Here is a 57,108-nt window from a genome sequence, read left to right on the forward strand (position 1 = left end):
CCGAGCAGGCCGCCCACACCCACCACCTCGCCACGGCGCAGGCTCAGGTCGACCGGGTTCAGCGTGCCACGCCGGCCCAGGCCCGCGGCTTCGAGCAAGGCGGCGCCGGTGCTTTCAGCGGCGGCTTCGTTGCGGCCCGCGGCCGCGCTCAACTCGCGCCCGACCATCGCGGTGATCAGCGCGGCCGGCGGCAACTCGGCCTTCAGGTATTCGCCCACGAGCTCGCCGTTGCGCAACACCGTGATGCGGTCGGAGATGGCATACATCTGCTCGAAGAAGTGCGTGACGAACAAGATCGCCATGCCTTCGCCACGCAGCTGGCGCAGCACCGCGAACAGGCGCTCGACCTCCTGCTCGTCGAGGCTCGAGGTGGGCTCGTCGAGGATCAGCACCTTCGCGTCGACCCCGAGCGCGCGCGCGATGGCCACCATCTGCTGCACGGCCACCGGGTAGCTTGCCAGCAGGCGTGTCACGTCAATGTCGAGGTTCAGGCGCGCCAGCAGCGCGCGCGCGCCCTGCTGCATGCGCGCCCAGTCGATGCGCCACAGCCCGGCCGCGCCCTTGCGCGGGTAGCGCCCGGCGAAGATGTTCTCGGCCACCGACAGGTTGGGGCAGAGGTTCACCTCCTGGTACACGGTGCTGATGCCCAGGCGCTGCGCCGCGGCCGGCGAGGCCGGGCGAATCGCCACGCCGTTCAGCGTGAGCTCGCCGGCGTCGGGCGCGTGCACGCCGGTCAGCAGCTTGATCAGCGTCGACTTGCCGGCGCCGTTCTGCCCCATCCGGGCGTGGACTTCGCCGGCCCGCAGGCGAAAGTCCACGCCCGAGAGGGCCAGCACACCGGTGAAGCGGCGCGTGAGCCCGCGCGCTTCGAGTACGACGTTCGAGCTCAAGGGCCGAGTCGGCAAATACGGTCAGCGCAACGCTCAGTACTTGCGGTTCGGGAACTCCTTGGCCGCCACTTCCATCGGGAACACACCTTCCTGCGTGACGATGCGCTTGGGCAGCGTCTTGCCGGCCTTCAGGTCTTTCACGGCCTGCATCAGCTGCGGCCCGAGCAGCGGGCTGCACTCGACGCTCACGTTGAGCTTGCCGGCGATCATGGCTTCGAAGGCGCCCTTCACCGCGTCGATCGAGATGATGACGATGTCTTTTGCGGGCTTCATGCCGGCTTCTTCGATCGCCTGGATCGCGCCGATCGCCATGTCGTCGTTGTGCGCGTAGAGCACGTTGATCTTCTTGCCCTCGGCCTTCAGAAAGGCTTCCATCACTTCCTTGCCCTTGGCGCGCGTGAAGTCGCCGGTCTGGCTGCGGATGATCTTGAACTTCGGGTCGGCCTTGATGATTTCTTCGAAGCCCTTCTTGCGGTCGATCGCCGGCGCCGAGCCCACGGTGCCCTGCAGTTCGACGATGTTCACCGGCGTGGTCGAGCCCTTCGTCTTCTCGACCAACCAACGCCCGGCGCGGCGGCCTTCTTCGACGAAGTCGGAGCCCATGAAGCTGACCCACAGGCTGTCGTCTTTCTCGTCGACGGCGCGGTCTGAGAGCAACACCGGGATCTTCGCGGCCTTGGCTTCACGCAGCACCGTGCCCCAGCCCGAGGCCACGACCGGCGAGAACGCGATCACGTCGACCTTCTGTGCAATGAAGGCACGCAAGGCCTTGATCTGGTTTTCCTGCTTCTGCTGGGCGTCGGAGAACTTGAGTTCGATGCCGGCCTCTTTGGCCGACGACTTGATCGACTCGGTGTTGGCGGTGCGCCATTCGCTTTCGGCGCCGACCTGCGAAAAGCCGAGCACGATCTTGCCTTGCGCGAAGGCGGGGATCGGCAGGCCGGCAGCGATCAGGGCCTGGACAACGGTACGTCGTTGGATGTTCATGTCTCTTGTCTCCTCGTGGGGTGGTGGTACTCAGTCGGTGCTGAATCGGTGCACGGTCGTGCTCTGGAACGTCTCGCCGGGCCGCAGCACGGTGGACGGGAATTCGCGGCGGTTCGGCGAGTCGGGGAAGTGCTGGGTCTCCAGGCACACGCCGTCGCCTTGCCGGTACGCCTGGCCGGCGCTGCCACGCAGCCGGCCGTCTAGAAAGTTGCCGCTGTAGAACTGGATGCCGGGCTCGGTGGTCTCGATGTCCATCACCCGGCCCGACACCGGCTCGGCCAGCCGCGCGGCGTGCACCAGGCCCTTGCTGCCGGCGCGGTCGAGCACGAAGCAGTGGTCGTAGCCGCGCCCGGCCATGAGTTGTGCATGGCCGCTGCGGATGCGCTCGCCGATGCGCGTGGGCTGGCGAAAGTCGAACGGTGTGGCGTCGACCTCGGCGATCTCGGTCGGGATCAGCGTGGCGTCGACCGGCAGGAAAAAGCTCGCGTTGAGCGTGAGCTCATGGTCGAGCGCGCTGCCTGCGCCGGCGAGGTTGTAGTAGCCGTGGTGCGTGAGGTTCAGCACCGTCGCGCGGCTGGTGCTGGCGCGGTAGTCGATGCGCCATTCGTTCGCTGGCGTCAGCGTGTAGCGCACGGTCACGTCGAGCCGGCCGGGGTAGGCCTCGTCACCGTCTTCGCTCGTGAGCTTGAGTTCGAGGGCCACGCTGCCGTCGGCTTGCGGCGCCAGCGGCTCGATCGCCCACCAGCGTTTGCCGAAGCCGCCCGGCCCGCCGTGCAGGGCGTTCGGCCCGTCGTTGAGCGAGAGCTGGTGCGGTTCGCCGTCGAGCATGAAACGCCCGCCGCGAATGCGGTTGCCGAAGCGGCCCACCAGCGTGCCGAAGTTCGGGTTGCGCTCGACGTAGTCGTTCAGTTCGCTGAAGCCCAGCACCACGTTCGCGCTGCGGCCTTCGCGGTCGGGGCAGTGCAGCGCCGTGACGATGCCGCCGTGGTTGATGGCGCGCAGCACCAGCCCGCGCCCGTTGTCGAGCGTGTACTCGAAGACGGCGCGGCCATCCGGCAGGTGGCCGAAGAGGCGCACCGTGGCCACGCGCTCAGGTCCAGCCGCCATCGACGATGAAGTCCTGCGCAGTGCACATGGCGCTGTCGTCGGCCGCGAGAAACAGCGCCATGCGCGCGATGTGCTCGGGCAGCAGCGGCTGGTTGATGCACTGGCCGCGGGCGATCTCTTCCTTGCCGGCGTCGGTGAGCCAGAGGCGGATCTGCTTTTCAGTCATCACCCAGCCCGGCACCAGCGTGTTCACGCGGATGTTGAACGGCCCGAAGTCGCGCGCCAGGCTGCGCGTGAGGCCCTGCACCGCCGACTTGGACGTGGTGTAGACCGGCATGCCGCCCTGCTTGAGCTTCCAGCTCACCGAACCGAAGTTGACGATCGAGCCGCCGCCGGCGGCCTTCATGTCGGCCGACACGTTCTTGGCGGCGAAGAACTGGTGCTTCAGGTTCACCGAGACGCCGGCGTCCCAGCTTTCGGAACTGGTGTCTTCGATCTTGTGGCGCTGGTCGTTCGCAGCGTTGTTGAGCAACACGGTGATCGGGCCGATGCGCTCGCGCAGCGTGCCGATGGCGCGGTCGAGCGCAGCGATGTCGGTGAGGTCGGCGGCCACGAAGGCCGGCGCGTGGCGCGCGGTGCCGAGCCGCGCAGCGAGGGCCTGGCCGGCGCCCGCGTCGATGTCGATGAAGCCGACCCGCGCGCCTTGCGCCACGAAGGCTTCGACCAGGGTCGCGCCGATGCCGGTGGCGCCGCCGGTGATCAACACGCCGCGGTCTTGCAGGCTCGGGTAATGAGCGAATGAGGTCATGGGCTGGCCAAGGAAGCTGCGCTATAAGGTCATACTAAAAGACAGTCTGAACGGCAATCAGAGGGAAAACACTCACTGTCGGTAACATAAAGATAGACTTTATTATTCGCACGCCACCACGTCCGCGACCCCTTGCCCATGACCGCCCCGCGCCCCCCGCTCCGCTCTGCCGCCTGGTTCGGCACCGCCGACAAGAACGGTTTCATGTACCGCAGCTGGATGAAGAACCAGGGCATCCCGGACCACGAGTTCCACGGCAAACCGATCATCGGCATCTGCAACACCTGGAGCGAACTCACGCCTTGCAACGCGCACTTTCGCCAGCTGGCAGAACGGGTGCGGCGCGGGGTGTTCGAGGCCGGCGGTTACCCGGTCGAGTTCCCGGTGTTCAGCAATGGCGAGTCGAACCTGCGCCCCACGGCCATGTTCACGCGCAACCTCGCCAGCATGGACGTGGAAGAAGCGATCCGCGGCAACCCGATCGACGCGGTGGTGCTGATGGTCGGCTGCGACAAGACCACGCCGGCGCTGCTGATGGGCGCGGCCAGTTGCGACGTGCCCGCCATCTGCGTGACCGGCGGGCCGATGCTGAACGGCAAGCACCACGGCAAGGACATCGGCTCCGGCACGGTCGTGTGGAAGCTCCATGAGGAGGTCAAGGCCGGCACGATCTCGATGCACGAGTTCTTGTCGGCCGAGGCCGGCATGTCGCGTTCGGCCGGCACCTGCAACACGATGGGCACGGCGTCGACGATGGCCTGCATGGCCGAATCGCTCGGCGTCTCGTTGCCACACAACGCCGCGATCCCCGCGGTCGATGCGCGTCGCTCGGTGCTCGCGCACATGAGCGGCATGCGCATCGTGCAGATGGCGCTCGAGGGACTCACGCTGTCGAAGATCCTCACGCGCGAAGCGTTCGAGAACGCGATCCGCGTCAACGCCGCGATCGGTGGCTCGACCAATGCGGTGATCCACCTGAAGGCGATCGCCGGCCGCATCGGCGTGCAGCTCGATCTGGAAGACTGGACGTGCATCGGCAAGGGCACGCCCACGCTCGTCGACCTGCAGCCTTCGGGCCGCTTCCTGATGGAAGAGTTCTATTACGCCGGCGGCCTGCCCGCGGTGCTGCGCCGCCTCGGCGAGGCCGGGCTGCTGCCGCACCCCGGCGCGCTCACGGCCAACGGCATGAGCCTGTGGCACAACGTGAAAGACGCGCCCATGCTCAACGACGAGGTGATCCGCCCGCTGGACAAACCGCTGGTCGCCGACGGCGGCATGTGCGTATTGCGCGGCAACCTCGCACCGCGCGGCGCGGTGCTCAAGCCTTCGGCCGCCACCGCGTCGTTGCTGCAGCACCGCGGCCGCGCCGTGGTGTTCGAGAACCTCGACGACTACAAGGCCCGCATCAACGACCCCGAACTCGTCGTCGACAAAGACTCGGTGCTGGTGCTCAAGAACTGCGGCCCGCGCGGTTACCCCGGCATGGCCGAGGTGGGCAACATGGGCTTGCCACCGAAGCTGCTGGCGCAAGGCGTGACCGACATGGTGCGCATCAGCGACGCGCGCATGAGCGGCACCGCCTACGGCACGGTGGTGCTGCACGTGGCGCCCGAAGCGCGCGCCGGCGGCCCGCTGGCGGTGGTGCAGGAAGGCGACTGGATCGAGCTCGACTGCGCCGGCGGGCGCCTGCACCTCGACATCAGCGACGCCGAACTGCAATCGCGCCTGGCGGCCTGGCAGACAGCGAAGCAAGCTCGCCCGCTCGATGGCGCGGGCTACCGCAAGATCTACGTCGACCACGTGTTGCAGGCCGACGAAGGCTGCGACTTCGACTTTCTGGTCGGCTGCCGCGGTGCGGCCGTGCCCCCGCACTCGCACTGAAGGGCGCACCCATGAACCAGCCACGCTACCGCGGCGTTTTCCCCGTCGCGCCGACGACCTTCACCGCATCGGGCGAGCTCGACCTGCCGAGCCAGAAGCGCTGCATCGACTTCATGATCGACGCCGGCTCGAACGGCCTGTGCATCCTGGCGAACTTCTCCGAGCAGTTCGTGCTCGCCGACGAAGAACGCGAGCTGCTCACGAAGACCATCCTCGAACACGTGAACGGCCGCGTGCCGGTGATCGTGACCACCACGCACTTCAGCACCCGCGTGTGTGTCGAGCGCAGCCGCCGCGCGCAGGCGATGGGTGCGGCGATGGTGATGGTGATGCCGCCGTACCACGGCGCCACGATCCGCGCGCCCGAAGCGCAGACCTTCGAGTTCTTTGCCGAACTGTCGGGCGCGCTGACGATTCCGATCATGGTGCAGGACGCGCCGGTCAGCGGCACCGTGTTGAGCGCGCCCTTTCTGGCCCGCATGGCGACCGAGCTCGAACACGTGGCCTACTTCAAGATCGAGACGCCGGGCGCGGCGGCCAAGCTGCGCGAGCTGATCCGCCTGGGCGGCGCTGCGATCGAAGGCCCGTGGGACGGCGAAGAAGCGATCACGCTCTTGCCCGACCTCGACGCCGGTGCCACCGGCGCGATGACCGGCGGCGGCTACCCCGACGGCATCCGCCGCATCGTCGACGCCTATGCGGCCGGCCGGCGCGACGAAGCCATCGCCGAGTACACCCGCTGGCTGCCGCTGATCAACTGCGAAAACCGCCAGGGCGGGCTCTTGTCGGCCAAGGCGCTGATGCAAGAAGGCGGCGTGATCGCCTGCGAAGCACCGCGCCACCCCTTCCCCGCCATGCACCCCGCCACGCGCGCCGGGCTGATCGAGACCGCACGCCGGCTCGACCCGCTGGTGCTGCGCTGGGGCCGCTGAACCCGCTCTTCACACAAACCGAGAAGGAGACACACCCATGAAGTTCACCAAGACGCTCACGCTCATCGCCGCCACGAGTGCGCTGCTGTTCGGCAGCACCGTGCAGGCGCAAGACAAGGGCACGGTCGGCGTGTCGATGCCGACCAAGTCGTCGGCGCGCTGGATCTCCGACGGCGACAGCATGGTCAAGTCGCTGAAGGACAAGGGCTACAAGGCCGACCTGCAGTACGCAGACGACGACATTCCGAACCAGCTGGCGCAGGTCGAGAACATGATCACCAAGAAGGTGAAGGTGCTCGTGATCGCGGCGATCGACGGCACCACACTGTCGAACGCGCTGCAGAAGGCGGCCGACGCGGGCATCAAGGTCATCGCCTACGACCGGTTGATCAAGGGCTCGAAGAACGTCGACTACTACGCCACGTTCGACAACTTCCAGGTCGGTGTGCTGCAGGCGAACTCGATCGTCGACAAACTGGGGCTCAAGTCAGGCAAGGGCCCGTTCAACATCGAACTCTTCGGCGGCTCGCCCGACGACAACAACGCTTTCTTCTTCTACGACGGCGCGATGAGCGTGCTCAAGCCCTACCTCGACAGCGGCAAGCTGGTCGTGCGCAGCAAGCAGATGGGCATGGACAAGGTGGGCACGCTGCGCTGGGACGGCGCCGTCGCCCAGGCGCGCATGGACAACCTGCTCAGCGCCTACTACGGCAACGCCCGTGTCGATGCGGTGCTGTCGCCCTACGACGGTTTGTCGATCGGCATCCTGTCGTCGCTGAAGGGGGTGGGCTACGGCACGCCGAAGCAGCCGATCCCGGTGGTCTCGGGGCAGGACGCCGAGGTGGCTTCGGTGAAGTCGATGCTGCGTGGCGAGCAGAGCTCGACCGTGTTCAAGGACACGCGTGAGCTGGCCAAGGTCACCGTGACCATGATCGACCAGATGCTCAGCGGCAAGAAGGTCGACATCAACGACACCAAGACCTACAACAACGGCGTGAAGGTCGTGCCTTCGTACCTGCTCAAGCCGGTGAGTGTGGACGTGTCGAACTGGAAGCCGGTCCTGATCGACAGCGGCTACTACAAGGAAGCGCAGATCAAATAGGGCGTTCGATGAGTCTTCTGGAGATGCGCGGCATCACCAAGCGCTTTCATGGCGTGACCGCGCTGAACGACGTGAACCTCGCGGTGCGCGCCGGCGAGATCCACGCCGTGGTGGGCGAGAACGGCGCCGGCAAGTCGACGCTGATGAAGGTGCTGAGTGGCGTGTACCCGCACGGCGACTACGAGGGCGCGATCCACTTCGAGGGCGCCGAGCGGCACTTTCGCGGCATTCACGACAGCGAGCGTGCCGGCATCATCATCATCCACCAGGAGCTCGCATTGGTGCCGCTGCTCTCGATCGCCGAGAACATCTTTCTCGGCAACGAGGTGGCGCGCGGCGGCGTGATCGACTGGTTCGCGGCCTTCGCGAAAACGCAGGCGCTGCTGCGCAAGGTCGGCCTGAACGAAAGCCCGAGTGCGCTGGTCACCGACCTGGGCGTGGGCAAGCAGCAGCTGGTCGAGATCGCCAAGGCGCTGTCGAAAGAAGTGAAGCTGCTGATCCTCGACGAGCCGACCGCCAGCCTCAACGAGACCGACAGCGATGCGCTGCTCGCGTTGCTGATGGGGCTCAAAGACCAGGGCATCGCCTGCATCCTGATCTCGCACAAGCTGAATGAGATCGCGAAGGTGGCCGACAGCATCACCGTGATCCGAGACGGCAGCACCGTGAAGAGCTTCGACTGCCGCACCGAGACCGTGGGCGAAGACCAGGTGATCCAGGCGATGGTCGGCCGCGAAATGGCCGACCGTTACCCGAAGCGCACACCGCAGCTCGGCGACACCGTGTTCGAGGTGATCGACTGGCGCGTGCACCACCCGGAACACGCCGACCGGCTGGTCGTGAAGGGCGTGAGCCTGCACGCCCGCCGCGGCGAGATCGTCGGCATCGCCGGCCTGATGGGCGCGGGACGCACCGAGTTCGCGATGAGCGTGTTCGGCCGCTCCTATGGCCGCCGCATCAGCGGCGAAGTGCGCCTGGGCGGGCGCGCGGTCGACGTGAGCACGATCGGCAAGGCGATCGCCGCCGGCATCGCCTACGTCACCGAAGACCGCAAGGGCCTGGGGCTGGTGCTCGACGACGACATCCAGCGCAACATCACGCTGGCGAACCTGGCCGGCGTGTCGCGCGCGGCAGTGATCGACGACGGGCGCGAGTTCAAGGTCGCCACCGACTACCGCCAGAAGCTGCGCATCCGCTGTTCGGGCGTGGAACAACCGGTGGTGAACCTGTCGGGTGGCAACCAGCAGAAGGTGGTGCTCGCGAAGTGGCTGTTCGCGAACCCCGAGGTGCTGATCCTCGACGAGCCGACGCGTGGCATCGACGTCGGCGCCAAGTTCGAGATCTACACGCTGATGGCCGAGCTGGCCGCTGCCGGCAAGTGCGTGGTGATGATCTCGTCTGAAATGCCGGAGCTGCTCGGCCTGTGCGACCGCATCTACGTGATGAACGAAGGGCGCTTCGTCGGCGAGTTCAGCGGCGCCGAAGCGTCGCAAGAGAAGATCATGCGTTCCATCGTCACCGCAGGAGCCGCCTGATGGCCGAGCCGACCACCGCCGCCGCACCTGCCCGCGCAGGTTTCCTGCAGTCGAACCTGCGTGAGTACGGCATGCTGATGTCGCTCGTCGTGATCATGGCGCTGTTTCAGTTCCTGACCGACGGCACGCTGCTGCAGCCGCTGAACCTCACGAACCTGGTGCTGCAGAACAGCTACATCGTGATCATGGCGCTGGGCATGCTGCTGGTGATCGTGGCCGGCCACATCGACCTCTCGGTGGGTTCGGTGGTCGGTTTCATCGGCGCGCTGGCCGCGGTGCTGATGGTGCAGTTCGGCTGGCATTTCGTGCCGGCCACGCTGGTGTGCCTGCTCGCGGGGGCCGCGATCGGCGGGGCGCAGGGCTGGTTCGTGGCGTTCTTTCGCATCCCGTCGTTCATCGTCACGCTGGCGGGCATGCTGGTGTTCAAGGGCCTGAGCCTGGCGTTGTTGCAGGGCCAGTCGGTCGGGCCGTTCCCCGAGAGCTTCCAGTTGCTGAGCTCGGGTTTCATTCCCGACTGGTTGGGCGGCGAGTCGCTGCGCACGACTTCGCTGCTCGCCGGTGTGATCGGCGCGTTCGCCTTGCTCGTGGCAAAACTGCGCGAGCGCGGCCACCAGACGGCGCATGGCATGGCCACCGAGCCGCGTGCCTTCTTCGTGGCAAAGAACCTCGTCTTCGTCGCGATCATCGTCGCGTTCAGCTGGAAGCTCGCTTCGTACAAGGGCTTGCCCAACGTGCTGGTCATCATGACGGCGCTGATGCTGTTCTACGACTTCATCATGACCCGCAGCACCGTGGGCCGGCGCATCTACGCGATCGGTGGCAACGAGAAGGCGGCGCGGCTGTCGGGCATCAAGACCGAGTGGTTGTCGTTCTGGACTTTCGTCAACATGGGCGTGCTGGCCGCGGTGGCCGGGCTGGTGTTCGCGGCCCGGCTGAACACCGCCACGCCCAAGGCGGGCACCGGCTTCGAGCTCGACGTGATCGCCGCCTGTTTCATCGGCGGTGCGTCGGCTTCGGGCGGCGTGGGCAAGGTGCTGGGGGCGGTGATCGGTGCGTTCGTGATGGGCGTGATGAACAATGGCATGTCCATTCTCGGCATCGGCATCGACTACCAGCAGGTCATCAAGGGCCTGGTGCTGCTCGCCGCGGTGTTCGTCGACGTCTACAACAAGAGGAAGAATTGAACGCCGCCCACGGTCACCGCGACTACCGCCAGCCCCCCGACCGCAAGAGCATGCACGCGCGCATCGTGCGCGACCTGGGCATGCGCATCGTGGCCGGCGAGTTCGCGCCCGGCGAGCGCCTGCCGGCCGAAGCCGCGCTGCTGGCCGAATACGACGTGAGCCGGCCGGTGCTGCGCGAAGCGACGCGGGTGCTGGTGGCCAAAGGCCTGGTGCTCTCGCGCCAGCGTGCCGGCGCCACGGTGCGGCCGCGCAGCGAGTGGCACTTGCTCGACCCAGACGTGTTGTACTGGCTGATCCAGACGCAGCCACCGCCGGCCTTCGTCGAGACCCTGCTCACGGCGCGCCGCGTGTTCGAGCCGGCCGCCGCCGCCCTGGCGGCCAAGGTCGCCAGCGACGCTGACTTGAAAGGCATTGCCGAGGCCTACGCCGGCATGGAAGCGGCGCGCACGCCCGAAGAACTGCTGGAGCCCGACCTCGCCTTCCACCGCCGCATCGCCGAGGCCACCCACAACGACCTGCTCGCCTACATCGGCAACATGCTGTCGCTCGCGTTGCGCGAGTCGATCAAGCTCAGCAGCAAACACCCGAACACGCACGCGCTCTCGCTGCCACGGCACAAGGCGATCCTGACCGCGCTGCTCAACCGCGACCCGCTCGCGGCGCAGCAGGCCACGCTGGTGCAGCTGAAAGAAACGCGGGTCGACCTGAGCGAGGTGCTCGAGTCGGGCAACAGCCTGATCTGAACGCGCGCTTCAGCCGGCGAACATCGGCGCCGGCAGGCCCGGTTCGGGCAGCTCGATCGCGAACAGCGCGCCCGCCAGTGGCTGCGCCGCGAGCTGCGCGGCCGACAGGTCGGAGCGAGCGCTCGTGATGTACAGGGTTCGCAGGTCGGCGCCACCGAACGCGCAGTTGGTGATGTGGTCGGTGGGCAGCTTCACGCGGCCCAGCTCCGCGCCGCTCACCGGGTCGTGGCAGCTCACGCAGGCGCCGCCCCAATGGGCGATCCAGAGGCGGCCGGCCGCGTCGGTCGTCATGCCGTCGGGCAGGCCGTCGCCGGCGGCGAAGCGCAACCATTCGCGCTGGTTCGTGAGCGCGCCGCTGGCCGCGTCGAAGTCGAACGCGTGCACGCGGCCCCGCACCGTGTCGTTGACGTACATGGTGCGATCGTCGATCGACCAGGTCGGCCCGTTGGTCACGGCAAAACCCAGCGCGTGCCGCACGCACGCGCCGCTGGCGTCGTAGCGGTAGAACGCGCCGGTCCGGGCCTGGCACGCGAAGTCCATCGTGCCGCCCCAGAAGCGGCCGTGGCTGTCGCACTGGCCGTCGTTGAACCGGTTGCCCGCCGGCTCTTCCACGGGCCGGCAGAGGTAGCGCGGTACCGCGCCCGGCGCGTCGGGGTCGAACGATGCGAAGCCGCGCCGCAGCGTGACGATCAGGCCCGCGGCATCGCGCCGTTCGGCCACCGCTGAAATCTCTTCGTCGAAGCGCCACTCGCCGCGCGCACCGTCGGCCGGGCGGTAGCGAAAGAGCTTGCGCTCCAGGATGTCGACCCACCAGAGCGACTGCGAGCGTGCCGACCAGCACAGGCCTTCGCCGAGCGTGGCGCCGGCTTCCCACACACAACGGAGTTCGCTCATGGGCTTCGATCGATGAAGAAAAATCTAGACGGCCAGCGGCAGCTCGCGCAGGCGTTTGCCCGTCAGCGCGAACAGCGCATTCGCCAGCGCCGGTGCGATCGGCGGCGTGCCCGGCTCGCCCACGCCGCCGGGGCTGCGGGTGCTGGGCACCAGGTAGGTCTCAACGCGCGGTGCATCGGCCAGCTTGACCACCGGGTAGTCGGGGAAGTTCTTCTGTTTCACCACGCTCGCGTCGATGTCGATGCGGCCGTGCAGCGCCGCGCTCAGGCCGAAGATGACCGCGCCTTCCATCTGCTGCGCCACGATGCCGGGGTTGACGACCGTGCCCACGTCGGCCGCACACACCACGCGGTGCACGCGCGGTTTGCCTTCGACCAGCGAGACCTCGACCACCTGCGCCACGATGCTGCCGAAACTTTCGTGCAGCGCCACGCCACGCGCGCGGCCGGCGGGCAGCGCACGCGCGGCGCCGAAGCCGGGCCAGCCGGCTTTTTCAGCCGCGAGCTTCAGCACGGCCGCATAACGCGGTGCCTCTTTCAGCAGCGCCAGCCGGAACTGCACCGGGTCTTGCTTCGCTTCGAACGCGAGTTCGTCGATGAAGCCTTCGGAGAAGAACGCGTTGTGCGAATGCCCGACCGAGCGCCAGAAACCCACCGGCACACCGCTGCGGGTGGCCACGTGGGCCATGCGCTGGTTCGGCACCGCGTACATCAGGTCGAACAGGCCCTCGGCCGTGGTCTTGTCGGGCATGTCGACCGGGCCGGCCAGTGCCGGCAGGGTTCTTTCCATCCAGCGTGGCGTGATCGCGTCGCCGGCACTCGTGATCGTGAGCGCCACGGGCAAGCCTTGCGCGTCGAGGCTGGCCTGCAGGAGCGCCACGCCGGCCGGGCGGTAGAAGTCGTGCGTGGTGTCTTCTTCGCGCGGCCACACCAACTGCACCGGGCGGCCGCCGGTTTCGATGGCGATGCGCACCGCCTGGCCGACGAAGTCGACGTCGAGCCGGCGCCCGAAACCACCGCCCAGGTAGGTCACGTGCACGGTCACGGCATCTGCCGCCACGCCAGCCACCTGCGCCGCGGTGGCACGCGCCATGCTCGGCACCTGCGTCGGCAGCCAGAGTTCGACCTTTCCGTCCTTGACCTGCACGGTGCAGTTGATCGGCTCGAGCGCCGCGTGCGCGAGGTAGGGCGCGCGGTAGACCTGCTCGAGCTTGCGCGGCGCGCTGGCGGCGGCCTGCTTCACGTCACCCCGCGTGTGGAACGCCAGGCCGCCTTCGCGTTCGGCAGCCTGGCGCGCTGCGCTTTCGAGCGACTGCATGATCGCCGCGCTGTCGAGCGTGCCCGCCGGTGGCGCCTGCCACTCGATCTGCAGCGCGTCGGCACCGCGTTTGGCGTGCCAGTAGGTCGACCCGACCACGGCCACGGCCGCGGTGGAGCCGGCATACGGCCCGAGCCGCACGACACGTTCGACGCCCGGCAGCTTCATCGCCGCCTCGACATTCACCACGCCCGGGCTGCCACCCAACATCGGGCAGTGGCGCACCACGGCGAACACCTGGCCGGGCTGGCGCACGTCGATACCGAAGCGCGCGCTGCCGTTGCTCTTGGCCGCCAGGTCGGTGCGCGGCGCGGCCGTGCCGATGAGCTTCCAGTCCTTGCGGTCTTTCAGCATCACGCTACCCGACGGCGTGGCCGCGGCCGTCTTCGCGAGCTCGCCGTAGTGCGCCTTGGGGCCCGACGGGTGGCTCACCACACCGTCGGTGACGACGAGCTCTTCGAGCGGCAGCTTCCATTGCAACGACGCCACGCCGAGCAGTTGCGCACGCGCCGTGGCCGCGGCCAGGCGCAGCACGTCCCACGCATCGGCCACGCTCGACGAACCGCCGGTCACGCTGATGCCGAGTTCACGCGCCACTTTCGAGACGACCCACTGCCCGGTCTTCACGAGGCGCGACTCGGCACCGGGTTCACTGTCGCCGGGGTGGAAGGGCAGGCTCGCCACGAACATGGCCACGTTGCCGTAGAGCTTGTCGGCCCCGGCGTCGACGAGCCTCACCTTGGCCAGCGACACGTCGAGCTCTTCGGCCACGAGCATCGCCAGCGCGGTGTGCACGCCCTGCCCCATCTCGCTGCGGTTCATCGCCAGCAGCACCGTGCCGTCGGCGGCGATCTTGATCCAGCCGTTCAGACCGAATTCTTCATCGGCCTTCGGCATCGTGCCGGCCGCGCCGAGCCGGCTGCGCGGTGGCAAGACGCCCCAGCCCACGACGAGCGCGGCAGCGGCCCCCAGGCCGCTGAGGATGAGCGTGCGGCGCTTCATGCGCGGGCCTTCACGATGGTGCGTTGGCCGCTGTTGTCGCCGCGCACCGCGGCCGCGGCGGTCTTGATCGCTTCACGGATGCGCGGGTAGGTGCCGCAGCGGCAGATGTTGGTGATGGCGGCGTCGATGTCGGCGTCGCTCGGGTTGTTGTTCTTCGCCAGCAACGCGGCCGCGGCCATCAGCATGCCGCTCTGGCAATAACCGCATTGCGGCACCTGGTGCGTGGCCCACGCGGTTTGCAGCGGGTGCGGTTTGTCGGCGCTGGCCAGCGCTTCGATCGTGACGATGCGCTTGCCGGCCAGCGCCGAGAGCGGCGTCACGCAGGAACGCAGGGCGGCGCCGTCGACATGCACGGTGCAGGCGCCGCAGGCGGCCACGCCGCAGCCGAACTTGGTGCCGGTGAGGTTGAGCACGTCACGCAAGGCCCAGAGCAAGGGCATCGCGGGGTCGACGGCCGCATCGGGCAGGTTGCGGCTCTGGCCGTTGATGTCGAGTTCCATGCGCGTCGATTCAATCGAGGATCACATCGGTGCGCACCACGCCGGCCCGGTCGGCGCGCGCGGTCATCGCCAGGCGTGTGCCCCTGGGCGCACGCACCACCCACTCGACGACGGCGCGGTCGGCCGTGACTTCGCGGTTCGGCAGGAAGGCCTGCATCGTCGCCTTGGGTGCGTGGCCTTCGAGCTGCGGGCCTTCGATGCGCGGCTTGCCGCTGACGAGCGAGACGCTCGGGTCGTCTTCTGGCAGATGCAATTCGAAGACCACGCCGCGCACGGTCTTGCGGGCCAGCGCACGCTTGGTCACGTAGGCCGGCAGCCAGCCGCTGTTGGCCACGGCGAAACGCACACGCCAGGTGTCGGGGCCGAGCGCGCGCACTTCGGTGCGCAGCAGTTCGAGCCTGGGCAGGCTGAGCGCGATCTGGTTCATCCAGGCCGGGAAACGCTCGACCTCTTTTTCGCGCAGGTGCGGCGGCGGGTTGCGCCAGAAGTTCATCTTGTCCCAGCCGCCGATCTCGACCTGCCCGAGTTGCGGGTGCAGAAAGGGCTTCCAGTCGACGTGGGCGCGGCCTTCGCAATGCTCGTCGCTCCACTTCAGCAGCTTCAGGTCGTCGGCCTCGGGGTGGTCGCGGTACCAGTCGACCCATTTGTAGTCGGTGATGCCGGCCGCCTTGTTCGGGGCCCACAACTCGACCACCCAGAACAAGGCGCCGAGGTGTTCGTACAACCAGTCCTGCGTGCCGCCGATGGTTTCTTTCGGGTGGTACTTGAAGTCGTGCCAGATGCTCACCGCCGGGTAGCCGGTGAGCGAGGCACCGAGCGCGCTGAAGCGTTTGATCGACCACAGGTCTTCGGGGATCATGTCGTCGTCGCTCATCGTGCCCATGGGCCGCAGGATCACGCCGCTGTGGGTGTGGTAACTGATGGCTGCGCCGATGTTGGGGTGCGCGATCACGAAGTCGACCATCGCGCGCACTTCGGGTTCGCTGGCCGGGTAGGCACCGGCGCCGACCTGCTCGAATTCCTGGCGCCAGAAGGCCGGGAAGTTGCGGTTCAGGTCGAGGCCTTCCACGTCTTTGTTGACGTTGATCGTGAGGCCGTCGTAGTTCTCGATCAGGCCTTCGGGCATCACGCGGTAGTACTCGCCGCCGAACTCGCCGGGCTGGCGCGGCACCATCAGGCGCGGGTCGTGCGTGCTCTTGCGGTAGGTGCCGTGCGGGTCGGGGATGCGCATGAACAGGGCGCGGCCGTCGCCGTCCACGTCTTCGACCGTGAGGCCTTCGACCGGCTCTTCGTCGAACGGGTAGCGCTTCGTGCTGGAACGGATGTGGCGCGGCTTGTCGGCGAGCGCGAGTTCGGCGCCGTCGGGGTTCAGGCGCGGGCACAGGTAGACGGTGCGGGTGTCGAGCAGCTGCGTGACCTGGTCGTCGAGGCCGTGGCCGACGACCAGCCGGTGCAGGTAGTACAGCACCGCGGTGCTGGCGGTGAGCTCGGCGGCGTGGATGTTGCCGTCGGCCCAGAAGGCCGGTTTGTCCTGGTGCCCGCCGGTGGCGGTGTTGGTGACGGTCACGACCCAGATGTCGCGGCCCTCGAAGCTTTTGCCGATCGAGGCCACCGAGACCAGGTCGGGCCGCGCGTCGGCGTAGTCGAACAGCAGCCGCGAGAGCTCGGTGTATTTGTAGAAGGTGTCGAAATGCGGCGTGGGCAGGGCGGGGGTGGTCATGGGCGGCGGCGGGGGCGAGAGTCGATGCAGCTTACAGCAGCCTCGCCGGGCGGCGGCTCAGCCCCCCACCACGGCACCGTCCACGAAAACCCGCAGCTCCCCCGGCGCGAACGCGGTCCAGGCTTCGTTGTTCGTGAGCGGCTCGGTCACGACGATGGCCACGCGGTCGCTCGCCGAGGTGAGCTCGGCGAAGTCGACGGTCACGTCTTCGTCCTGCAGCGAAGCGCGCACGAACGGGTGCTGGCGCACCAGGTGGTGCAGGTGCGTCGAGCAGTGCGCCCACAGCGCCTGGCCGTTGCTGAGCATGAAGTTGAAGGTGCCGTGTTTCGCGGCCACGGGCGCCAGCTCGCGCAGCGTGGCCGTGAGCTCGGCGATCGGCGGCACGCTGGCGTGCGCCTTGGCGAGCTCCTGCATCAGCCAGCAGAACGCGCGCTCGCTGTCGGTGCCGCCCACCGGGCGAAAGGCGCCGTGCAGGCGCGGCTCGAAACCCTTCAGGTCGCCGTTGTGCGCGAACACCCAGTAGCGGCCCCACAGTTCGCGCACAAAGGGGTGCGTGTTCTCGAGCGCCACGCGCCCCTGCGTGGCCTTGCGGATGTGGGCGACGATGTTGTCGCTCTTGATCGGGTAACGCCGCACCATCTCGGCCACCGGCGAGTGGCGCGCGCTCTGCGCGTCGACCATCAGGCGCACGCCGGCGCCTTCGAAGAAAGCGATGCCGAAACCGTCCTTGTGCTCTTCGGCGCGCGTGGAAAACCCGGTGAAGCTGAACATCACGTCGGTCGGGGTGTTGGCGTTCAGGCCGAGCAACTGGCACATGGGTGGGGCGAAGGGGCAAGGGTGATCGTGTCCTCGGCATTGTCGGCCACGCCGTTCGGGTGCCGACCTGCCCGGTCTGCCCGAAAGGGCAGGTGCCCGAAGGTGCCCGGCGGCGCAGAATCCGGGTCGTCCGTCGACTCGGGTCGACGGTGACCGTGCCGCCGACACCATCTGACCATGAACCTCCTGCTGATCGACGACCACCCGCTGTTCGGCGTCGGCTTCGCCCATGCGGTGGCCCACGCGCGCCCCGACGTCGCGGTGCAGACCGCCGCGAGCATCGAGCAAGGCTTGGCGCTGGCCGCGTCGGCGCCCGCGCTCGACATCGCGCTGATCGACTACCGGCTCGGGCAAGGCGATGGTCTGGCCGGCATCCGCCGCTTCGGCAACGAGCACCCTCTGGTCGCCAGGGTGTTGATCTCGGGCGACGAAGACGCTGCACTGGCGGCCCGCGCCCGCGCTGCCGGGGCGTCGGCCTTCCTCGGCAAGTCGCTGGCGATCTCGCAGATGCTGGCGGCGCTGCACACCGTGTGCGAGGGCGGCGAGCACTTCGAGCTGACGCGCGCCGAATCGCCCATGGCGTCGGCCGGCGCCGGGCCGACCGCGCGTCAGCTCGAAGTGCTGACGCTGATCGCCCGTGGCCGGCAGAACAAGCAGATCGCCGACGAGCTCGGCATCGCCGAACGCACCGTGAAACTGCACGTCACGGCCCTGTTCGACACGCTGAAGGCGCGCAACCGCACCCACCTTCTCGTGCGGGCACGCGAACTGGGGCTGTCATGACGGCCAGGGCTCTCGATCGACTGACCCGGCTCGCCGGGCTGGACGGCGCCGAGCCTGAGCAGCTCGAGCGCCTGCTGCGCCCCGGCCTCGGGGTGCTGCTGCTGACGACGATCGCCGTCGGCCTGGTCACCGCGGTCGACGCAGAGTTGGGAGCGCGGCTCGCCCGCGTCGCGTCAGCCGGGTCTCTGGTCGGCGCGGCCAGCGCGGCGCTGGTCGAGATCTTCACCTGCCCGTTGATCGTCTGGCTGGTGGGCTTCGGCTGCGTCAGCGTGGCCCGCATCGCGGTCGGCCGCTGCATCTCGCACAGCGTGGCGGCCGGGCCTGAGCTTCGCACCTGGGCGGTCTGGGCGGTCGGCGGCATGCTGCTGCACTCCGCACTGTGGGGCGTGGTCTGCGTCGTGCTGCTGAAAGAGGGCAACGCACACTACGAGTCGGCCCTGCATGTGGTGCTGCTGGCCGTCACGATGGGTGCGAGCGTGCCGCTGGCGGGCTTCTTCCGGGTCCAGGCCGCGCACGTGGCGCTCACGCTCGGGCCGCTGCTGGTGCGCGACTTCCTGATCGGCGGTGAATACCACGGCTACCTGGCGGCGCTCGGCGTGCTGGTCGGCGCCTACACACTGATCAATGGTCGGCATCAGTCGCGTGCGCTGAACGAACTGCTCGCGCAGCGCCGACGCAACGCGAAGCTCGTGGAGGCGTTGCGCCAGGAGAACGAACGCAGCGAAGCCGCTCGCCTCCGGGCAGAGGAAGCCAACGCCGCGAAGACGCGCTTTCTGGCCGCCGCCAACCACGACCTGCGGCAGCCGCTGCACGCGATGGGGCTGCTCGCGCAGACACTGCGCAGCCCGCGGTCGAAGACGGCGGTGGCCGACGTTGGCGACCACATCATCGAGTGCGTCGAGGGCATGACGGAGGTCGTCGACGAGCTGCTCGACATCACAAGGCTCGATGTCGGCAACATGACGCCGCGATGGTCGGCTTTCGCGCTCGGAGAACTGCTCGCCGAAACCTGCCGGCCGTACGGCACGGTGGCGCGCGGCAAGGGGCTTTCGCTCGTCGTGCTCGGCGAGCCGGTGTACGTGCGCAGCGACCGCGCGCTGCTGGCACGCGTGATCTCGAACCTCGTCTCGAACGCGATCCGCTACACGCCGAGCGGCGCGGTGCGCGTACTGAGCCGCGTCGACGGGCAGCAGGTGCTGCTCAGCGTCGAAGACAGTGGCATCGGCATGGCCCAGGATCAGCTGCCGCGCATCTTCGAAGAGTTCTACCAGGTCGGAAACCCGGCGCGCGACCGGCGTCTCGGGCTCGGCCTGGGGCTGGCGACCGTCAAGCGGCTCAGCGACAAGCTCGCGCTGCAGGTGAGCGTGCGCTCGACGCCCGGGCAGGGCAGCGTGTTCTCGCTGACACTGCCAATCGCGGCACCCGACGAAGCCGTCGCACCGGTTGCCACGACAGACGATCTTCCAGCCACGCGTCTCGGCACACAGCAGGTGTTGGTGGTCGAGGACGACAGCGATTCGCGCAACGCCTTGCTCGGGCTGCTGCGGGCCTGGGGCTACGATGCCCACGCCGCAGCGTGCGGGCCCAGCGCCGTGGCGCTGCTGCGCAGTGGCGCCTGCCGGCCCGATGCGCTGGTGGTCGATCTGCGCCTGCCCGACGGGGCGAGCGGCACCGAAGTGATCCACGCGTTGCGCCGCGCGGCGGGTGCCGAGCTGCCGGCCACGATCGTCACGGGCGACGTGGGCGGCGAACGCATGCGCGCTGCCCAGGCCGAGGGATTCGCGGTTCTCGTCAAGCCGGTGCGGCCGGTGCAGATTCGCGCGTTTCTGAACCAGGCTTTCGCGCTGCAATGAGCGTCATCCGGAAGCAGCGCTCAAAATGACGATCCGGGTTCGAAAACTACTTGTCGGGGTTCATTCGATGTCACGCATCTGGCTGCTTTTTCTGGTGTTCCCTGGTGCGGCCAATGCCGCTTCGCTCTACCTGTGCAAGTCGTACGGCGGCGGCACATTCTGGTCGCAGGAATACTGTGGCCAGCACAGTGCGGTCGTGGAGAGAATCGTCAACGTACCCGACAGCCTGCCTTTCGAGCAGCAGATCGCACTCGGCGAACAAGCCAGAAGGGATGGCCGCCGGCTGGCAGCGCCGCCGAAGCCTGTTCGGAGCGCGAATGGATTCGCGTCGTCGGACACCAAAGACGAATGCGCAGCGCTCGATGCACGCATCCGGCACCTCGACGCCCTGGCCCGCAGGCCTCAGTCCGGCCCGAGCCAGGACCGAATCTCTGCCGAGCGCAAGGAAGCGCGAGATCGTCAATTTCGCATCAAATGCAATTAGGCCTGCGGGCCGGGCCACCTCAGGAATGGCGGCGAACCCTTCTTCCCGAACAGGTGGTGACGTGTTCGCGGGTTCGGCGCATCAGCACTTGCCGGCCGCGCGCAGCAGATCGTTGCAGCTCGCCTTGTTGGTCTTGCCGCGGTCCTTCGAGCCTTCGGTGAAGTTCGTGCACATGGCACTGGCGCCGCTGGCCATGCCCCAGGTCGCGATCCTGCCGAGGCCCGAGGGCTCGAGGATTTCGCACTTGTAGGTCTCGCCAGCCGTGGTCTTGACGGTGTACTGGGTGCCGACGTAGCCCGCAGGCGCCTCGACCTCCTGCCGGGCGGTGACCGAGAACTTGCCGACTTCGCGGCCGATGGCCATCGAGATCTTCTTCTCGGCCTTGCCGCCGTCATCGGCGGCAGCCGACGACGACGGCGCGGGTGCAGAGGCCGTCGCCCCACCGGTGCTCGCCGCGCAGCCGCACAGCAGCCCGGCCAGTGGGGCTGCCAGCAGCCACGTCATCGCTTGTTCAGCCTTCATTGCAATTCCTTTCAGGGGACTTTTCGAGTTGGCAGGAGTCGGGCAAAGCGATCCTAGGCAAGCACAGCGTGGCGATGAATAGCACCTTCGGGCAGGCGCGCGCCGCGCTCTTGCGGCGGTGCATGCGGCGGTTCAAAAGGTGACTGCCTGAAGGTGCTATGGGCGCCGCGCGAACACGTTCCTAGGATTCAGACCCTGTGCAACGACCGGCGCTCATCGAGCACACGCCGGTTCCCTACGACGAAGGAACGAGATGATGAGAATGTCCCGGGGACGGGCCGCGCTGGCCGCCACGGCCTGGCTGGTCGCATGCGGCGGCGGTGGGGGCGATGCAGGTGACGGTGGTGCGCTCACGCGGCACGAGTTGCTCCTGCAGGTCGTTGGCGGCGGCACGGTCAGCTCGCAACCGGCAGGCATCGACTGCGGCGTCACCTGCAGCGCCTCGTATGCCGCCGGCACGAGCGTCATGCTGACCGCGACGCCGGCCGCCGGCCAAACCTTCAGCGGCTGGACGGGTGCCTGCAGCGGCAGCGCGACGCTCTGCACGCTGACGATCAGTGAAGCGCGCTCGGTGATCGCCACGTTCGCGGCGCCGCCGCCGGTGTCGGGCTGGAGCGCGCCCCAGGTGCTGTCGGCCGACGGCGCCGGCGCGGCCAAGGTGGTGATCGACGCCGAGGGCCGCGCCCTCGCGATCTGGGAGCAGCTCGACAGCGGTACCCCGACCGGGCACGTCTGGGGCAGCCGCTACCTGCCAGCCAGTGGCTGGAGCGCCCCGGCGCGCCTGGAATCGAACGTCGGCGACATTGCCGGCACGCACCTGTCGATCGACCGGGCCAGTGGCAGGGCGATGCTGATCTGGCACCAGCTGACCACGCCGGGTGCCTACGACCTCTGGGCTCGTGTGTTCGACCCGGCCACCGGCTGGGGCACCAGCACGCGCATCGAAACGCTGAGCGGCACGGTGGGCGTCAGCAGCGTGGGCATCGACGCGAGCGGCAACGCGGTCGCGGTCTGGAGCCAGATCGACGCGCGCAATCGGTTCAGCATCTTTGCCAACCAGTACCGCAGCGGTGCCTGGGGTAGCGCCGCCGCGATCGAGACCAATGACAGCGTCGGCGACACCGATGGCGACCCGATCGTCGCGGTCGCGCCTTCGGGCGAAGCGGTGACGGTCTGGAAGCGCTCGGACAATGGCGTGCACTTCTGGAGCAACCGCTATGTGCCGGCCAGCGGCTGGGGCACGGCAGCGCAGATCGTGACCGACACCGGCACGAGCCAGTCCTTCGGCACGCACGACCTGTCGATCGACACCAACGGCCAGGCCGTGCTGGTGTGGGGCCAGGCCGACCTGGTCAGCGGCACGGCGGACTGGAACAACGCGATCTGGTTCAAGCGCTTCACGGCGGGGAGCTGGCAGTCGGCCTCGACGCGCGTCGCCGCGCCGGTCCCGAACCGGCAGGGGTTCATCAGCAACCCGGTGCTGAGCATGAACGCCGCGGGGACGTCGCTGGTGAGCTGGGTCGGCCAGGACCAGTCGATTGTCTCGGCCGCGGCCGCGCCTGGCTCGGGCTTCGGCGCGGTGGCGACGGTTCGCCCCGTTGCGGCGCAGAGCGTGACGACACTGCCGCGCACGGGCATCGCGGCTCAGGGCGACGCGATGTCGAGCTGGACCGAGACCGGTTCGGCCGGAGGCGTGCAGGTTTCGCAGCGCGCGCCGGGTGGCGCCTGGACAGCACCGTCACGCCAGGAAAATGTCGAACCGACGACAGACCCGGCGCTGGCGCTCAACGAGCGCGGCAACGCGGTGCTGGCCTGGACACAGATTGCCGCGTCGAACGGCGCCACGCGCATCGTCGTCCGGCGCTACGCATCGGGGCGATGAGCCCCGCTGCGGCGGCGCTCAGGCGCGGTTCAGAAACAGCCGCGCGAACCCCTTGACGCTCAGCAGGCTGCCCGGGTTGCTGGTCTCGTCGAGCACGCCGCTCATGCGCCGCACGATGCGCGGGTTCTTGCGGGCACGCCAGATCAGCAGGTCGGCCAGCCACGGGTGGCGGTTGACGATGTTGGCGCGCTGGTACAGGTCGAAGCGTGGCTTCAGGGCCAGCAGGCGCGCCTCGTAGTCGGCGCGCACCTGCGCATCGCTCGAACCGCTGGCGTGCCCGGCCAGCAGCGCTTCGGCGGCATAGATGCCGGTTTCCATCGCCTTGCCGATGCCTTCGCCGGTGAAGGAATAGGTGCTGCCCGCCGCCTCGCCGGTGACGAGCAGGCCTGGCCGCGTGAAGCGCGCGCCGTCGAGCGTGCAGCGCAGCGGCGCACCTTTCATCGGGCCGAGCAAGGTGCCGCCCTGCATCAGCTCTCGCGCCGGTGCATGGACCTTCTGGAAGTCATCCATCACCCGGCGCAGGTTGACTTCTTTTTTCGCGAGCTTGCCGTTCTTGTTTTCGGCATGGCTGTCGGAGATGCCGACGCCGATGTTGAACACGCCGTCACGGCACGGGAAGATCCAGCCGTAGCCGGGCGTGAGCGCACGGTGCCACACGATCTCGAGCGCGCTGATGCGCCCGACCATCGCGTCGTTCTTCACATAGCCGCGCAGCGCCACGCCGCTCGGCGTGTGGCGCTCGGACATGCCGGCCGCCAGCAGCGCCTGCGGCACCGCGCCGCTGGCCAGCACGAGCCAGCGCGCACGCACCGAGTGCGTGGCGTCACCGTGTTGCAGGCTCGCCCCGACGACCTGCCCGCCCTCTTCGATCGGCGCCACGAAACGCAACGGCGCGAACATGCGCGCGCCAGCGGCCACGGCGGCACGGCAGAGAAGGTGGTCGAGCTGCTGGCGTGGCAAGACCGCCAGCGTGCCCGGCACGTCGACGCGCCCGCCGCGCGGGCCGATGCAGCCGACGAAGGAGACCGGTTCGGCCTGCGCCATCACCGCGTCGAGCACGCCGAGCTGGCGCAGCGCGCTGTGGGCATCGGGAATGAGTGCGTCGCCACAGACCTTGTCGCGCGGAAAGGCATGCTGGTCGACCAGCACCACGCCGAGCCCGGCGCGTGCCAGCGTCAATGCCGCGGCGCTGCCGGCCGGGCCGGCACCGACCACGAGCACGTCGCAGGCGGCAGGCAGTTGTTCGGGACCGAGGTTCATGGCATGCGTGCTCCGGCGGCCGGCGGCACGCCCATGCGCAGTGCGGCGAACACCGAGCAGGCGGTGATGAAGCCGACCAGCGCAAAGGTTTCGTGAAAGGCCCGCATCGGGTTCGCCGGCTGCGCCTGCAGCCGCCATTCGAGCACGATGCCGACCGCGCTGATGCCGACAGCGCCACCGAGCTGGCGCAGGAAGTTGATGGTGCTGGCGCCTTGCGAGATCAGCGTGTCGGGCAGGCCGCGCATGGCCCCGAGGTTGAGCGACGGCAGCACGAAGCCCAGGCCGATGCGGCCGACGATCGCCCACAGCATGATGAGCCACAGCGAAGTGGCGGTGCCGACCGTGATCATCAGCAGGAACGACGCGGCGAGCAGGATCAGCCCGGTCGACAGGATGCGCGCCAGCGGCAGCTTGTCGGCCGCGCGCCCGACCAGCGGGATCGTGACCGCCAGCACCAGCCCGGCCGGCAGCAGCACGGCGCCGGCCTGCGAGGGCGGCAGCTTGAGCGCGATCTGCATGAACACGGGCACGAGGTAGGTCGAGCCGAACAGCGCCATGCCGTAGATGAACGCGACCACGCCGCCCATCGCGAACGGCCGGTGCTCGAACAGGCGCAACTGCATCAGCGGGTGCGGGTTGCGGCGCTGCAGCTTGATGAACACCAGCATCGCACCGAAGCTGCTGGCGATCAGGCCCCAGCCCGCGAGCGGCACCGGCCCGTGCAGCTGCACCATGCCGTTGAGCAGCGACAGCACCGCCACGGTGACGAGCACGAGCCCGCCCCAGTCGAGCCGCGCGCCGGCCCGGTCGACCTCGCCGCCACCGGGCGCGCCGATCGGCAGATAGCGCCGCGCCAGCCAGAGCGCGGCCAGACAGAACGGCACCACCACGAAGAAGATCGAGCGCCAGCCGAACCATTCGACCAGCACGCCGCCCAGGCTCGGCCCGAGCGCCGGCGCCAGCACCACGCCGAAACCGAAGATGCCCATCGCCCGCCCCTGCTCGCCCTTGGCGAAGGCCCGCATGATGATGATGGCGGGAATGGGCTGCAGCACACCCGCCGCCAGCCCTTCGGCCACGCGCATCGCCAGCACCAGCTCGAACCAGTTCGACAAGCCGCCGGCCACGCCACCGAGCAGCAGCAGGCCGACCGCGCCGCAGTAGGTGTGGCGGTAGCCGAAACGTTCGAGCAGCCAGGGCGTGGTCAGCATCGAGAGTGTCATCGCGGCCATGAAACCGGCCGACAGCCACTGCGCGCGTTCCTGCCCGAGCGTGAAGACGCGGCTCATGTCGGGCACCGCCACGTTGATGATGGTCGAGGCCATGATCGAGGCCATCGTGCCGATCATCACCGTGAGCAAGACGCGCCAGCGGTAGTTGGGGCCGAAGCGCTCTTCGAGGGCCGCGCGCGAATGCGGGCGGACGGGCGTGCTGGCCATGCTCACCAGATCGACACCTGCGCCTCGGGCGCCAGGTACATCGGGTCGCCGCGTTTCACGCCGAAGGCCGGGCCGAACGCCGGGTGGTTGCGCACCGCGCCGTTGACGCGGTATTCGTCGGGCGAGTGCGGGTCGGACTTGATCTGCCGCAGCAGCGCTTCGTCGCGCACCTTGCCCCGCCATTGCTGGGCCCAGCCGAGAAAGAAGCGGGCGTCGCCCGACAAGCCGTCGATCACCGGCGACGGCTTGCCGCCGAGCGCGAGCTTCCAGGCTTTGTAGGCGATGGCCAGGCCGGCGTTGTCGGCGATGTTCTCGCCGAGCGTGAGTTCGCCATCGATCTTGTAGCCAGGCAGCGGCGAGTAAGCCCCGTACTGCTCGACCAGCGCGGCGGTCTTGGCGGCGAACCTCGCCTTGTCCTGTTTGCTCCACCAGTCGCGCAGGTTGCCGGCACCGTCGTACTGGCTGCCTTCGTCGTCGAAGCCGTGGCTGATCTCGTGGCCGATGACCGCGCCGATGGCTCCGTAGTTGACGGCATCGTCGGCACCGGCATCGAAAGACGGCGGCTGCAGGATCGCGGCCGGGAACACGATCTCGTTGAACGAGGCGTTGTAGTAGGCGTTCACGGTCTGCGGCGTGATGCCCCACTCGTCACGATCGACCGGCCGGCCCAGTTTGGACAGGCCACGCTCGAACTCGAAAGCACGGGCGCGCACCACGTTGCCGACGAGATCGTTGCGGTCGATCTTCACGGCCGAGTAGTCGACCCAGCGAGTCGGGTGCCCGATCTTCGAGCGGAAGCTCGCGAGCTTGGCCAGCGCTTCGGTGCGCGTGGGGGTGCTCATCCAGTCGCTGGCGCTGATGCTCTGGCGGCAGGCCTCGAGCAGGTTCGCCACCATGGCCTCGATGCGCGCGCGGGCGGCGGGCGGAAAGTGCTTCTCGACATAACGCCGGCCGAGCGCCTCGCCGAGCGAATCGTCGACCAGCGCCACGCCACGTTCCCAGCGCGGCGTTTCGACCGTGCGGCCCTGCAGCACCATGCCGTTGAACACGAAGCGCGCGCTCGAGAAGTCCTTGCCCAGGTAGGGCGCGTACGCATGCAGAAGGCGCACCGTGGCATAGGCCTTCCACGCTTCGAGCGGCGCGCTTTGCAGCAGCGCGCTCAGGCCGCGCAGGTAACCCGGCTGGCCCACCAGCACGTCGGGCGTCTTGCCGGCCAGCCCGGCGGCGGCCAGAAACGCCGGCCAGTCGAGCGCCGGCGCCAGTTCGGGCAGGCGGCCGAGCTCGACCCGGTTGTAGACGCGTTGCGGGTCGCGGTTCTCGACCTCGGAGGCCTGCACTTTCGCGAGTTCGGCCTCGAGCACGAGCACGGCGCGGGCCTGCGTCTCGGTGTCGCGTTCGTCGGCCAGCGTGAGCAGCCGGCCGGCGTACTCGACGTAGCGGATGCGGGCCTCGCGGAAGCGCGCGTCCGATTCCTGCAGGTAGTAATCACGGTTCGGCAAGCCGAGGCCGCCCTGCCACAGCGTGGGCACCTGGCGGCTCGAATCGCGGTCGTCCACGCCGATCGTGACCGAGAACGGCGCGCCCGCGCCAAGCCGCACCAGGCGCGCGAACGTGGCCGCGAGCTGGCGGCGTTCGGTGACGGCGCGAATCGCGGCGAGCTCGGTCGCCAGCGGCGCCAGGCCCTTCTTGTCGAGCGTGGCTTCGTCCATGAAGCTCGCGTAGAGGTCGTCGATGCGCGCTGCGTCGGCGTCGGTGCTGCGGCTGGCGGCGGCCTGCTCGACCAGCACGCGCAGTTGCTGCTGGGTGCGCTCGTGGATGTCGGACAGGCCGCCGATGTAGGCCCGGTCGGCCGGAATCGGCGTGGCCTTCAGCCAGCGCCCGTTGGCGTGGCGGTACAGGTCGTCCTGCGGCCGCACGGCCGGGTCCATGCCGCTGCGCTCGACGCCACTCGAGAGCGGCGCGGGCTGCGCCCTCGTGGCCGCCGGCGCGAAGCACGACAAGGCGGCGAGCAACACGAACGGGCCGGTGAATCTGTGCAGCGTCAATCGGGTCTCCTGGGCACGACGCCAGACTTTAGCGGTTGGCGCAATGAACTGCGGCGCCCGCAGGCGCCGCAGTCAGCCACGTCATGGGCTCGGCTTGCGTTCAGCCCGCCGCCTTCACCTTCAGCCGCCACGCGTGCAGCAGCGGTTCGGTGTAGCCGTTCGGCTGCGACAGGCCTTCGAAGACCAGGTCGCAGGCCGCACGGTACGCGGCACCGTTGAAGTTGCCGACCATCTTGGTATAGGCCGGGTCGCCCGAGTTCTGGTAGTCGACCACCGCCGCCATGCGCTCGAACGTGGCCTCGACCTGCTTGCGCGTGGTCACGCCGTGCAGCAGCCAGTTGGCGATGTGCTGGCTGCTGATGCGCAGCGTGGCGCGGTCTTCCATCAGGCCGACGTTGTGGATGTCGGGCACCTTCGAGCAGCCCACGCCCTGGTCGATCCAGCGCACCACGTAGCCCAGGATGCCCTGCACGTTGTTGTCGAGCTCCTGCTGCACTTCGGCCGGGGTCCAGAACGGCACCAGCGCGACCGGGATCTGCAGGATCGCGTCGAGCAGCTTCTCTTCGAGCAGCTTCGCGTTCGGCCCGTGGGCGAAGTCGTCGAGGCTCTTCTGCAGCGCGGCCACGTCGACCTGGTGGTAGTGCAGCGCATGCAGCGTGGCGGCCGTGGGGCTGGGCACCCAGGCGGTGTTGGCGCCGGCCTGCGGGTGCGCGAGCTTCTGCTTCATCATGTCGCCCATCAGGTCGGGCATGGCCCACATGCCCTTGCCGATCTGGGCGCGGCCACGCAGCCCGCTGGCCAGGCCGATCTGCACGTTGTTGAACTCGTAGGCGCGCAGCCAGGTGGAGTTCTTCATCAGCGGCTTGCGCACCATCGCGCCGGCCTGCATGGCGGTGTGCATCTCGTCGCCGGTGCGGTCGAGGAAGCCGGTGTTGATGAAGGCCACGCGGTGCTGCGCGGCTTCGATGCACGCCGCCAGGTTCACGCTGGTGCGGCGCTCTTCGTCCATGATGCCGAGCTTCACCGTGTCGGCCTTCAGCCCGAGCATGGCCTCGACGCGGCCGAACAGCTCGGTCGCGAACGCCACTTCGGCCGGGCCGTGCATCTTCGGCTTGACGATGTAGATCGAGCCCTTGCGCGAGTTGCGCAGGGTCTGGCCCTTGGCGGGCTTCAGGTCGTGCATCGCGATGGCGACCGTGATCACGGCGTCCATGATGCCTTCGTGGATCTCGCTGCCGTCGCCATAAAGAATGGCGGGGTTCGTCATCAGGTGGCCGACGTTGCGCACGAAGAGCAGCGAGCGGCCCGGCAGCGTGAGCTGGCCGCCGGCGGGGCGCTGGTAGTTGCGGTCGGGGTTCAGGCGGCGCGTGAAGGTCTTGCCGCCCTTGCCGACTTCTTCGGTCAACGTGCCTTTCAGAATGCCGAGCCAGTTCTGGTAGCCCAGCAGCTTGTCGTCGGCATCGACGGCGGCGACCGAATCCTCGAGGTCGAGAATGGTGGTCAGCGCGGCTTCGACCATCAGGTCGCTGACGCCGGCCGCGTCGGTCTTGCCGATGCGCGTGCTGCGGTCGATCTGGATGTCGATGTGGATGCCGTGGTTGCGCAGCAGCACCGACGTGGGCACGGCTTCACCGCCCTGGTAGCCGACGAACTGCGCCGGCTGGGCAAGGCCGGTGGTCGAGCCGTTTTTGAGCTTGACCGCCAGCGCGCCGTTGGCCACCGAGTAACGCGTGCTGTCGATGTGCGAGCCCTGGGCCAGCGGCGCGACGCGGTCGAGCACGTAGCGCGCGTATTCGATGACCTTGGCACCACGCACCGGGTTGTAGCCGGCACCTTTCTCTGCGCCACCGGCTTCGCTGATCACGTCGGTGCCGTACAGCGCGTCGTACAACGAACCCCAGCGTGCGTTGGCGGCGTTGAGCGCATAGCGCGCGTTGAGGATCGGCACCACGAGCTGCGGGCCGGCCAGCTTGGCCAGTTCGTCGTCGACGTTGGCGGTGTCGCAGTTCACCGGGCCGGTGGGCTCGACCAGGTAGCCGATCTTCTTCAGGAAGGCGCGGTAGGCCGGCATGTCGCCGATGGGCCCAGGGTGGGCCTTGTGCCAGGCGTCGAGTTCGAGTTGCAGGCGGTCACGCTCCTTCAGCAGCGCGGCGTTCTTCGGGCCGAGGTCGTGCGCGAGGGCGTCGAAGCCTTGCCAGAAGGCGGCGCTGGTGACGCCGGTGCCGGGCAGCACCTGCTCTTCGATGAACTGGTGCAGGACGGTGGCCACCTGGAGGCGGTGGGCAGGGGTGCGTTGGGTCATGGTCTTGGCCTGGTTCAGGTGGGAAAGAAGTCGAGCACATCGCGCAGGCTGGTGCCGGTGCGTGTGGGTTGGGTGTCGAGTTGTTCGAGCGGCAGCGAGAAGCGGTTGACCCACAAGGTGGTGTAGCCGTACCAGGTGGCGCCGATCGCGTCCCAGCCGTTGCTCGACACGAAGAGGATGTCTTTCGCTGGCAAGTTCAGTGCCTGCGGCCCGAGCGCATACGCCGCCGGGTCGGTCTTGAACTTGCGCAAGGCGTGCACGCTGAGCACGTGCGCGAGCAGCCCGGAAAAGCCGGCGCTCTTCACCGCCACGCCCAGCATCTCGGGGTCGCCGTTGCTGAGGATGCCGGCCGGAATGCCGCGCGATTTCAGCTCGGCCAGCACCTCGCGGTTTTCAGGGAAGCTGCTGAGGTGGCGGTACTGGTTCATCAGCCGGTCTTCGACGGCCGGCGTCAGCTCCAGGCCGAGGCGCAGGGCGGCGAAACGCAGGCCGGCACGGGTCAGTTCCCAGAACGGCCTGTACTGGCCGCTCATCGAAGTGAGCCGCGTGTAGTCGATCTGCTTGTCGCGCCACAACACGCTGAGGCGTTCGCCGAACCCCGGGAACATCTGCTCGGCCAGCAGCGAGACGCTGTAGACGTCGAACAGCGTGCCGTAGGCGTCGAACAGCACCGCGCGCGGGGGGTGAACAGCGGATGTTTTCTCCATAAGCCGCACTCTATTCGATGCCTCGATCAGCATTAAGTACGATCTCATCTACTTATTCATGACACAAACAGGTTGAATCGTGGACAGACTCAAGCAGCTCGAATCCTTTGCGGCGGTGGCCACCAAGGGCAGCCTGACCGCCGTGGCCAGCGCCGAAGGGGTGGCGCCGGCGGTGATCGGACGGCGCATCGACGCGCTCGAACAGCGCCTGGGCGTGAAGCTGCTGCTGCGCACCACGCGGCGCATCACGCTGACGCACGAAGGCAGCGCCTTTCTCGAAGATTGTCAGCGCTTGCTCTCAGACTTTGCCAATGCCGAGGCCAGCGTGAGTGCCGGCGGCGTGAAAGCCAGCGGGCACTTGCGCATCACCGCGCCGGCCGGGTTCGGGCGCCGGCACGTGGCGCCGCTGGTGCCGCGCTTCCTCGCGCTGCACCCCGACGTGAGCCTGTCGCTGAACCTGAGCGACCGTGTCGTCGACATCGCCCGCGAGAGCTACGACTGCTCGGTGCGCGTGGGCGACCTGCCCGACAGCAGCCTCGTGAGCGTGCGGCTGGCCGACAACCGGCGCCGTTGCGTCGCCACGCCGGCCTACCTGAAGCGCGCCGGCACGCCGAAGCACCCCGGTGAACTGTCACGCCACGAATGCCTGGTGTTGAGCAGCGACGCCAGCCAGACCCGCGGCTGGGCCTTCACGGTCGACGGCGAGCTCGTGCACCTGCGCCCGCGCGGCCGGCTCGACTGCACCGACGGCCAGGTGCTGCACGCCTGGTGCTCGGCCGGGCTCGGGCTGGCCTGGCGTTCGACCTGGGAGGTGGAGCAGGAGTTGAACCGCGGCGAACTCGTCAGCGTGCTCGACGACTTCGCGGCGCCGCCGAACGGCATCTACGCCGTGTTCCCGCACGCCAAGCACCTGGCGCTGCGGGTGCGTTTGTGGATCGACTTCCTGAAGCACAGCTACGGCGACAGTGCCTACTGGAACAAGGCCCCGGCCCTGCGCGCCTGACGGGCACAAAAAAGCCCGCGCGGGGCGGGCTCTTCTGAGTGCAGGCCGAGTGGCCGACAGGTCACTTGCTCAGGCATTCCTTCATGAAGGCCTTGCGCTCGTCGCCCTTGGTCGCTTTTGCTTTCGGGTCGGCGTTGCAGCTCTTCATCTTGTCTTGCTGGGTGGCAGGCTTGGCCGACAGGCAGGTCTTCATGAACGCCTTGCGCTCGTCGCCCTTCTTGTCGCCGGCTTCCTTGTTGCAGTCGCCCATCTTGGTCTGCTGCTTGCCCATCGGGGCGCTGGCGCCCTTGGCCATGTCGGGCGCTTCCTTGTGGGTGGTGGCGAAAGCCGAGGTCGAGAGGGCGGCCACGGAAAGGGCCAGAACGGTCATCAGGTGTTTCATGGGTTTTCCTTGAAGTAATTCCCGGGGGCATGTTTGCCGGCGACGATTGAAGCATGCAGGCCGAGGGCCAGCAAGGCAGAAACGTTGCAGGGTGTGTTGCGGTGGACACAGCCGCGAGACACATTCGGCGCTTGTTGCGCCGGATCAACTCAGAGGATGCGCCGCGGGTGCGCCAGGGTCTCGTGCGCAGCGTGCAGCCGGCGCACCAGCACGCCGATGAACGCGGCGTCGAAGCGGTGCCGGCAGTTCGGGCTGACCTGCACCAGCGTGTCGGGCGTGAACGAGATGGTGGTGGCGTGCTCGGTCACGATCACGTCGGTGCTGTGTTTTTTCAGGTCGGGGCTGGGCGCCAGGTAGGCCATTTCGCCGATCGAGGTGCCGGCGCCGAGCTGGGCCACCTTCTTGCCGTCGCGGAACACATCGACCTCGCCCTGCGCCAGGATGTGGAAGCTGTTGCCTTCTTCGCCCTTGCGGAACAGCGCGTGCCCGAAATGAAACCGCTGCCACTTGGCGCGGTGCACCACTTCCCAGAGCTCCACGTCGCCGAAGCCAGCGAAGAAGTCGAGTGAGCGCAGCAGGTTGAAGCGTTCGGAATCGAGCACGCCCTGCAGTTGCCCGCGCGGTACTTGCTGGTTGGTGATGAGGCCCGAGAGCGCCTGGGCGAATTCGTCCCAGGTGGCGTAACGGTCGGCGGGGTTCTTGGCCAGCGCCCGCTGCACCACGGCGTCGAGCCCGGCGCTCACGCCGGTGCGCAGCGCGCCCAGCGGGCCGGGCTGCACGTGGTAGATCTGCTGCATCATGGCCGACTGCACCTGCGCATCGAACGGCGGGCGCCCGGCGATCAGGTGGTACAGCACGGCGCCGAGCGAATACATGTCGGCCCGCGCGTCGAGCGGGTCGCCTTCGAGCTGCTCGGGCGACATGTAGGCGAGCGAGCCCACACGGTGCACCTGCGTCACGTCGGACGCGAGGTTGAGCACGCTGCCGAAGTCGCTGATCTTCACGTCGGTGACGCTGCCGTTGTGCAGCACGGCCAGCAGGTTGGCCGGTTTCACGTCGCGGTGGATCAGCCCCTGGCGGTACACGTAACCCAGCGCCATCGCGCACTTGAAGCCGATTTCGACGATCAGCTCGAGCGACAGCAACTGGTCGGCGCGGCAATACGGCCGCAGCGTGCTGCCGGCCACGTGTTCCATCACCAGGTAGGGCGACACCGGGTCGGGCACGGCGTCGAAGATCTGCACCACGTTCGGGTGGTTCAGGCGGCCGACGAGCGCGGCCTCGGCGGCGTAGAAGCGCTCGGAGAAGTGGCCGTCCATCGAGTCGGCGGTCACGGCCGTGGGCCGCACGCGCTTGATCGCCACGTCGCGGTCCTGGAAGTCGTCGTGGCAGAGAAAGACTTCGCTGGTCGCGCCTTCGCCGATCAGCTTGAGCACACGGTACTTGCCGATCATCGCGGGCAAGGGTGCGGCGCCGGCGCCGAGCGTGCGCGGGAGGGGGGTCGTGGTCGAGGACGAAGACATGAACGAATGAAGAGCCGCGGGCGCGCCAGCGTGCATCTTCGCACCGGCGGCGCGTGTGCGCTGCCCCGATCAGCGGGGCAAAACGCCGCCTTTCGTGCGCCCGTCACGCGGCCCGTCGCGGGGCGTGGCGGGCGTGGCCGCCCCGTAGAATCGGCCGATGATCCAAGCCAAACAAGACCTGCTCGCCGCGCTCGGCGCCGCGATGGCCGAGGTCGAACCGGGCGCCACGCTGGCCGCCGCCTTCGAAACCCCGAAGCAGGCCGCGCACGGTGACTTCGCCTGCACCGCGGCGATGCCACTCGCCAAGTCGCTGAAGAAGAACCCGCGCGAGGTGGCCGCCGCGCTCGTCGAGGCCCTGAACCGCCAGCCGGCCGTGCAGCGCTGGGTCGACGCGCTCGAGATCGCCGGCCCCGGTTTCATCAACCTGCGCCTGAAGCCTGCCGCGCGGCAGGCGGTGGTGAGCGAAGTGCTGGCCGGTGGCGCACAGTTCGGGCTGCAGCCCGCGCGCGACGCCAAGGTGCTGGTCGAGTTCGTCTCGGCCAACCCGACCGGCCCGCTGCACGTGGGCCACGCGCGCCAGGCCGCGCTGGGTGACGCGATCTGCAACCTGTTCGAGACCCAGGGCTGGCGCGTCACGCGCGAGTTCTATTACAACGACGCCGGCGTGCAGATCGCGACGCTGGCGAATTCGGTGCAGGCGCGGTTGCGCGGCCTCAAGCCGGGCGATGCGCAGTGGCCCGAGTCGGCCTACAACGGCGAGTACATCGCCGACATCGCCGCCGATTTCCTGGCCGGCAAGACCGTGAAGGCCGACGACCGCGCCTTCACCGCGTCGGGCGATGCGAACGACCTCGACGGCATCCGCCAGTTCGCCGTGGCCTACCTGCGTCACGAACAAGACCTCGACCTGCAGGCCTTCGGCGTGCGCTTCGACCACTACTTTCTCGAGTCGAGCCTGTACTCGAGCGGGCGGGTCGACGACACGGTGCAACGCCTGATCGCCTCGAACAAGACCTTCGAGGAAGGCGGCGCGCTCTGGCTGCGCACCACCGACTACGGTGACGACAAGGACCGCGTCATGCGCAAGCAAGACGCCACCTACACCTACTTCGTGCCCGACGTGGCCTACCACGTGCAGAAGTTCGAGCGTGGTTTCGGCAAGGCCATCAACATCCAGGGCGGTGACCACCACGGCACCGTGGCGCGGGTGCGTGCCGGCGTGCAGGCGGCGGGCGCGGGCGTGCCGGCCGGCTACCCCGAGTACGTGCTGCACAAGATGGTCACCGTGATGAAGGGCGGCGAAGAGGTCAAGATCTCCAAGCGCGCCGGCAGCTACGTGACGCTGCGCGACCTGATCGACTGGACCAGCCGCGACGCGGTGCGCTTCTTCCTGCTCAGCCGCAAGGCCGACACCGAGTTCACCTTCGACGTCGACCTGGCGCTCAAGCAGAACGACGAGAACCCGGTGTTCTACGTGCAGTACGGGCACGCCCGCATCTGCTCGGTGATCCGCCAGTTCACCGACAAGGGCGGCGATCTCGCGGCACTGGGCAACGCGAAGCTGGCCCGGCTCACCGCGCCCAGCGAAGCGGCGTTGATGCTGAAGCTCGCCGCCTACCCGGCCATGCTGGCCTCGGCCGCCGCCGACCTGGCGCCGCACGACGTGGCGTTCTACCTGCGCGACGTGGCCAGCGCTTTTCACAGCTATTACGCGGCCGAACGCTTTCTCGTCGAAGATGCCGAGCTCGCGCAGGCCCGGCTGGCGCTGCTGGTCGCGACCCGGCAGGTCATTCAGAACGCGCTCGGCGTGCTCGGAGTGAGCGCGCCGGAGCGCATGTCCCGCGAAGGTGTGGCCGTCGAGATGGAAAACACATGACACTCCAGAGCAGTTCGAAACGCGCTTTCGCCAAAGCCTCGCAGCGCGGCGGTTTTGCCGTGGGCCTGATCGTCGGCCTGCTGATCGGCCTGGCGCTCGCGCTGGGCGTGGCGCTCTACGTGACCAAGGTGCCGGTGCCCTTCGTCAACAAGGTGCCGCAGCGCACGGCTGGGCAAGACGCGGCCGAGACCGAGAAGAACAAGAACTGGGACCCGAACAGCCCGCTCTACGGCAAGAACCCGGCCAAGCCTGCGAGCGCCGCGGCAGCGGCTTCGGCGCCGCCGGTCGTGGCCGGGCCGGCCTCGGCGGCCGCCTCCGCCGCCAAACCCTTGTCGCCGGCCGCCGCGCGCGACCCGGCAGCGATCCTGAGCGGCGCCGCTCCCGCGGCCCCTGCCCCGAAGGCGTCCACCCCCGCCGGCCCCGACCCTTTCGTCTACTTCGTGCAGGCCGGCGCCTATGGCAAGACCGAAGACGCCGAGCAACAGCGCGCTCGCCTGGCGATGATGGGCCTGGAATCGAAAGTGACCGAGCGCGAGCAGTCGGGCCGCACGGTGTACCGGGTGCGGCTCGGCCCGTTCGAGAAGAAAGACGACGCCGACAATGCCAAGGCCAGACTCGGCGATTCGGGCGTCGAGTCGGCGCTGGTGCGGGTGCAGCGCTGACCCGCTGCGCCAATGGCCTGAACTTTGCTCGGCGTCTGTGACTCTTTGTGTGCTGCGAACTTCGAGACCGGCTGGACCCCATGAACATGAAACGTCGTGAATTTTCTGCTGCGGTGATCGGTGCCGGTGTGGGTGCCGTTTCGGTGGCGGCCCACGCCCAGGGCGGGCCGGTCGAGGGCACGCATTACGTGCGGCTGAGCCAGCCGGTGCCGACCGCCGTGCCGGGCAAGATCGAAGTGATCGAGTTCTTCTGGTACGGCTGCCCGCACTGCAATGCCTTCGAGCCGGCGCTCGAACCGTGGGTCAAGCAGTTGCCGGCCGACGTGGCCTTCCGGCGCGTGCCGGTCGCGTTCAGCCAGGAGCCGTTCTTCGCGCACCAGCGCATCTACTACGCCCTCGAAAGCCTGGGGCAACTGCCGGCGTTGCACCGCCGGGTGTTCTACGCGATCCACAGCGACCGCCAGCGACTCGACAAGGCCGCCGACATTGCCGCCTTCATGGCGAAGAACGGCGTCGACGGCGCCAAGTTCAGCGAAGCCTTCGAGTCGTTCTCGGTCCAGACCAAGGCGCGCCAGGCGGCGCAGCTGTCGGCGGCCTACAAGATCGACGGCGTGCCGGCGATCGGCGTGCAGGGGCGTTACTACACCTCGGGGCCGCTGGCAGGCAACAACGAGAAGTCGCTGGCCGTCGCCGACTTCCTGATCGAGCGGGTGCGCAAGGGCGCGTAACCACTGCGGTGGCGCCCGGGCGGCCCATCGCTGTTCTACTTCGCGGGCTGCCAGAACCACATGAGCGCAGAACGCTGGCGGTTGACGGTCGAACTGCCCACCGCGACCACCTGCCCGCAGGCGTCGACCGCCAGGTGCCGGGCGCCTTCGTCGTTCGGCGTTCCCCACTGCTGCGAGGCCAGCAACCGCCCGCTCGGCGAGATCTTCATCAGGAACAGATCTGTCTCGCCGGCGGCAGGCCGGCCGGGCGCCACCGTACCCAGGGTCTCGCCGAACAGGTAGATGTTGCCGTCGGCGCCGACTTTCATGTCGGTCAGCCACTCCGAGTCGGGCGAGCCGAACTGCCAGGCCTGCAGCACGCTGCCGTCGGCAGCGGCCAGGCGGGCGACGAACGCGTCCTGCGCACCTTGGGCGTTGCCGCCCTGGAACGCGCCATACACGGTACCGGCGATCAGCAGCGTGCCGTCGGCCAGCACGGCGAGCGAGGCGATGTTGTCGAGCTGCGTGCCGCCGGGTCGAACATTCCACAGCACCCGCCCATCGGCGTCGAGCTTGCGCACGAACATGCCACGTTCCGGCCCCATCGCCACCGAGCCCGCCACGTAGGTGGCGTTGCCTTGCGCCGTGGATTCCACGGCCAGCGCGTCGATGATGTCGTCGACGCTGCTGGCGAACTGGTGTTGCCAGCGCAGTTGCAGCCGGTCGTTGGCGGTGCCCGCGTCCAGCCGTCTCAAGCGCAACGCAAACGGGTCGGGCCAGGCGGCAACGTAGTTGGTCGGCACGAAGATGTCGTCCTGGCCGGCGATGAGAATGTCACCGTCCTGCGCGATGGCCACGCGGCGCGGGTGCTGCGGGCTGGGGTTGCCGGCCTGGAAAAAGCGCCATGCGCTGCCCTGCGGACCGGCGTCGGCCCAGGCGACAAAGGTGTCGAACTGGCCGGCGTTGGCCGCCCCCGCGAAGGCGCCGGTGGTGCGGCCGGCCACCACCACCGTTCCCTGGGCGGTGACGGTGATGGCCTCGGCCACGTCGGTGCCGGGCGAGTCGAATTCGGAGCCGCTCTCCCACAGCAGCGTGCCGTCGGCCGCCAGCTGGCGCAACACGGCGCGGCTGTTGCCGCCCGGCTCGATGGTCGTGGCGCCGAGGCTGCCGCCGGCATAACCGGCGAGCCAGACCCGGTTCCGCGCGTCGACATGCACGTCGTTCCAGTCGTTCGAGGCCTCGCCCCGAAACCAGGTGATTTCGGCGGGCAGGTTCAGGCAATTCGACGGCGCGGGCGGTGGCGGGCTGCTGCCGGCGCCACCGCCGCCGCAACCGGCCGACAGCGCGAGCAGCGCCGCCCAGGCCCACCTGACGGGACTGCGGCCCGCGACGACGAACGAGTCAGGGATCACGTGGTGCTCCGGGGATACGAGGGGGTCCTTCGAGTGCCACGCACATGGCGTCGCTATCAGGACAGGCAGCGCGGCCGCGGAGGGGAGCCAGCTCGTTGATCCGCGAGCAAACCAACTCTGTGGGCTAGAATTTCTGCAAGTTTCATGCCTCTATGACCCCCACACTTCACGCTCTCTATCTTGGCGCAATCCCGGCCTGTCGCGGCGCCTTGGCGCTGGCGCTTGTGGGGGCTTTGGCGTGCCTTCCGGCCCAGGCTGAAAAGGCCGACCGCTTCAAGCCGCTGAACGTCGAGGCCGACCAGCCCGGCAAGATCGACCTGCAGAACCAGTTCGTCGTCTTCAACGGCAACGTGGTGGTGAGCAAGGGCACGATGCTGATCCGGGCCGATCGCATCGAAGTGCGCGAAACGCCGGGGGGGTACCACGCCGCGGTGGCGACGGGCTCGCCGGGCAAACCCGCCACGTTCCGCCAGAAGCGCGACGGCGTGGACGAATACATCGCCGGTGAAGCCGAAAAGCTCGAATACGACGGCAAGACCGACACGATCCGCTTCGTGACCAATGCTTCGGTGCGGCGCCTGCGCGGCGCGGCCGTGGCCGACGAGATCGCCGGCAACCTCGTCACCTACGACAGCACGACCGAAGTCTTCAGCGTCTCGGGCGGCGCCGCACCCACGGCCACCAACCCCGGCGGCCGCGTGCGCGCCGTGCTCACGCCGCGCGAAGGCTCGCAGGCGGCGGCCGAAGCCGCTTCGGCCGCGTCCGCCCCCACGCCGACGCTCAAGCTCAGCCCGGCGCTCGGAGAAAAACGTTGACCGTGGCGGAGGTGGGCGCATCGGCGCATCGGCTCGAAGCCCGCGGCCTGCAGAAGTCGTACGGCGCGCGCATGGTCGTGAAAGACGTGCACCTGGCCGTCGACAGCGGCGAGGTGGTCGGCCTGCTCGGGCCCAACGGCGCCGGCAAGACGACGAGCTTCTACATGATCGTGGGCCTGGTGCGTGCCGATGCCGGCGAGATCAGCATCGAAGGCGAGCGTGTCGACAGGCTGCCGATCCACAAGCGCTCGCGCATGGGCTTGTCTTACCTGCCGCAGGAAGCATCGATCTTCCGCAAGCTGACGGTCGAAGAGAACGTGCGCGCCGTGCTCGAGCTGCAGGTTGGCCCCGATGGCAAGGCGCTCAAGCCGGCGGTGATCGAAGAGCTGCTGAACGGCCTGCTGCGTGACCTGTCGATCGACAAGCTGCGCGCCTCGCCGGCACCGGCGCTGTCGGGTGGCGAGCGGCGCCGTGTCGAGATCGCACGCGCACTGGCCACGCAGCCCCGGTTCATCCTGCTCGACGAGCCGTTCGCCGGCGTCGACCCGATCGCGGTGCTGGAGATCCAGCGCATCATCAGTTTCCTGAAGAGCCGTGGCATCGGCGTGTTGATCACCGACCACAACGTGCGCGAAACGCTCGGCATCTGCGACCGCGCCTACATCATCAGCGAAGGTCGCGTGCTGGCCGAAGGCACGCCGACCGAGATCGTCGACAACGCCGACGTTCGCAAGGTCTACCTCGGCGAACACTTCCGCATGTGATGGGTTTTTCCGCATGAAGCCCACCCTGCAGTTCAGGCTCTCGCAGCATCTTGCACTCACCCCTCAGCTGCAGCAGTCGATCCGGTTGCTGCAACTCTCCACGCTCGAACTCCACCAGGAAGTCGAGCAGATGCTGGAGCAGAACCCCTTCCTCGAAGTCGAAGAAGACGCCGGTTCGGCCTTCGAGCCGCTGACCGAGCGCCTCACAAGCGCCGAACGCGCCGGCGAGCGCGAAACCGAGCGTGCGGCCGAGACCGGCTCCGAAGGCGGCGGCGACGAAGCCGCGCCGATTGACGCGGCCGACTTCGGCGGCACCGAGCGCGAAGACTGGGAAAACGGCACCGAGCGCGAAGACTTCGACGGCATCCGCGAAACCCCCGGCAAGGGCAGCACCAACAACGACAGTGACGAGTTCGACGGCCAGGACCGCGACGCCCCGCTGCCGAGCCTGCAAGACCACTTGCGCGATCAGCTCTCGAGCATGCGCCTGTCGCCGATGGACGCGGCCGCGGTGATGGTGCTGATCGAATCGCTGAACGACGACGGCTATCTCGACGACCCGCTCGAAGACATCGCCGCGCAGCTTCTCGGTGACGGCGCGTCCGAGCAAGACCGCGAAGACCTGCTCGAGCGCCTGCAGTGCGGCCTGCGCTTTCTGCAGAGCATGGAGCCGACCGGCGTGGGCGCGAGCAACCTCGGCGAATGCCTGACCCTGCAACTGCGCGCACAACCGCGCTGCGAAGCGCAGATGATCGCGATCATCGTCTGCAAGCATCATCTCGAGCTGCTGGCGCGCCGCGACCTGAAGAAGCTGATGGCCGCGACCGGTGCCGACGACGATCTGCTGCGCGAAGCGCAGGCGATGATCGTGGCGCTCGAGCCCAAGCCGGGCCGGCAGTTCGCGCGCGCCGAAGCCAACATCGTGATCCCCGACGTGATCGTGCAGAAGGCCGGGCGTGGCTGGAAGGTGGTGCTCAACCCCGACGTGATGCCCAAGCTGCGCATCAACGACCTCTACGCCAACGCGATCCGCCAGCAGCGTGGGGCAGGCTCGCGCAGCAACGGCGGCGAAGGTGCGGGCGCGGGCCTGAACACCCGGCTGCAGGAAGCACGCTGGTTCATGAAGAACATCCTGCAGCGCTTCGACACGATCCAGCGCGTGTCTCAAGCCATCGTCGAACGCCAGAAGAGCTTCTTCACGCACGGTGCGATCGCGATGAAGCCGCTGGTGCTGCGCGAGATCGCCGACGAGCTCGGCCTGCACGAGTCGACCATCTCGCGCGTGACCACCGCCAAGTACATGGCCACGCCCTACGGCACCTTCGAGCTGAAGTACTTCTTCGGTTCGTCGCTCAACACCGAAGCCGGCGGCAACGCGTCGAGCACGGCCGTGCGCGCGCTGATCAAGCAGATCGTCGCAGCCGAGAACCCGGCCAAGCCGCTCTCGGACAGCCAGATCTCGCAGATGCTCGACGAGCAGGGCATCCAGGTCGCGCGGCGCACCGTGGCCAAATACCGCGACGCGCTGAAGATCGCGCCCACGCAGTTGCGAAAGGCGATGTAGCTCCATGCCGCTGCCCCTGTTCCTGCCCTGCGCCGCCGGCGTCGAAGCGCTGCTCGCCGACGAAGTGCAGCGCGTGCTGCCGAAGGCCGACGTGCACGCCGCCCGCGGCGGCGTGGCGCTGGCGGGCGACCCGCTCGAAGTGATGACGCTCAACCTCGAGAGCCGGCTCGCGCAGCGGGTACTCGTCGAAGTGGCGCACGGCTCCTACCGCGACGAGAACGACGTGTACGAACTCGCACGCACCGTCGACTGGTCGGAGTGGATCACGCCGCAGCACACGCTGCGTGTCGACACCACGGCGCACCGCAGCCCGCTCAAGAGCCTCAACTTCGCAGCGCTGCGTGTGAAGGACGCTGTTTGCGACCAGCTGCGCGAAGCCACCGGCGAGCGCCCGAGCGTGGACACGCAGCAGCCCGACCTGCAGCTCGTGTTGCACCTCGGTGAACTCGAGGCCACGCTGTATGTCGACAGCTCGGGAGAGTCGCTCTTCAAGCGCGGCTGGCGCGAAGACAAGGGCGACGCGCCGCTGAAAGAAACGCTGGCCGCCGCGATGCTCGCCGCGGCCGGGTGGCGTGGCACGCCGACCGAAGGCGGCGCGCTGCACGACCCGTGCTGCGGCTCGGGCACGATCGCGATCGAAGCGGCGCAGATCGCCTGCGGCGTGGCGCCGGGGCTCAAGCGCCGCTTCGCGTTCGAGCGCCTGATGCCTTTCGCGACCGAAGCGATGCGCTCGCAACTGCAACGCCTGCGCAGCCTGGCCCAAGCGCGCATCCACGCGAGCGCGGTGCCGATCTTCGCGAGTGACGTGTCGTTCCGCATGGTCGACTTCGCGCGTCGCAACGCGCAGCGCGCTGGCGTGGACGCAGCCATCACTTTCAACGGCGGCGATGCGCTCGAACGGCCTGCTCCCGAGTTGCCGCCCGGCATGCCCGGCACACTGATGATCAACCCGCCGTACGGCGAGCGCATCGAAGTCGGTGGCAAGGCCGCGCGCGCGTCGGCCGAAGACAGGGACACGCCGAGCGACTTCTTCCCGCGTCTGGCCTCGCACTGGAAACACGCCTACACGCAACACGCCGCTGGCTGGACGGCCTATGTGCTCAGCCCCGACATGAAGCTGCCGAGCGCGATGCGGCTGAAAGAATCGCGCCGCGTGCCCATGTGGAACGGGCCGATCGAGTGCCGGCTGTTCCGCTTCGACCTGGTGGCTGGCTCGGCACGCAAGCGCTGACGCGGCGCGGGCCGCGGTGCCCGCTCAGCGCCCTTGAGAGAGCTGCGACAGCTGCGCGAGCAGGTCGTCCATGCCGCCGAGGCCCCCGGCAGGCGCATGGCCCTGGGGCGTGAGCCGGTCCACCACCTGCGGCAACACCTGCGAGAGCCGCCCCGCCGCTTCTTCGTGCGACAGGCCGAGCTGCGCCGCGAGGTCGCTGATCATGTCGGAGCCGAGCACGTCGGTGAGCTGCCCGCCCGAGATCGGCGCGTTCTGCCCCGGGCCGATCCACGAGCCGATCACATCGCCGAGGCCGCCCTGCGTGAACTTGCCGATCAGGTCGCCGAGCCCACCGCCGGCGCCGCCCTGGCCTTGACCGTTCGCGAGCATCGCGATCACCGCGTTCAGCAACGCGCCTTGCGCGCCGCCACCGCCTTGCTGCCCGCCCAGGCCACCCGCCACCGCACCGATCACCGAATCAAGCAAGCCCATGACCCACCCCTTCAAGTTGAGAGACCATTCTGAGCACCACGGCGCAGCAAGGCGAGCCACGCGAGCGCCGCGCCGGCCAGCAGCACCGGTACGATCGAGCCGAGGTTCAGCAGCGTCCAGCCTTGCGTGGTGACGAGCGCGCCCGAGCTGAACGACGTGACGGTCATGGTCGTGAAGATCACCGTGTCCATCGCCGCTTGTGCCGTGGTCTTTTCTTCCGGCTTGTAGGCCTCGGTGAACAAGGTCGTGCCCCCGATGAACAAGAAGTTCCAGCCCACGCCGAGCGCGAACAGCGCCACCAGGAACTGCATCAGGTCGACCCCCGACAGCGCCACGGCAATGCACACCACGTTGAGCGCCACGCCCACGGCCATCACCGGCAGACAGCCGAAACGCTTGATCAGCGAGCCGGTGAAGAAGCTCGGCACGAACATGCCGAGCACGTGCCACTCCAGCACCAGCGCCGCGCTCTTGAACGGGTGCGCGCATTGCGACATGGCGATCGGCGTGGCCGCCATCAGCAGGTTCATCACGCCGTAACCCAAGGCACAGCCCATCACCGCGACGATGAACACCGGCTGTCGCGCGATCTCGCGCAGCGGCCGGCCGGGCCGCGTGGCGCTCGGCAGGGGCAGCGGCGGAAAGTTGATGAACGACAGCACCAGCAGCGCGAGCAAGGCCACGCCCACGAGCGCGGCGTACGCGCCGGCGAAGGCGACGGGAAAGTAGTCGCGTGTCGCGCTCGCCAGGTTCGGCCCGGCCACGGCGCCGATGATGCCGCCCGCGAGCACCCACGAGATCGCACGTTCCTTGAACGCCGGCGCGACGATCTCCGTCGCGGCAAAACGGTACAAGCCGGCGTTCGCGTTGTAGTAACCCGCCAGCATCGTCGCACCGACCAGCAACCAGAACTGATGCGCCACGGCCGCGTAGGCACACAGCCCGGTCGACACGATCGCCACACCCAGGCCGGCCTGGAACGCGCGCTTGCGGCCCCACGCGCGCTGGTGCCGCGCCACCAGCCCGGCACACAAGGCACCGCCCGCCACGTAACCGGTGACCGGCAGCGTCGCCATCCATGGGCTCGGCGCGAGGCTCAGGCCGACGAGCCCGTTGATCGCGATGAAGGTGACGTTGTTGATGAGAAACAGGCCCTGGCAGAGCGTGAGCAACAGCAGTTGCAGGTTCATCGGACTCCTTGGGCACTCAGGGCCAGGTGGGCGAGCAGCGCCAGCGGCGCGGTGTCGGCGCGCAGCACGCGCGGGCCGAGCGAAACAGCCTGGAAGCCGGCGGCGGCGGCCGCATTTTCTTCGCCTTCTGTCAAACCGCCTTCCGGGCCGCTCAGCGAGATCAGCGCCTTCGGCGGCGCCAGCCGGTGCAGCGGCTGCGCGTCGCGCAGGCTCAGCACCCAGCGCGCGCCATCGGCCGCGGCGCCCAGGCTCGCGAGCCAGTCGCCCAGCGACAGCACCGGCTCGATCTGTGGCACACGGGCACGCCCGCTCTGCTCACAGGCCGCGACGGCCACGCCTTGCCAGTGCGCCAGCTTTTTCTGCGCCCGCTCGCCCGCCAGGCGCAGCACCGAGCGCTCGCACATCAGGGGCTGGACTCGAGCCACACCAAGCTCGGTGGCTTTCTCGATCAGGCCGTCCATGCGTTCGTTGGCCGGAACACCGAGCGCCAGCGTGATGGGCAGCGCGAGTTCGCGCTCGACCCGGGTGGCCGCGCCGAGTTCGACCGCCACGTCGCTGCGGCCCATCTGCACGACACTGGCCAGCCACTCGACCCCGTCACCGTTGAAGAGCGTGATGGCCGCACCGGGTTGCAGGCGCAGCACCTGGACATGGCGCGCGGCGCCGGGCGGCAAGGAGAGTCTCGAGCCGGCCTGCAATGGCTGGTCGATGAAAAAACGCGGCGGCATGCAGCGAGTGTGCCTCAGCACGCATGCAGCTCAGCCGCGCACCATCCTCCTGATGCGCACGCGCCAGCGCCGCACCACCGCCCGCACGCTGAGCCACCACGCCGAGCTGTCGATCGCGGCCCTGACACGCGCCTTGGTCGTGCGCCACCAGCCCATGGCCCGCGCGAACCAAGCAATCTGCATCAGCTGCGGCTCGGTCAGGACGAAGAGGCGCCCGACCAGCGCCGTGCCGAGCACTTTGGCGGCCACGATGACCGACAGGCCGAGCAGGGCGCTGCCCTTGTGGATCAGCCACAGCGCCAGCAGCTTGACCGGAAAGAGCAGCACCGCAGGCACCAGGAAGAGCACCAGCGCCCAGCGGCTCGGCACCCGCACGATGCGCGCTTCCAGCCGCGCGAGCGGCGGCCACTTCGCCAGCCGCGCGGCCCAGGCCGTCAGCGGGCGCCAGCCCCACTCTTCGAGGAACAGCACCACGGCGGCCAGCGCGAGCATCAGGCCACGCAGCAGCCGCCACAGCCCCTTGAAGAACGTCATGCGCTGCGTCTCAACCAGTCGCCGACGATCGAGGCCGTGCAGGCGCTCGCCACGCTGTCGATGAAGCGCGAGAAGTCGACGTGCGCGCTGTCGTCGGCCCGGTCCGAGATGCAGCGCAGCACCGCGAACGGCACGCCCGATTCGGCGCACACCTGCGCCACGGCCGCGCCTTCCATCTCGACCGCCAGCGCGTCGGGCAACAACTCGCGCAGGGCCGTGCTCTGGGCCGCGCTCGAGACGAAGAGGTCGCCACTGACCACGAGCCCGCGGTGCAGGCGCGCCTGCTCCAGCTTGAAGGCCTGCACCGTGGCGGCACCGAGCAAGGCATCGGCGCCGTCGAGGCAACGTTGCGCGGCAGCGGCGAGCGCGTCGGTCAGCGACGTGTCGGCATCGAAGTGCGAACGCCCGCTCGATGGCACCTGGAAGCGCGGGAACAGCGGTGAAGCGTCGAAGTCGTGCTGCAGCAGTTGCTGCGCCACCACCACGTCACCCACGTTCACGCCGGTGCCCAGGCCACCGGCCACACCCGTCATCACCAATGCGCGGGCGCGGAAGCTGTGGAGCAGCAGCGTGGTGGTGGTGGCCGCGGCCACCTTGCCGATGCCCGAGAGGGCCAGCACGACCGGGTGCCCGTGCAGTTCGCCCACATGGAAGCTGCGGCCGGCCAGCTCGACACGACGAACCTGGCCCAGCAGGGGCAGCAAGGCCCGCAGTTCCTGGTGCATGGCGCTGACGATCGCCAGCGGCGCGGCTTCTCCGATGGGGGCTGCCGGCACGGCCCGTGGCGCGCCCCGGCCCTCAGCCGCCGAACAGCGCGCGCTGCGCCGCGGCCGCAGCGGCTTCGCCCTTGCGCTCGCGGATCTGCTCGATGGTGCGCTGGGCCACGGCCTGCAGTTCCTGTGCGGTGCCGGCCTTTTCGACCGCGAGCGTCAGCACGAAGCCGCGCAGGCCGAGCTCTTTCGAGATCATCTGCGTGAGCGTGGCGGTGAACTGCGCGTAGTCGAGCGGCACGTCGACGCTGGCCGGCGGGGCTTCTGCCACCGGCGCGCTGCCCGAGCGGGCTTGCTGCGTGGCACCGCGCCCGCTCGGCGCCAGCGGCGCGATCAGGCCCAGCCCGTGCAAGTCGACGAAGTCTTTGGCCGAGATGCCGGCCAGGTTGGCGAGCAGCATCTCTTCGGTCTTGACGCCGTCGATCACGAGCAACAGGTTGCGCTGCGGCCGCTCCTTGACGACGTTGCGTGCCTGAATCTCGATTCGCCCGGCTTCGGTCTTGGTCCAGATCACCGATATGTTCCTGTCAACGCCCTGCGCGCTTCCCTCGTGGGGTGGCGCTGCAAAAGCGTGAATGTATCAGTCTGGAACAGCCAGAAGGCGGTCAATCTTCACGCTCGTGTGGTCGTTGGCTCAAGCTTTGTCGCGCAGCTCACGGCGCAGGATCTTGCCGACCGGCGTCTTCGGCAGGTCGGCGCGGAACTCCACGACCTTGGGCCGCTTGTAGCCGGTGAGGTTGGCCTCGCAATAGGCCCGCACATCGGCTTCGGTCACGGCCGGGTTGCTCTTCACGATCACGAGCTTGACGGCTTCACCGGCCTTCGCGTCGGCGATGCCGACCGCCGCACACTCGAGGATGCCGGGCATCTGCGTGACCACGTCTTCGACTTCGTTCGGGTACACGTTGAAGCCGCTCACCAGGATCATGTCTTTCTTGCGGTCGACGATCTTGAAGTAGCCGCGCTCGTCGACCACGCCGATGTCGCCGCTGCGGAAGAAATGGTCGCCCGTCATCACCTTGGCGGTTTCATCGGGCCGCTGCCAGTAGCCGGCCATCACCTGCGGGCCGCGGATGCAGATCTCGCCCGGGGTGCCGAGCGGCACTTCGGCGCCGTCGTCGTCGAGCAGCTTGAGTTCGGTGTTGGGCATCGGCAGGCCGATGTTGCCGCTGTACGAGGTGCTGTCGACCGGGTTGCAGGTGGCCGACGGGCTGGTTTCAGAGAGGCCGTAGCCTTCGACGATCGGGCAGCCGGTCTTTTCGAGCCACAGCTTGGCGGTGGCGCTCTGCACCGCCATGCCGCCACCGACCGAAATCACGAGGCCGCTCCAGTCGACGCTGCTGAATTCCGGGTGGTGTGCCATGGCGTTGAAGAGCGTGTTCACGGCCGGGAAGCTGTGGAACTTCTCGCCCGCCAGTTCCTTGAACATGGCCGGCAGGTCGCGCGGGTTGGCGATCAGGATGTTGCAGCCGCCCATGCGCATGGCCAGCATCATGTTCGTGTTGAAGCCGAAGATGTGATAGATCGGCAACGCGCAGATGGTCACGATCTGCTGGCCCGCCGGGATCTTCTTCAGCGCCGGCTGGTACCAGGCTTCGGCCTGCAGGATGTTGGCCACCAGGTTGCGGTGCAGCAGCACCGCGCCCTTGCTCACGCCGGTGGTGCCGCCGGTGTACTGCAGCACCGCGATGTCGTCGGGCCCGACCTGCGCCGGCTTGAAGCTCTTGCCACGCCCTTGCGAAATGGCGGTGTTGAACGGCACGGCACCGGGCAGGTCGAAGGCCGGCACCATCTTCTTCACCTTGCGCACCACGTAGTTGACGATCATCGACTTCGGGAAGCCGAGCATGTCGCCGAGCGCCGTGACGATGATCTTCTTGGTGGGCACATTCGCGATCACCTGCTGCAGCGTGGTCGCGAAGTTCTCGACGATGACGATCGCCTTGGCACCCGAATCCTTCAACTGGTGTTCGAGTTCGCGCGGCGTGTAGAGCGGGTTCACGTTCACCACCACGTAGCCGGCGCGCAGGATCGCCGCCACCGCCACCGGGTACTGCGGCACGTTGGGCAGCATGATCGCAACGCGGTCGCCCTTCTCGAGACCGAGCGACTGCAGGTAGGCGGCCATCGCCCGCGACGCATCGTCGACCTGCGCGAAGGTGATCGCCTTGCCCATGAACTTGTAGGCCACCCGCGATCCGAACTTCTTGAAGCTCTCGTCGAGCAAGGCGACCAGCGAGGCGTATTGCTCCACGTTGATCTCGGCCGGCACGCCGGCGGGGTACTGCTTCAACCAGGTCTTTTCCATCAGGGGCTCCCTCAACCAGCGCGGATTTTGACGGAGCGCAGCCACGCCCGGCCTAGGGTTTTTCGATACGTGGGCCGGCACCGTGACGGGGCAGGCCCTCGTCCTTCGGCGCGCAGTTTCAATCACCCGTGGTCCATTCCACCTGCGCACCCAATGCGTTCAGGTTGTCGACGAAGCGTGGGTGGGCGCGGCGTATCGGCAGCGCGTTCAGGATCGTCGAACGGCCTTCGATGCTGGCCGCCAGCATGAACAGCGCGATCGCCACGCGGATGATGTAGGGGCTCTCCACACGGGCGGGAACCAGCGCCTTGCCACCGTGGACGATGAGCCGGTGCGGGTCGCAAAGCAATGCATCGGCGCCGAACTTGCCGAGCTCCGGGCTCCAGTCCAGCGCACCTTCGTAAACCTTGTTCCAGAACATCACGGAGCCCTCGGCGCGCACACCCAACGCGATGAAGATCGGCAGCAAGTCGGCCGGCACATAGGGCCAGGGCGCGGCCTCGACCTTCTGCAGCAGGTTCGCGGTGAGCGTCGGGCGGACCTTCAACGGCCCGCTCACGTGGGCTCGGCTGCAACCGTTGTGGTGTTCGAGTTCGACGCCGAACTTCGCAAAGCTGCGGTCGAGGAGCGGGAACTGCAGCGATGCGCCGTTCTGCACGGCCACGTCGCCACCGGTGATCGCGCTCAGCGCGAGAAAGGTGGCCACCTCGTGAAAGTCGTCGTCGAAGCTGTATTCGGCGCCGCCGAGCGCGTCCACACCGTCGACGAGCAGCTGAGAGCTGCCGGCACCGGCGATGCGCGCGCCCATCAACCCGAGGAACGCACACAGCTCCTGCACATGCGGCTCGCAGGCGGCGTTGGTGAGCCGCGAACGGCCCTGCGCCAGCACCGCGCAGAGCAGGAAGTTTTCGGTCGTGGTGACCGACGCGTAGTCGAGCCAGTGTTCGCTGGCGGCGAAGCGCCTGCGCGCACGAATGCTCAACACGCCCGGTTCGAGACCCACCTCGGCGCCGAAGGCGCGCAGCACGTCGATGTGCGGGTCGAGCTCGCGCACACCCAGCGTGCAGCCGGTGACGTCGTCTTCGAGCCGCACGCGCCCGAAGCGCCGCAGAAGGGCCGGCACCAGCATGATCGACGAGCGCATGCCGGTCGGCACCCGGGCGCTGCCGGCGCCCTGCCGGCCGCCGTGCTGCAGCTTCAGCGTGCCGCTGACGAAGTCCATTTCGACCGACGAACCGAGCTCGCGGAAGAAGCTGAGCAGCTTGCGCACGTCGGTGATGTCAGGCACACGATGCAGCAGCACGGGCTCGTCGGTCAGCAGGCTGGCGCACAGCACCGGCAACACCGCGTTCTTGTTGGCCGAAGGAACGACGTGGCCCCGCAAGGGGCGGCCGCCGTGCACGATCAGGTGGCTCATGGAAAGATCCGCGCTGTGGAGGTGCGCACAGTCTTGCCGGCACCGGTGAACCCGGTATGAAGTGTGTGAAGCCACTGTGAAATGCCCTTGCCGTGCGGCGCCCCCGACCCGACACTGCACTCACACAGCCAGGAGACGAGCCCATGACGCAGGTTCTGCGCACACCGGAAGAGCGCTTTTTCGGCCTGCCCGGCTATGCGTTCGCGGGCCGTTACCTCGACGGCCTCGAAGCCTGCCCGGGCGTTCGGATTCACTGCCTGGACGAAGGCCCGCAAAACGCGGCGCGTGTTTTCCTCTGCCTGCACGGCCAACCGACGTGGAGCTACCTCTACCGCCACATGATCCCGGTCTTCACCGCGGCCGGGCACCGCGCGGTCGCGCCCGATCTGGCTGGCTTCGGCAAGAGTGACAAGCCGGCAGACGACAGCCGCTACACCTACGACTTCCACCGTGCGATGCTGTGCGAGCTGGTGGAGCGGCTCGATTTGCGCGGCATCGTGCTCGTGGTGCAAGACTGGGGAGGCCTGCTGGGGCTGACACTGCCGATGCAGGCGCCCGAACGTTATGCCGGCCTGCTCGTCATGAACACCATGTTCGCGACCGGCGATGTGCCGCTCGGTCAAGGCTTTCTCGACTGGCGCGCCTACAACAACAAGAACCCCGACATGGCCGTTGGCAAGCTCATGGCGCGCTCGTGCCCCCATCTCACACCGGCCGAAGTGGCGGCCTACGACGCGCCGTTTCCCGACGCTTCCTACAAGGCCGGCGTGCGCCGGTTTCCCAACCTCGTGCCCGACCATCCCGGGGCCGAAGGCGCCGCGCTGTCACGCCAGGCGCGTGAATGGTTCCGCACCGAATGGCAAGGCAGGAGCTTCATGGCCGTCGGCATGCAAGACCCGGTGCTCGGGCCGGTGGTGATGCGCTCCGTGGCCGCGCAGATTCGCGGCTGTCCAGCGCCGATGGAAGTGGCCGAGGGTGGCCACTTCGTGCAGGAATGGGGCGCGCCGATCGCCAGCGCCGCGCTCAAGGCGTTGTCGTAGCCGCGCCCTGGCGCCAGCCGCCGCCGAGCGCCTGGATCAACGCGATGGCCGCAGCCTGCCGGCTCGCGGCCAACTGAGACAAGGTGCGGCGCGCGCTCAGCGCTGAAGCCTGGGCCGTCACGACCTCGGTGTAACTCACCTGCCCGGCCTTGTAGCGGTTGAGCAGTTGCTGTTCTGTCAGGTCGGCCGCCGCCGACGCGGCGCGGCGCAGCTCGGCCTGCTCGGCGAGTGCGCGGCTGGTCGAGAGCTGGTCTTCGACAGCCTGAAAGGCGCTGAGCACGGTCTGCCGGTAGCGCGCCACGGCCACGTCGCGCGCGGCTTCGGCGCCTTCGACACGCGCTGCCGTCGCCCCCGCGTCGAACAGGGTTTGCGCCACCGACAAGCCCAGCGACCACAGGCTCGTCGACGCACCGAACAGGTCGGCCACGCGGCTGCCGCTGTTGCCGATGGAGCCGCTCAGGCTCAGGCTCGGGAAGTAGGCCGAACGCTGGATGCCGATCTGCGCGTTGGCCGCGGCCACCGCACGTTCGGCGGCAGCGATGTCGGGGCGGCGCTGCAGCAGTTCCGACGGCACGAACAGCGGCACCGCTGGCACGGCCATGGTCCACACCGCGACCGGCAGCGTGAACTCGGCCGGCGCCTTGCCGACCAGCACCGCGATCGCGTGTTCGAGCTGGGCCCGCTGGTTGCTCAGCGTGGCGATGTCGGCACGGGTGTTCGCGAGTTGCGTCTGCGCCTGCAGCACGTCGGTGCGCGGCGCGATGCCGGCGTCGTAGCGGTTCTGCGTGATCGTGAGCGAGCGTTCGAGGCCTTCGACCGTGCTGCGAACGAGCGCCAGCTCGGTGTCGGCATCGCGCAGCGAGAAGTAATTGGTCGCGAGCTCGCCCTGCGCCGACAAGCGCGCGGCCGCGAGCTCGGCATCACTCGCCTGCGCGTTCGCCTGCGCGCTCTCGACACCGCGCCCGAGCTTGCCCCAGAGGTCGGGCGCCCAGCTCGCGCCGAGGCCGAGCTGCAGGCTGCTCGCCGTGGCGGTGGCACCGCCGCCACCACTGCGGCGCGCGCTGCCGTCGAGCGTGATCTGCGGGAACAGCGACGCTCGCTGCTCGCGCACCAGCGCCCGTGCCTGCGCATAGGCCGCAACCGCGGCGGCCACGTTCTGGTTCGACACCTCGACCTGCCCGGCCAGCGCGTTCAGCTCTGCGTCGCCGAACAGTTGCCACCACGGCCCACGGTCGAGCGTGTCGGCCGGCGCAGCCGGGAACCAGCCGGCATCGGCCTGGGGTGCTTCCTTGAAAGCTGCCGGTGACGGGGAGTCGGGTCGCCGGTAGTCGGGGCCGACGGCACAGGCCGACAGCACTGCAGCCACGGCGAGCAGCGCCGGCGTCGAACGAAAGCGCGAAAGGTGTGGTGTGTTCATGTCGATTCGGCCGGGGTCAGCGGGCCGTCGCCCACGCGGCTCAGGTGGCGCTCGTCGGCGCCGCGGCGGCGCAGCTTGTCGAGCAGCAGGTAGACGACCGGCGTCGTCAGCAGGGTCAGCAATTGGCTCGCGATCAGGCCGCCGATGATGGCCACGCCGAGCGGCTGGCGCAGCTCGGAACCTTCACCGAAGCCGATGGCCAGCGGCAGCGCACCGAGCGCCGCGGCGAGCGTGGTCATCAGGATCGGCCGAAAGCGCAGCAGGCAGGCTTCACGCACCGCGTCGAAGGCACTGAGGCCGCGCGAACGTTCGGCGTCGAGCGCGAAGTCGATGATCAGGATCGCGTTCTTCTTGACGATGCCGATCAGCAGGAACACGCCGATCAGCGCGATGATCGAGAACTCCATCTTGAACAGCAGCAACGCGAGCACCGCGCCCACGCCGGCCGAAGGCAGCGTCGACAGCACCGTGATCGGGTGGACCAGGCTTTCGTACAGGATGCCGAGCACGATGTAGATCACGACGATGGCCGCGATGATCAGCAGCGTCTGCTGGCCTTGCGACTGGCGCGCTGCCAGCGCGGTGCCGGCAAAGGCGCCGCGCACGTTGGTGGGCATCGCGATGTCGGCTTCGATCTGTGCGATCTCGCGGCTCGCGTCGTCGAGTGTCGCCCCCTCGGCAAGATTGAACGAGACCGTGGTGGCGAGTTCACCGTCCTGGTGGTTGATCGAGGTCGGCGTGGACTCTTCGCTGAACTTGGCCACGGCCGAGAGCGGCACCAGCGAGGTCACGCTGTTGGCGAGCGCGTTGCCGGTCGACGCGTCGCGCGAGCCGGGGTTCGCGGAAACGGCCGTCGTCGTCGATGTGCTGGCGGTCGTCGCGGCGGCACCCGGTGCCACGCTGCCCACCGGCGTCTTCGCCACCACGTACACGTCGCGCAAGGCGTTCGGTCCGGTCGTGTAGCGCGGGTGCCATTCCATCACCACGTGGTACTGGTTCAGCTCGTCGTAGATGGTGGCGACCTGGCGCTGGCCGAAGGCGTCGTACATCGCGGCGTTCACGGCGGTGGAGCTGATGCCGAGCTTGGCCGCGCTGTCACGGTCGACCTTCACCATGGTCTCGACGCCGTTCTCGGCCTGGTCGGTGTCGACATCGAGCATCGTGGTGGCGTTGTATTTCATCGCGTCGGCGAGTTTGGTCGCCCAGGTTTTCAGGTCGGCCAGGTTGTCGCTCTTCAGCGTGTACTGGTAGGTCGAGTTGCTGGAACGGCCGCCGGCGCGCACGTCTTGCACCGGCCCGAGAAAGACCGACAGGCCGGTCACTTTCGCGAGCTGCGGGCGCAGCCGGGCGATCACGGCCAGGCCCTTGTCGGTGCGCTGGCCGGCGGGCTTCAGGTTCACGAACATGAAGCCGCCGCCCGAGCGCCCGCCGCCAGTGAAGCCGACCACCGTGGCCACGGCCGGGTCGGCGCGAATGATGTCGACGACCTGGCGCAGCTTCGTGCCCATCTCTTTCGACGAGATGCTCTGGTCGGCACGCAGGCCGCCGTTCAGTTGCCCCGTGTCCTGCTGCGGGAAAAAGCCCTTCGGCGCGGCGGCGAACAGGTAGACGTTCAGGCCGATCACGGCGAGCAGGATCAGCATCACCAGGCCCTTGCTCGCCAGGGCCCAGTCGAGGCTGTGCTCGTAGCCGCGCAGCACCCAGCCGTAGACCCGCTCGGCGCTCCGCGCCACGCGCCCCGGCGGCTTGGCCTGCGCGCCACCCTCTGGCAGGAACCACGCGCACATCATCGGCGTGGTGGTCAGCGAGATCACGAGCGAGATCATCACCGCCGCCGAGAGCGTGATCGCGAACTCGCGGAACAGGCGGCCAGTCTGGCCTTCCATGAACAGCAGCGGAATGAACACCGCCACCAGCGAGACACTGATCGACAGCACCGTGAACCCGACCTCTTTCGCACCGAGCAGCGCCGCTTCCATGCGCCCCATGCCGGCCTCGACGTGGCGCGCGGTGTTCTCGAGCACCACGATCGCGTCGTCGACGACGAAGCCGGTCGCGACCGTGAGTGCCATCAGGCTCAGGTTGTTGAGCGAGAAGCCGAGCAGGTACATCACGCCGAAGGTGCCGAGCAGCGCCACGACCGTGGCCACCGCCGGGATCACCGTGGCGCGCGTGCTGCGCAGGAAAGCGCTGACGACCACGATCACGAGCGCGATCGAGATCAGCAGCGTGACCTCGATCTCGCGCAGCGAAGCGCGGATCGAGTTGGTGCTGTCCGACGCGACCTGCAGTTGCACGTCGGCGGGCAGCTGCGCCTGCAATTCGGGCAGCAGCGCGCGCACGCCGTCGACCGTCTCGATCACGTTCGCGCCCGGTTGCCGGGTGACGAGGATGACGATCGCCGGCTCGCCGTTGAAGAGGCCCAGCGTGCGCTCGTTCTCGACGCCGTCGACCACTTCGGCCACGTCTTGCAAACGCACCGCCGAACCGTTGCGCCAGGCCACCACCATCGCCGCGTAGTCCGCAGCGCGGCGCGCGGCGCCCTGGGTGTAGATCTGCAGCCGTCGCCCGTCGCCTGCGATCTCGCCCTTCGGCCGGTTCGCGTTGCTCGCCTGAATGGCCGCACGGACGTCTTCGGTGCTGATGCCGAACTTGTTCAAGGCGAACGGCAACAACTCGACCCGCACCGCCGGCAGCGAGCCGCCGCCGATCTCGACATCGCCCACACCTTCGACCTGCGCCAGGCGCTGGCTGACGATGTTGGACACGGCGTCGTAGATCTGCCCCGGCGTCTTCGTCTTCGAGGTGAGCGCCAGGATGATGATGGGCGCGGCCGACGGGTTGGCCTTGCGGTAGGTCGGGTTGCTGCGCAGCGTGGCCGGCAGGTCGACGCGCGACGCGTTGATCGCCGCCTGCACCTCGCGCGCCGCGCCGTCGATGTTGCGGTTCAGGTCGAACTGCAGCGTCACACGGGCCGAGCCCGAGCCGCTGTTCGAGGTCATCTCGTTCACGCCGGCGATCGTGCCGAGGTGGCGCTCCAGCGGCGTGGCCACACTCGTGGCCATCGTCTCCGGGCTCGCGCCCGGCAGGCTGGCGCTGACCGAGATCGTCGGGAAGTCGACCTGCGGCAGCGGCGACACCGGCAACACGAAGAACGCGCCGATGCCGGCGAGCGCCACGCCCACGGTGAGCAGCACCGTGGCGATCGGCCGGCGGACGAACGGGCTCGAGAGATTCACGCTGCCGTCTCCGGCGCCGCGCTGGCGGCACGCGGCTTGGAGCCACGCAGCCGCTGGCCGAGGTTGTCGAACGCGAGGTAGATCACCGGCGTGGTGAAGAGCGTGAGCAGCTGGCTCACCACCAGCCCGCCGAAGATCGCGAGGCCCAGCGGCCGGCGCAGCTCGGAGCCTTCACCCCAGCCCAGCATCAGCGGCAACGCAGCGAACAGCGCCGCCAGCGTCGTCATCAGGATCGGCCGGAAGCGCAGCATCGCCGCCTGGTGGATCGCCTCGCGCGCCGCCATGCCCTGGTGGCGTTCGGCGTCGATCGCGAAGTCGATCATCATGATCGCGTTCTTCTTCACGATGCCGATCAACAGGATGATGCCGATGATGCCGATCACGCCGAGGTCGTTGCCGGTCAGCATCAGCGCGAGCAACGCGCCCACGCCGGCCGAAGGCAGCGTCGACAGGATCGTCAGCGGGTGCACGTAGCTTTCGTACAGCACGCCGAGCACGATGTAGACGCAGATCACCGCCGCGAGAATGAGCCAGAGCTGGTTCGTCAGCGAGCGTTCGTAAGCGCCCGAGGCGCCGAGGAAGGTCATGCTCACGCTGCTCGGCAGGCCGATGTCTTTCGCGGCCTGGCGCACCGTGTCGACCGCCGCGCCCAGCGACACGCCCGGCGCGGTGTCGAAGTTCAGCGTGCTCGCCGGGTACTGTGCGACGTGCGTGATCTGCAGCGGCGCGCGCTGTTCGGTGATGGTCGCAAAAGCCGAGAGCGGCGTCGCCTCGCCGGAGCCGGTCTTCAGGTTCAGCTGGCCGAGCGACTGCGCGTTGGTCAGCAGGCCGGGCTTGGCTTCGAGGATCACGCGGTACTGGTTGGTCTCGGTGAAGATGGTCGAGACGATGCGCTGGCCGAAGGCGCTGTAGAGCGCGTCGTCGACTGCGCTCGCGGTGATCGACAGGCGCGAGGCCGTGTCGCGGTCGACCGCGATGTAGGCCGCCAGGCCCTCGGCGCCTGCGTCGCTGCTGACGTTGCGCACGGTGCCGGTTGCGCCCTGCAGTTGCGCGACGAGCTTGCCCATCCACTCGTTCACGGTGGCCGTGTCGGCGCCTTCGAGCGACACGCGGTACTGCGTGGGGCCGGTCTCGGCGTCGATGGTCAGGTCTTGCGTGGGCTGCAGGTAGAGCGTAACGCCGGGCACCGCTTTCACACGCTCGCGCAGGCGTTGCATCGTGTCCTGCTGGTTGCTGCGGTCTTGCTTCAGGTTGATCAGCATGCTGCCGGTGTGCAGCATCGTGTTGTTGGCCGCGTCGACGCCGATGAAAGAGCTGAGGTTCAGCACCTCGGGGTCTTGCAGGATCGCCTTGGCAGCGGCCTGCTGCAGCTGCGCCATGCGCTCGAACGACACGTCCTGCGCCGCTTCGATGCGGGCCT

48 protein-coding genes (1 of these 48 only partly in view) are annotated in these 57,108 nt (G+C 68.4%); 19 read left to right on the top strand and 29 right to left on the bottom strand.

The features are described from left to right. From AC30PD_RS10070 to AC30PD_RS10085, 4 genes are all read right to left on the bottom strand, one after another. Window positions 1–890 (bottom strand): sugar ABC transporter ATP-binding protein (locus AC30PD_RS10070; RefSeq protein ID WP_489535525.1); only part of this gene is annotated, 890 nt, incomplete at its 3' end. A gap of 33 nt (window positions 891–923) precedes the next feature. Beyond that, window positions 924–1,877: an ABC transporter substrate-binding protein gene (locus tag AC30PD_RS10075; RefSeq protein WP_489535526.1), complete on the bottom strand. Its 954-nt coding sequence runs from the start codon at window positions 1,875–1,877 to the stop codon at window positions 924–926. A gap of 30 nt (window positions 1,878–1,907) precedes the next feature. After that, on the bottom strand, window positions 1,908–2,984 hold the full coding sequence (locus tag AC30PD_RS10080) for an aldose epimerase family protein (protein WP_489535527.1): 1,077 nt from the start codon (window positions 2,982–2,984) through the stop codon (window positions 1,908–1,910). Continuing rightward, a complete protein-coding gene (locus AC30PD_RS10085; protein WP_489535528.1) occupies window positions 2,968–3,732 on the bottom strand; it encodes an SDR family NAD(P)-dependent oxidoreductase in 765 nt (254 codons plus the stop codon). Before AC30PD_RS10085 ends, AC30PD_RS10080 begins: the two co-directional genes overlap by 17 nt. Before the next feature lie 138 nt (window positions 3,733–3,870). On the opposite strand from AC30PD_RS10085, the gene AC30PD_RS10090 reads away from it, so the two are divergent. The 6 genes from AC30PD_RS10090 to AC30PD_RS10115 are packed head-to-tail and all read left to right on the top strand — an operon-like array spanning window position 3,871 to window position 11,109. Beyond that, complete coding sequence (locus tag AC30PD_RS10090) at window positions 3,871–5,613, top strand: IlvD/Edd family dehydratase (RefSeq protein WP_489535529.1); 1,743 nt, start codon at window positions 3,871–3,873, stop codon at window positions 5,611–5,613. A gap of 11 nt (window positions 5,614–5,624) precedes the next feature. Beyond that, window positions 5,625–6,545 carry a dihydrodipicolinate synthase family protein gene (locus AC30PD_RS10095; RefSeq protein ID WP_489535530.1) on the top strand — a complete coding sequence of 307 codons (921 nt, stop codon included), beginning with the start codon at window positions 5,625–5,627 and terminating at the stop codon, window positions 6,543–6,545. Window positions 6,546–6,582: 37 nt separating this feature from the next. Next, window positions 6,583–7,647 (top strand): multiple monosaccharide ABC transporter substrate-binding protein, encoded by a 1,065-nt coding sequence (gene chvE / locus AC30PD_RS10100; RefSeq protein WP_489535531.1) that lies wholly within the window; start codon window positions 6,583–6,585, stop codon window positions 7,645–7,647. Window positions 7,648–7,655: 8 nt separating this feature from the next. Next, on the top strand, window positions 7,656–9,182 hold the full coding sequence (mmsA, locus tag AC30PD_RS10105) for a multiple monosaccharide ABC transporter ATP-binding protein (RefSeq protein WP_489535532.1): 1,527 nt from the start codon (window positions 7,656–7,658) through the stop codon (window positions 9,180–9,182). Next, complete coding sequence (mmsB, locus tag AC30PD_RS10110) at window positions 9,182–10,366, top strand: multiple monosaccharide ABC transporter permease (RefSeq protein WP_489535533.1); 1,185 nt, start codon at window positions 9,182–9,184, stop codon at window positions 10,364–10,366. Before mmsA ends, mmsB begins: the two co-directional genes overlap by 1 nt. Window positions 10,367–10,416: 50 nt before the next feature. After that, a complete protein-coding gene (locus AC30PD_RS10115; RefSeq protein WP_489535571.1) occupies window positions 10,417–11,109 on the top strand; it encodes a FadR/GntR family transcriptional regulator in 693 nt (230 codons plus the stop codon). 9 nt (window positions 11,110–11,118) lie between these two features. Here AC30PD_RS10115 and AC30PD_RS10120 read toward each other — a convergent pair whose 3' ends face one another. Genes AC30PD_RS10120 through AC30PD_RS10140 form a run of 5 tightly spaced genes read right to left on the bottom strand, consistent with a single transcriptional unit; the run spans window position 11,119 to window position 17,358 of the window. Further along, entirely contained in the window at window positions 11,119–12,003 is an 885-nt protein-coding gene (locus AC30PD_RS10120; protein WP_489535534.1) for an SMP-30/gluconolactonase/LRE family protein, read from the bottom strand. Window positions 12,004–12,027: 24 nt separating this feature from the next. After that, on the bottom strand, window positions 12,028–14,322 hold the full coding sequence (locus AC30PD_RS10125; protein WP_489535535.1) for a xanthine dehydrogenase family protein molybdopterin-binding subunit: 2,295 nt from the start codon (window positions 14,320–14,322) through the stop codon (window positions 12,028–12,030). Then, complete coding sequence (locus AC30PD_RS10130; RefSeq protein WP_489535536.1) at window positions 14,319–14,822, bottom strand: (2Fe-2S)-binding protein; 504 nt, start codon at window positions 14,820–14,822, stop codon at window positions 14,319–14,321. The genes AC30PD_RS10125 and AC30PD_RS10130 overlap by 4 nt, the downstream gene beginning before the upstream one ends. A 10-nt stretch (window positions 14,823–14,832) precedes the next feature. After that, on the bottom strand, window positions 14,833–16,542 hold the full coding sequence (locus AC30PD_RS10135) for a M14 family metallopeptidase (RefSeq protein WP_489535537.1): 1,710 nt from the start codon (window positions 16,540–16,542) through the stop codon (window positions 14,833–14,835). 57 nt (window positions 16,543–16,599) lie between these two features. Continuing rightward, window positions 16,600–17,358: a class II glutamine amidotransferase gene (locus AC30PD_RS10140; RefSeq protein ID WP_489535538.1), complete on the bottom strand. Its 759-nt coding sequence runs from the start codon at window positions 17,356–17,358 to the stop codon at window positions 16,600–16,602. A gap of 177 nt (window positions 17,359–17,535) precedes the next feature. Here AC30PD_RS10140 and AC30PD_RS10145 point away from each other — a divergent pair, with 177 nt between their 5' ends. From AC30PD_RS10145 to AC30PD_RS10155, 3 genes are all read left to right on the top strand, one after another. Next, window positions 17,536–18,141: a response regulator transcription factor gene (locus AC30PD_RS10145; protein ID WP_489535539.1), complete on the top strand. Its 606-nt coding sequence runs from the start codon at window positions 17,536–17,538 to the stop codon at window positions 18,139–18,141. After that, complete coding sequence (locus AC30PD_RS10150) at window positions 18,138–19,994, top strand: ATP-binding response regulator (protein ID WP_489535540.1); 1,857 nt, start codon at window positions 18,138–18,140, stop codon at window positions 19,992–19,994. The genes AC30PD_RS10145 and AC30PD_RS10150 overlap by 4 nt, the downstream gene beginning before the upstream one ends. Before the next feature lie 67 nt (window positions 19,995–20,061). After that, window positions 20,062–20,478 carry a hypothetical protein gene (locus AC30PD_RS10155; protein WP_489535541.1) on the top strand — a complete coding sequence of 139 codons (417 nt, stop codon included), beginning with the start codon at window positions 20,062–20,064 and terminating at the stop codon, window positions 20,476–20,478. A gap of 81 nt (window positions 20,479–20,559) precedes the next feature. Here the strand turns inward: AC30PD_RS10155 and AC30PD_RS10160 are convergent, their stop codons facing one another. After that, window positions 20,560–21,000: a hypothetical protein gene (locus AC30PD_RS10160; protein WP_489535542.1), complete on the bottom strand. Its 441-nt coding sequence runs from the start codon at window positions 20,998–21,000 to the stop codon at window positions 20,560–20,562. A gap of 253 nt (window positions 21,001–21,253) precedes the next feature. Between AC30PD_RS10160 and AC30PD_RS10165 the strand changes: the two genes are divergently transcribed. After that, window positions 21,254–22,882, top strand: coding sequence for an InlB B-repeat-containing protein (locus AC30PD_RS10165; RefSeq protein WP_489535543.1), 1,629 nt, complete (start codon window positions 21,254–21,256; stop codon window positions 22,880–22,882). 18 nt (window positions 22,883–22,900) lie between these two features. On the opposite strand, the gene AC30PD_RS10170 is transcribed toward AC30PD_RS10165, so the two are convergent. The 5 genes from AC30PD_RS10170 to AC30PD_RS10190 form a co-directional block, all read right to left on the bottom strand. Beyond that, window positions 22,901–24,142, bottom strand: coding sequence for an NAD(P)/FAD-dependent oxidoreductase (locus tag AC30PD_RS10170; RefSeq protein WP_489535544.1), 1,242 nt, complete (start codon window positions 24,140–24,142; stop codon window positions 22,901–22,903). Beyond that, window positions 24,139–25,581 carry an MFS transporter gene (locus AC30PD_RS10175; RefSeq protein ID WP_489535572.1) on the bottom strand — a complete coding sequence of 481 codons (1,443 nt, stop codon included), beginning with the start codon at window positions 25,579–25,581 and terminating at the stop codon, window positions 24,139–24,141. Before AC30PD_RS10175 ends, AC30PD_RS10170 begins: the two co-directional genes overlap by 4 nt. Before the next feature lie 2 nt (window positions 25,582–25,583). Then, entirely contained in the window at window positions 25,584–27,626 is a 2,043-nt protein-coding gene (locus tag AC30PD_RS10180; RefSeq protein ID WP_489535545.1) for a M13 family metallopeptidase, read from the bottom strand. A 100-nt stretch (window positions 27,627–27,726) separates the two neighbouring features. Continuing rightward, window positions 27,727–29,928: a malate synthase G gene (locus AC30PD_RS10185; protein WP_489535546.1), complete on the bottom strand. Its 2,202-nt coding sequence runs from the start codon at window positions 29,926–29,928 to the stop codon at window positions 27,727–27,729. Between the two features lie 14 nt (window positions 29,929–29,942). Then, complete coding sequence (locus AC30PD_RS10190) at window positions 29,943–30,635, bottom strand: haloacid dehalogenase type II (RefSeq protein WP_489535547.1); 693 nt, start codon at window positions 30,633–30,635, stop codon at window positions 29,943–29,945. 79 nt (window positions 30,636–30,714) lie between these two features. On the opposite strand from AC30PD_RS10190, the gene AC30PD_RS10195 reads away from it, so the two are divergent. Then, window positions 30,715–31,638: a LysR family transcriptional regulator gene (locus AC30PD_RS10195; RefSeq protein WP_489535548.1), complete on the top strand. Its 924-nt coding sequence runs from the start codon at window positions 30,715–30,717 to the stop codon at window positions 31,636–31,638. A 61-nt stretch (window positions 31,639–31,699) separates the two neighbouring features. Here the strand turns inward: AC30PD_RS10195 and AC30PD_RS10200 are convergent, their stop codons facing one another. Together AC30PD_RS10200 and AC30PD_RS10205 are read right to left on the bottom strand one after the other, a co-directional pair. Further along, window positions 31,700–32,020 carry a PsiF family protein gene (locus AC30PD_RS10200; RefSeq protein WP_489535549.1) on the bottom strand — a complete coding sequence of 107 codons (321 nt, stop codon included), beginning with the start codon at window positions 32,018–32,020 and terminating at the stop codon, window positions 31,700–31,702. A 149-nt stretch (window positions 32,021–32,169) separates the two neighbouring features. Next, window positions 32,170–33,543 (bottom strand): serine/threonine-protein kinase, encoded by a 1,374-nt coding sequence (locus tag AC30PD_RS10205; protein WP_489535550.1) that lies wholly within the window; start codon window positions 33,541–33,543, stop codon window positions 32,170–32,172. A 157-nt stretch (window positions 33,544–33,700) separates the two neighbouring features. Between AC30PD_RS10205 and argS the strand changes: the two genes are divergently transcribed. From argS to AC30PD_RS10220, 3 genes are all read left to right on the top strand, one after another. Then, the gene (gene argS / locus AC30PD_RS10210; RefSeq protein ID WP_489535551.1) at window positions 33,701–35,419 is read left to right on the top strand and encodes an arginine--tRNA ligase; all 1,719 of its coding nucleotides are present in this window, start codon (window positions 33,701–33,703) and stop codon (window positions 35,417–35,419) included. Further along, window positions 35,416–36,081, top strand: a complete 666-nt coding sequence (locus tag AC30PD_RS10215) for an SPOR domain-containing protein (protein WP_489535552.1) — start codon at window positions 35,416–35,418, stop codon at window positions 36,079–36,081. Before argS ends, AC30PD_RS10215 begins: the two co-directional genes overlap by 4 nt. Before the next feature lie 86 nt (window positions 36,082–36,167). Further along, window positions 36,168–36,809 carry a thiol:disulfide interchange protein DsbA/DsbL gene (locus AC30PD_RS10220; protein WP_489535553.1) on the top strand — a complete coding sequence of 214 codons (642 nt, stop codon included), beginning with the start codon at window positions 36,168–36,170 and terminating at the stop codon, window positions 36,807–36,809. A gap of 35 nt (window positions 36,810–36,844) precedes the next feature. Here AC30PD_RS10220 and AC30PD_RS10225 read toward each other — a convergent pair whose 3' ends face one another. Further along, window positions 36,845–38,200 (bottom strand): hypothetical protein, encoded by a 1,356-nt coding sequence (locus AC30PD_RS10225; RefSeq protein WP_489535554.1) that lies wholly within the window; start codon window positions 38,198–38,200, stop codon window positions 36,845–36,847. A 152-nt stretch (window positions 38,201–38,352) separates the two neighbouring features. Between AC30PD_RS10225 and lptA the strand changes: the two genes are divergently transcribed. The 4 genes from lptA to AC30PD_RS10245 are packed head-to-tail and all read left to right on the top strand — an operon-like array spanning window position 38,353 to window position 42,574. Continuing rightward, entirely contained in the window at window positions 38,353–39,015 is a 663-nt protein-coding gene (gene lptA, locus AC30PD_RS10230) for a lipopolysaccharide transport periplasmic protein LptA (RefSeq protein WP_489535555.1), read from the top strand. Then, window positions 39,012–39,779 carry an LPS export ABC transporter ATP-binding protein gene (lptB, locus tag AC30PD_RS10235; protein ID WP_489535556.1) on the top strand — a complete coding sequence of 256 codons (768 nt, stop codon included), beginning with the start codon at window positions 39,012–39,014 and terminating at the stop codon, window positions 39,777–39,779. The genes lptA and lptB overlap by 4 nt, the downstream gene beginning before the upstream one ends. 13 nt (window positions 39,780–39,792) lie before the next feature. Continuing rightward, window positions 39,793–41,343: an RNA polymerase factor sigma-54 gene (locus tag AC30PD_RS10240; protein WP_489535557.1), complete on the top strand. Its 1,551-nt coding sequence runs from the start codon at window positions 39,793–39,795 to the stop codon at window positions 41,341–41,343. A gap of 4 nt (window positions 41,344–41,347) precedes the next feature. Then, window positions 41,348–42,574 (top strand): THUMP domain-containing class I SAM-dependent RNA methyltransferase, encoded by a 1,227-nt coding sequence (locus tag AC30PD_RS10245; RefSeq protein ID WP_489535558.1) that lies wholly within the window; start codon window positions 41,348–41,350, stop codon window positions 42,572–42,574. Window positions 42,575–42,598: 24 nt separating this feature from the next. Here the strand turns inward: AC30PD_RS10245 and AC30PD_RS10250 are convergent, their stop codons facing one another. The 8 genes from AC30PD_RS10250 to AC30PD_RS10285 form a co-directional block, all read right to left on the bottom strand. Next, entirely contained in the window at window positions 42,599–43,045 is a 447-nt protein-coding gene (locus AC30PD_RS10250; RefSeq protein WP_489535559.1) for a YidB family protein, read from the bottom strand. Window positions 43,046–43,056: 11 nt separating this feature from the next. Then, on the bottom strand, window positions 43,057–44,235 hold the full coding sequence (locus tag AC30PD_RS10255) for an MFS transporter (protein WP_489535560.1): 1,179 nt from the start codon (window positions 44,233–44,235) through the stop codon (window positions 43,057–43,059). After that, window positions 44,232–44,963: a 16S rRNA (uracil(1498)-N(3))-methyltransferase gene (locus AC30PD_RS10260; protein ID WP_489535561.1), complete on the bottom strand. Its 732-nt coding sequence runs from the start codon at window positions 44,961–44,963 to the stop codon at window positions 44,232–44,234. The genes AC30PD_RS10255 and AC30PD_RS10260 overlap by 4 nt, the downstream gene beginning before the upstream one ends. Window positions 44,964–44,993: 30 nt before the next feature. Beyond that, window positions 44,994–45,497 (bottom strand): hypothetical protein, encoded by a 504-nt coding sequence (locus AC30PD_RS10265; RefSeq protein ID WP_489535562.1) that lies wholly within the window; start codon window positions 45,495–45,497, stop codon window positions 44,994–44,996. Further along, window positions 45,494–46,273 carry a 5'-methylthioadenosine/adenosylhomocysteine nucleosidase gene (locus AC30PD_RS10270; RefSeq protein WP_489535563.1) on the bottom strand — a complete coding sequence of 260 codons (780 nt, stop codon included), beginning with the start codon at window positions 46,271–46,273 and terminating at the stop codon, window positions 45,494–45,496. Before AC30PD_RS10270 ends, AC30PD_RS10265 begins: the two co-directional genes overlap by 4 nt. A 22-nt stretch (window positions 46,274–46,295) precedes the next feature. Next, window positions 46,296–46,781, bottom strand: coding sequence for a hypothetical protein (locus AC30PD_RS10275; RefSeq protein WP_489535564.1), 486 nt, complete (start codon window positions 46,779–46,781; stop codon window positions 46,296–46,298). Window positions 46,782–46,901: 120 nt separating this feature from the next. Next, entirely contained in the window at window positions 46,902–48,575 is a 1,674-nt protein-coding gene (locus AC30PD_RS10280; RefSeq protein ID WP_489535565.1) for a long-chain-fatty-acid--CoA ligase, read from the bottom strand. Window positions 48,576–48,693: 118 nt separating this feature from the next. Next, on the bottom strand, window positions 48,694–49,992 hold the full coding sequence (locus AC30PD_RS10285; RefSeq protein ID WP_489535566.1) for a UDP-N-acetylglucosamine 1-carboxyvinyltransferase: 1,299 nt from the start codon (window positions 49,990–49,992) through the stop codon (window positions 48,694–48,696). 143 nt (window positions 49,993–50,135) lie between these two features. On the opposite strand from AC30PD_RS10285, the gene AC30PD_RS10290 reads away from it, so the two are divergent. After that, window positions 50,136–51,032 carry a haloalkane dehalogenase gene (locus tag AC30PD_RS10290; RefSeq protein WP_489535567.1) on the top strand — a complete coding sequence of 299 codons (897 nt, stop codon included), beginning with the start codon at window positions 50,136–50,138 and terminating at the stop codon, window positions 51,030–51,032. On the opposite strand, the gene AC30PD_RS10295 is transcribed toward AC30PD_RS10290, so the two are convergent. The 3 genes in view from AC30PD_RS10295 to AC30PD_RS10305 are tightly spaced (each overlapping or abutting the next) and all read right to left on the bottom strand, a layout consistent with a single transcriptional unit that may run on beyond the window. Continuing rightward, on the bottom strand, window positions 51,016–52,449 hold the full coding sequence (locus tag AC30PD_RS10295; protein WP_489535568.1) for an efflux transporter outer membrane subunit: 1,434 nt from the start codon (window positions 52,447–52,449) through the stop codon (window positions 51,016–51,018). The two genes, AC30PD_RS10290 and AC30PD_RS10295, sit on opposite strands and share 17 nt — an antisense overlap. Continuing rightward, a complete protein-coding gene (locus AC30PD_RS10300; protein ID WP_489535569.1) occupies window positions 52,446–55,688 on the bottom strand; it encodes an efflux RND transporter permease subunit in 3,243 nt (1,080 codons plus the stop codon). Before AC30PD_RS10300 ends, AC30PD_RS10295 begins: the two co-directional genes overlap by 4 nt. Beyond that, window positions 55,685–57,108, bottom strand: partial view of an efflux RND transporter permease subunit gene (locus tag AC30PD_RS10305; RefSeq protein ID WP_489535570.1) — the end only. Its footprint extends 1,687 nt past the window's final position; the window shows 1,424 of its 3,111 coding nt (coding positions 1,688–3,111); its start codon lies beyond the right edge, outside the window; it ends in the stop codon at window positions 55,685–55,687. Before AC30PD_RS10305 ends, AC30PD_RS10300 begins: the two co-directional genes overlap by 4 nt.

The organism is Rhizobacter sp. (assembly GCF_032229685.1).
In the GTDB taxonomy this organism is placed as follows: Bacteria; Pseudomonadota; Gammaproteobacteria; order Burkholderiales; family Burkholderiaceae_C; genus LMDS01.

Coding starts and splice junctions, on each gene's coding strand:
- AC30PD_RS10190 (WP_489535547.1), bottom strand. CDS start 30,635: ATGGAGAAAACATCCGCTGTTCACCCCCCGCGCGCGGTGCTGTTCGAC.
- AC30PD_RS10155 (WP_489535541.1), top strand. CDS start 20,062: ATGTCACGCATCTGGCTGCTTTTTCTGGTGTTCCCTGGTGCGGCCAAT.
- AC30PD_RS10285 (WP_489535566.1), bottom strand. CDS start 49,992: ATGAGCCACCTGATCGTGCACGGCGGCCGCCCCTTGCGGGGCCACGTC.
- AC30PD_RS10130 (WP_489535536.1), bottom strand. CDS start 14,822: ATGGAACTCGACATCAACGGCCAGAGCCGCAACCTGCCCGATGCGGCC.
- AC30PD_RS10145 (WP_489535539.1), top strand. CDS start 17,536: ATGAACCTCCTGCTGATCGACGACCACCCGCTGTTCGGCGTCGGCTTC.
- AC30PD_RS10150 (WP_489535540.1), top strand. CDS start 18,138: ATGACGGCCAGGGCTCTCGATCGACTGACCCGGCTCGCCGGGCTGGAC.
- AC30PD_RS10135 (WP_489535537.1), bottom strand. CDS start 16,542: ATGACCACCCCCGCCCTGCCCACGCCGCATTTCGACACCTTCTACAAA.
- argS (WP_489535551.1), top strand. CDS start 33,701: ATGATCCAAGCCAAACAAGACCTGCTCGCCGCGCTCGGCGCCGCGATG.
- mmsB (WP_489535533.1), top strand. CDS start 9,182: ATGGCCGAGCCGACCACCGCCGCCGCACCTGCCCGCGCAGGTTTCCTG.
- AC30PD_RS10160 (WP_489535542.1), bottom strand. CDS start 21,000: ATGAAGGCTGAACAAGCGATGACGTGGCTGCTGGCAGCCCCACTGGCC.
- AC30PD_RS10200 (WP_489535549.1), bottom strand. CDS start 32,020: ATGAAACACCTGATGACCGTTCTGGCCCTTTCCGTGGCCGCCCTCTCG.
- AC30PD_RS10165 (WP_489535543.1), top strand. CDS start 21,254: ATGATGAGAATGTCCCGGGGACGGGCCGCGCTGGCCGCCACGGCCTGG.
- AC30PD_RS10085 (WP_489535528.1), bottom strand. CDS start 3,732: ATGACCTCATTCGCTCATTACCCGAGCCTGCAAGACCGCGGCGTGTTG.
- AC30PD_RS10290 (WP_489535567.1), top strand. CDS start 50,136: ATGACGCAGGTTCTGCGCACACCGGAAGAGCGCTTTTTCGGCCTGCCC.
- AC30PD_RS10260 (WP_489535561.1), bottom strand. CDS start 44,963: ATGCCGCCGCGTTTTTTCATCGACCAGCCATTGCAGGCCGGCTCGAGA.
- AC30PD_RS10255 (WP_489535560.1), bottom strand. CDS start 44,235: ATGAACCTGCAACTGCTGTTGCTCACGCTCTGCCAGGGCCTGTTTCTC.
- AC30PD_RS10075 (WP_489535526.1), bottom strand. CDS start 1,877: ATGAACATCCAACGACGTACCGTTGTCCAGGCCCTGATCGCTGCCGGC.
- AC30PD_RS10175 (WP_489535572.1), bottom strand. CDS start 25,581: ATGGCCAGCACGCCCGTCCGCCCGCATTCGCGCGCGGCCCTCGAAGAG.
- mmsA (WP_489535532.1), top strand. CDS start 7,656: ATGAGTCTTCTGGAGATGCGCGGCATCACCAAGCGCTTTCATGGCGTG.
- lptA (WP_489535555.1), top strand. CDS start 38,353: ATGACCCCCACACTTCACGCTCTCTATCTTGGCGCAATCCCGGCCTGT.
- AC30PD_RS10265 (WP_489535562.1), bottom strand. CDS start 45,497: ATGACGTTCTTCAAGGGGCTGTGGCGGCTGCTGCGTGGCCTGATGCTC.
- AC30PD_RS10215 (WP_489535552.1), top strand. CDS start 35,416: ATGACACTCCAGAGCAGTTCGAAACGCGCTTTCGCCAAAGCCTCGCAG.
- AC30PD_RS10140 (WP_489535538.1), bottom strand. CDS start 17,358: ATGTGCCAGTTGCTCGGCCTGAACGCCAACACCCCGACCGACGTGATG.
- AC30PD_RS10240 (WP_489535557.1), top strand. CDS start 39,793: ATGAAGCCCACCCTGCAGTTCAGGCTCTCGCAGCATCTTGCACTCACC.
- chvE (WP_489535531.1), top strand. CDS start 6,583: ATGAAGTTCACCAAGACGCTCACGCTCATCGCCGCCACGAGTGCGCTG.
- AC30PD_RS10170 (WP_489535544.1), bottom strand. CDS start 24,142: ATGAACCTCGGTCCCGAACAACTGCCTGCCGCCTGCGACGTGCTCGTG.
- AC30PD_RS10115 (WP_489535571.1), top strand. CDS start 10,417: ATGCACGCGCGCATCGTGCGCGACCTGGGCATGCGCATCGTGGCCGGC.
- AC30PD_RS10095 (WP_489535530.1), top strand. CDS start 5,625: ATGAACCAGCCACGCTACCGCGGCGTTTTCCCCGTCGCGCCGACGACC.
- AC30PD_RS10120 (WP_489535534.1), bottom strand. CDS start 12,003: ATGAGCGAACTCCGTTGTGTGTGGGAAGCCGGCGCCACGCTCGGCGAA.
- AC30PD_RS10295 (WP_489535568.1), bottom strand. CDS start 52,449: ATGAACACACCACACCTTTCGCGCTTTCGTTCGACGCCGGCGCTGCTC.
- AC30PD_RS10090 (WP_489535529.1), top strand. CDS start 3,871: ATGACCGCCCCGCGCCCCCCGCTCCGCTCTGCCGCCTGGTTCGGCACC.
- AC30PD_RS10125 (WP_489535535.1), bottom strand. CDS start 14,322: ATGAAGCGCCGCACGCTCATCCTCAGCGGCCTGGGGGCCGCTGCCGCG.
- AC30PD_RS10250 (WP_489535559.1), bottom strand. CDS start 43,045: ATGGGCTTGCTTGATTCGGTGATCGGTGCGGTGGCGGGTGGCCTGGGC.
- AC30PD_RS10205 (WP_489535550.1), bottom strand. CDS start 33,543: ATGTCTTCGTCCTCGACCACGACCCCCCTCCCGCGCACGCTCGGCGCC.
- AC30PD_RS10280 (WP_489535565.1), bottom strand. CDS start 48,575: ATGGAAAAGACCTGGTTGAAGCAGTACCCCGCCGGCGTGCCGGCCGAG.
- AC30PD_RS10245 (WP_489535558.1), top strand. CDS start 41,348: ATGCCGCTGCCCCTGTTCCTGCCCTGCGCCGCCGGCGTCGAAGCGCTG.
- AC30PD_RS10080 (WP_489535527.1), bottom strand. CDS start 2,984: ATGGCGGCTGGACCTGAGCGCGTGGCCACGGTGCGCCTCTTCGGCCAC.
- AC30PD_RS10220 (WP_489535553.1), top strand. CDS start 36,168: ATGAAACGTCGTGAATTTTCTGCTGCGGTGATCGGTGCCGGTGTGGGT.
- AC30PD_RS10185 (WP_489535546.1), bottom strand. CDS start 29,928: ATGACCCAACGCACCCCTGCCCACCGCCTCCAGGTGGCCACCGTCCTG.